The organism is Paenibacillus albiflavus, assembly GCF_004344915.1.
Lineage (GTDB): Bacteria > Bacillota > Bacilli > Paenibacillales > NBRC-103111 > Paenibacillus_AM > Paenibacillus_AM albiflavus.
Window position 1 is genome coordinate 1 of record NZ_SKFG01000001.1, and the last position, 57671, is coordinate 57671.

Sequence of the window (57671 nt, forward strand, 5' to 3'; positions counted from 1 at the left end):
CCAGTAAGAAATGGATGGATATCCTCTAAAATTAATGTAATAGGTATACATTAGTAGTGGAATGATGATGAAGAAGCCGATAAGAAGTGGTATGCCAAGTCGTTGAAAACGTTCTTTAAGAAACTTGCTAGCACCTTTTTTATTAAACGTAGCTGGCATAAAATAAGCCGAAATCATAAAGAAAAGACTCATAAAAAATGCGGCATTTATAGCGAAGAAAGAACCTAATCCCGGTGAATCAACAGTTTTAAAATACCACCATCCTTCGGAGCCTCCGTACGGTTGACCTGCATGATGGGCAACCACAAGCATGATTAGTGCAACCTTCAAATTGTCCAAAAAATATATCCGGTTTTCAAGTGTTTTCAAGATATCCAGCCCTTTCTTGTAATCTTTGTTTAATTAGCGGCTTCTAATGTTACAATGTTTTTGTCACCCGACACTAATATAGTTATCAAACTTGAGAAAAGGCATTTATAATTAAAATTTCTCTTCCCATATCCAAATTGGCTGCTGAAGAACGATAGATGTAAGATTACGGTTGATTTTTTTTGAATTCACCGTCATCTCGTTGCTAAGAACGATCACTGTTAAATCCTCGTCAATTAGCCGTGTAACATAATGACGGAAACCACTTGGATATCCTCCTGGATGCCCAACTGCCTTTTTCCCCATAACATCATGAGTATACCATCCATATCCATATTGATTCGGAAACTTTTGAGCATGGGTCATACTCATCAGTTCTGATGTTTCTTTGCTTATCAATAAGTTATTGCGCAGGGCTCTGTCAAACAGTTCTAAATCTTCAGCTGTAGAAATGATATCTCCAGCTGCATACGCTGCAGAATTATGCATTAAGGGTCCGACTTCCCCCTTTACATGTCCTTCCGCTTTTGGTATACCAGCCGAAACCGTGAACATAGAATTAATCATGTTACTTGGCTTAAAAATATGCTCTTCTATGTAATTTGCATATGACTGTCCACTGACTTTTTCAACAATAAGTCCTAACATCACATAACCAGTATTACTATAACTAAAGCTTTTACCTGGGGTAAATTCTAATTCAGAATCTCTAACGGTTTGTACAATATCATTTGGATTCCATTCTTTGCTGTAGTCAAATTTGAAATCCGCCTTTAGATAATCCGGAATCCCCGAGCTATGACTTAGTAGTTGACTTATTGTAATAGACTCTCCATTCGGAAAGTCTGGAAAGTATTGCGAAATTGGATTATCTAAGTTTAGAAGTTCCTTTTCTACTAGTTGCATGATTGCTACTGCGGTGAATGTTTTAGATAATGAAGCAATTTGATAGAGCGTGCTTGGGCTATTAGGTAAATCAGTGGTTGCCAATCCATAACCTTTTGTAAATAAAACTTCACCTTCCTTTGCAATTAGGACGGTTCCCTGAAATTTTTCATTTGTCAAATATTGATCGATTTTATCAGAAACGCTTCCAGATAAATTACTATGGTTGTTACGTCCAAATAACAGCAAAGCTACTATAGACACGATTACAATAACAAGAATAGTAATAGAGAAAATTTTTAAGAATCTTTTCATAATTATACCTCTCAATCTATTTCTTTATAGCTTATTAAACACTTCCTAAATTATATGACAAAATTAGACATAACACACTTGTATTAATGAACATTTCTTGGCAATATTTTCTTTTTGTTTTTCTTAATCCACCAAATCAAGGTAATTGTTAGAATTGAATATAAACTTGACACAGTTGTAAAGGCTTAGTAGTTTCTATTGGTGGTTCTTGGTCCACAGGAAAAACTATTACTTCAGGAACTAAATAGTAGAATTATTTGATGTAAGAATTAAATTAAACTGCCCGTTAGTTCAATAAACTGAGCAGCGGGCATCCGCTGAGTATAGAACGACCGCCTATGAAGGCGGTCTCTGTTTTAGCTATTGATTCGCAGGAATATACATACTTTGTATCTCCTGTACTCCCGGAACAAACCCGAGATTAAGATAGACTGACTCCGCATCATTGCCTTCCATGACATACAACCTTAGAATTGGATACTTATCTTTAAGATCAGTCAGGGCTCTTTGCAACATACGTGTAGCGAGCCCTCTTCCTCTGTAAGTGGGTATGACACCTATACTGTATACTGCTGCTTGATTGTCTTGTAAACAAAGGCGACAATTTGCAATGAGCTGACCCGTATCCTTATCATATACAAGTGTAGACGCTTGAGTTAATATCTCATTTGTAAAATTAGGATCTTCGCTAGGTATAAAATTTTCAAGAGAAGACTTTTTTCTCCTTTCTGCTTCAAAACCTCCTGCAAAGCTATTAAAGTCACAATGAGCAATTTCATCTTCATTAATGAATCGCTTATCACCCATCTCATTTTCTCTAATTTGAGGACACTTAATTATAAGATTATTATCCCAGATAACCTTGAAATGATCTGTGGGGCGCTGCATCCAACGACATCTAAACTCATCTGGCCAAAATCCTGCCCTGGTAAATAAATTAACTTGGTCTGGAAGAACCTCAAAGGTCTTTATATGGTTAGTTCTATCAGACCATTTTATTAATATATTCTTAAGAAGCTTCAGTACCTCAAATGAATCATTGAATGGGGGAATATTAAATAAATGATAAATAATATTTGGCGCCATCCTTACCCCACCTATTTTTGATTCTCCTTTATAGATCCAAAAAGAGTTTCTTTGCGGAGCATTGAAGCCTTCTTCCCTAAAAAAACCATTATAATGCATATTATAATAAACTGAACAATATACTCCCCATTCTTCAGGCTCGGCCTTTCGAATAGAATATTCACTCGATAAATCATAATAATTAATATTATCGGACCAACCAGCTAATTGCACACGTCATTCCTCCTCGTTAATACTAAATAATTGAAAATTAATTGAATACCGTTTTTTTCAAAATAGTTCATGTCCCCCTCTCAGGATGTCCGAGAACAACAAAAAGACCACAAATGAACGTAGCTTCATCTGTAGCCTCAAATCTCCTGGATTATCCATATTAACAGGTAATAATTAAGTATATACCTGAAAAAAAGCATACAAATACCGAGCACACAAGGCGCGGTGGAGAATGTGGTGTATGATATTGCTGTTGTTCTTAATGATATGAGCGCAACTAAAAAGAAGGTATACAGATAATAACTGTAGTTAACTCCCCTTAGGCCTCACATATTCAGTTATTTTATCAACTGATTAAGAACAACAAAAATCATGACACCATTCACTCCTATTGAATACACTTTTTCTTATAATATCAGAACCTTGGAAAAGTTTCAATTTTTATAAGTATGAGAGAAAGCTACCACAACGCTATTCTGCCCGTTACTTCAGCAAAGAAAAAGGATCGTCTGACTGCTCGGCAGCCGGCGATCCTATTTAAGTAACGTGTCCGTTAGCTCAATCAAACACGTCAATAGACTCTCCGTTTAAATTGAATAATATTACGCCGGTACGATTAAATTATTATATGCCGTAGCTATAAGAATTCTTAATAGGACCGGCTACATAAGCATGTTCACATTTTTTTCTGAATGATGAAATATAATGGAAGTATTTGATAAACAGGAGGACATGATGCCAATGTCACAACCGTCTCAAGCCTTCATGAGAGGTACGTTATTCTTATCCGTCTCCGCGTTTATTAACCGTATCCTCGGCTTCATCAGCGGGATGTTCGTAGCTAGGGTGCTGGGTGCGGAAGGAATCGGCTTGTTGATGATGGCGCATCCCCTTGTTCCACTGGTCATCACGATTACGGAGCTGGGCTTGCCGGTCGCTATCTCCAAGCTTGTCGCTGAGGCCGATGCCCGTGGAGATCGGGCTAAGGTGAGACAAATCCTGCACGTCTCCTTGTTCATCACCGGCTTCCTGAGTGTCACGCTGACGACCCTCTCCCTGCTCGGTTCGGAATGGATCGCATCCTTAGTGCTCAGCGATCAGCGTGCTTATTACGCCATGCTCGCGATAACGCCTATTGCGCCAATCGTTGCTGTTTCAGCGGTTCTAAAGGGCTACTACCGCGGGAAACAGCGGATGCACACCATTGCCGTCTCCGATGTGTTGGAGAATACCGTACAGATCGCATGTGTGCTGGCGTTGGTGCACGTCTTACTGCCCTACGGCGTTAGCTATGCCGCTGCTGGTGCTATGGCCGCCTCAGTGGTCAGCGAGATCAGCAGTCTGCTGTTTCTACTTGCCAGTTACAAGATGCGCGGTGAAATCAAACTGCCGGGGGAGACATGGGCTGCCCACCTTCGGAATGGCCGATCGACCCTCACAGAGCTGCTTCGAATTGGTTTGCCGACTACCGGCAATGGTGTGATTCACTCGCTTTACGGTGCCTTCCAGCCACTACTCATTACGACAAGCCTGGCAGCTGCCGGAATCAGTACGGCAATGGCTACCAAGCAGTTCGGTATGATCGCCGGATATGCTTTCCCACTGCTCTTCATGCCCAGCTTCATCACTCAATCCCTTTCCACTGCCCTCATCCCAGCCATCAGCGAAGCGGCTGTCAACAAGAACAGTCTGTTGATGCACGAAAGAATGGAGCAAGCCTTGCGCATGGGCCTTTTTATCGGGGCGCCGGCGACCGTCATCCTGTACGTTTGGTCCACGCCACTAACCACCCTCATCTATGACGCACCGGAAGCCGGCTTGCTACTGAAGATTCTAGCACCGATGTTTTTCCTGCATTATTTCGATGCGCCGCTACATGCCATACTGCTGGGACTCGGTCGTGCGAATGCTACCCTGTGGAATTACGTAATTACCACGGTGTTCAAGATTGCAGCCATCTACGTGCTCGGCAGCCAGTTTGGCATTATAGGAATCGCTTTTGCGCTGGGCTTGAGCATTGTACTCATCACGATGCTCAACTTCAACTCAATCTCCGTCAGCATCGGGTTCTACTGGGATATCCGCCCCTATGTGAGAGTCACTTTCTCTATGATCATCATGGTTCTTTGCGGGCAGTGGGCGATCTGGTACCTAGAAGGCTTTGACCTTCCAATGCTGTGGAACGCCCTCGGTTCCGTCAGCTTCTCGTTGCTCGCATACTTCGCCGCCCTGTCCCTGACAAAGGCCTGGAGTCGGAAGAGCAGAAGAATCTATTCATAAATGGCAGAAACAGCGGCAGCCCATGCAAAAGAATAGAGTATGTACTTCCGCTTTAATCAGAAGTCATACAATTAATGTTTCCCGTTAGTTGAATGAATTCCAGCCTTCTCCTTCTTTTATCACTCAACTAAGATTATCCCCACCTGATGATTATGCGCATATGTTCAAGTTCTGGCGCCGCTAGATGTATGCCTCGAAAAAATCCCCATTTTATGGGGCGAAGGAAATCGAAATCTTCTAAGGAATACATTACTGCCTCGTTATACATTCAAGATCCTGCTGAATGGTGTAGTTGAATTGAGCTATCCTGCATTACTTTAATACAAGCCTCCAAATTACTACTCGTATTATTTTCATGAAATTGGAAAATCTAAGTCCGACGAAAGGAGGTCCATGCATGGTTGAGTACACTAACATTCAAGACAACTCCGAAGAAATAATGAAGTGTATTGTTAACTGCGACACCGAACAGGATCATAAGGAAAAAGATAAAAAACTATTGAACAGCATTCCGAGCGAAGAAAAATATATTGATGAACCATAAATAGCTGCTTAGATGGCTGTTATTCTTATGAGTTAAAGGATAAGAGCATTCAACATGGAAACTCACTTCCATTAGCCCTTTAGTTTAATGAGACCGCCCGATTATCCCGCAGCGGTCTCATTTGCTGTTGAGCTATAGTTTATGCCGCGCCTAGCAACATAACCTGCTAAAAATGAAGACAGCGACAGTCATGGACAATATATAGTCCTAGCTGTCGCTGTTTTATTTGTATTAACAATGGTAGTTCAATATTTTATTCTTCCCCGTATCCAAACCATAATATCGCTGCCTTAATGGAATTCAGTTGGTACATAATAGTCATCGACAAGTAGATCATTGCCGTCGGGCTGTTGCCTTGAACAATAATATAGATTTGCAGAGCCAAGTTAATAAAGTTAGCAAGAATCCAACCGATCCAAGAAATAGCTTTCCCCTCAACCATTAAATACTGCGAAATAACTTGGACTAGGAACACTAGAACGTTAAATATGATGACCCACATCGGTGCATCACCTGGAAGAATCGTACCGCCATAGAAGTAGAGCACGACAGAACCAACCAAAGCAATAACTGCTGAAATATATAGATTGGATTTCGTAACTTTCGTGACTTCGATTTCTTTTCCCATCGTGAAGAAGCCTTTTAAGTACAGAGCAGCACAATAGATACCTACGAAAACATTCCCTAACAAGCCAAATCTATAGTTATTAAACGTGTCGAATATGGCTCCAACGACACCCAAACCACTCGCAGTTTTCCCATATTGATTGGCGAAGAGCAACACGATTACCATACCGAGAATACCGCCAATAAATGAGGTGACGAGAAGGAGATCAAAGGTACCTTCATAACTATAATAAGTACTAGCCACCACCAGAGCGATTCCCAATATGAGCCATAACGTGTCCCATGTTTTGCTTTTTAGAACTCTATAAATTCCTTGTTTCATACGCCTATTCCTCCTCCGTTAGAACGGTTAATGCCAATTTGATAGACTGCAATTCTCCAATTTTCATTTGTGATTCACCTGAAACCAACTCGTTGACCCCATCTGCAAGTGGCTCCATATAGGGGACTACATTATTAAGAATCGATAAAGTCTGAATTCCCCTTAAACGGCCAACAACATAGAGAGCGCTTGTCTCCATATCTGCGCCTAAAACTTGTTTACGCGACCAGAAATCTTCTACTTCCATATTGTTGTCCATATAAAATCCATCATGGCTTCTTGCGATCCCATGCTTCACTGGATATTCGGTTTGCTTCAATGCCCGCATTAGAAGCTCACTTGATGGAATTGCTGGGAAATCCTTTGGAACATACTTTTCCGTTAAGCCCTCATCACGAACAGCACCCGTTACGACCATAATTTCGCCAACCTTAAAGCTACTGTCCATTGCACCGCAGCTGCCGGCACGAATTACATATTCGACGCCAATCGCTTTTAACTCCTCTATAGCAATAACCATGGAAGGTGCGCCAATGCCGGTTGACAGGACAAGAATCTTCTGCCCCTTATACTTACCAATCGCAGATTTGAACTCACGATTATACGCGATATCTTGTGGATTTTCCAGGACCGATTTCACGATATCTACCCGGGCGGGATCTCCAACTACAATGGCTTTTTTGACAGCCAACGATTCATCCAGCTGAATATGAGGTTGTTTATTCATTATCTTCACTCCTTTGAACCAAGCTCAATCAATAAGCCAGGGTTCCGCAATTTAATTACGCCATTATCCATTTCTATCAACTCTAGATCTTTCAGTTCCTTTAACACGCGATCGACACTGCGTGGTGTTGAACTAATGCGTTTTAATAGTGTCTTTCTTTCTATATAATCTCCTTTGCTTAATGAACTTAGCGCCACAACAACTTGACGCTTCGTGGAGAACAAACTATAAGATTCGATTCTTTTGCTTAATTGATAAATTTGGTTACATAATGATTCAGTCAAATTTCTGGCGAAACCTCGGTCTAATTCCATCCATTCAAGAAAAGATTCTCGAGACAATTTTAATAACACCACATCACTTAAAGATTGAACGGAAGAGCTAAAGGGTATTTTCTGAAGAAGCTCATGCTCGCCAATTAAATTTCCTGGCCCATAGATGTCAAGCGTGATCTTTCGACCCGAATCGCTAAGAATAAATATGTCTATTTTTCCTTGAACAATGATATAGACTTCTGAATAGATGGTTCCTTGCTCCAGCTTAAACTTTCCTCTGGCGTATTCTTTGACTTGAAACTTTTTAAGAACCGAATAGGGACAGTGTTGTAGAAGCTCCGCAATTTCTGGAGAACTTTCTATAATCTCAATTAGTCTGTTCACAATCTCTTCCTTTCTACCGTAGCGGTAAAGTATGGACTCAGAAATTGATAACATCATTTCACTTCTATTGTATCAAGGAAGGCAATGCGATTAAACGTCAATTATCTTCAGAATTAACATGAAGGAAAACGTTTACATGATTTTGGGTAGACAAATGTCTACATAGTCTTTCGACTAGGCAAAGCAAAAGCCCTGCTTGAGCGAATAGAAAGTTGCTCAAACACGGCTTCATCGTTAGAAAATAGAGAAATCATCACTCTGATTTCGTTCCCACTCGCTTCGCAAGTTCGACTAAATCATACCCTTTCAGCGCACCTTCGACGAGCTCAGGAAGTAAGGCTGGTGTACAAGCAAAACAAGGCGTTCCGTCTCGAGCGAGTTGTCTCGCAACATGCTCGTCATAGAACGGTTGACCTTGATCAGACAATGCAAGTAAGCACATCGTCCGTACTCCCGCTTCTCGCAGTTCACGCATACGTCGTATCAATGCGGATTGGTTGCCACCTTCATATAAGTCCGAAATGACAATAAACAAGGTCTTCTTCGGTTCTTCCACAAATTGTTCGCAATAGGCAACAGATTTGTTAATATCCGTTCCACCGCCCAATTGAATGCCGAACAGCATCTCCACGGGGTCATTCGCGCATTGTTCAGTTAGATCTACCACTTCCGTATCGAATACGACGACACGCGTTCGCAGCGCAGGAATGCTCGCAAAGATCGAACCGATTACCGATGCCCATATAACCGAATCAGCCATCGACCCGCTCTGATCGATATCCAGAATAACCGTCCATTCTTGACTGCGCTGTGCCCGATCGAAGAAGTAGAATTTCTCCGGTATAATCTGACGGCTCTTTCGATCATAATGCTTCAAATTCCGCTGAATCGTACGCTTCCAATCGATACCGCTCACGGAAGGAAGCGGAGAATGCTGCCGACGATTCAACGCTCCCGTCACCGCGCGCCGGATGTCCTGTTCGAGCCGTTTGACAAGTTCTTCCACAACGGAAGCTACCAGCATTCGTGCCGTGTCCTTCGTCTTCTCCGGAATTTTTCCCTTCAGCGATAACAGCGTCCCAACCAATTGAATATCGGGTTTCACATGGGCTAGTACTTCCGGCTCGAATAGGAGCTGCTTCCATCCCTTTCTTTCCATCGCATCATTCTGAATAATCGAGACTACGTCCTCAGGGAAACATTGTCTGACATCACCGAGCCATTTGGATAGACGGGGTGCAGACTTGCCGAGACCTGCATTCCGCCCGGAAGAAGCCCCAGCGTTATGTTGGGCTGTCTCTTCTACGGTATCATCATAGATTGCCGCCAAAGCTTCATCCATAATTCTTTCTTCGTCCGATAGCACAATGCTCCCACCTGCACAACAGCCAGCCAGCTGCTTCTCCGCAGAAGCGCCTAATATCATTCTCCATCTTGACACCGTCTGTGTATCTACATAGTTATCCATGGTCAAAAATCCTCAAAATCAAAATCATTTAGCTCGTCAATCATCTTTACTTCGTCCTCCTTCAATTCCCCCGTCAAGATCTCTGCTGCTTGATCTGCATGAACTCCCCACATCTCGCCTAATAACTCAGCGATCATCGTCTTTTCCCGCGGAGTGAACGAACCAAAAGCACGCCGCAGGAATACGAGCGCACGAGTGAATTCCTCATTGCTCAGCGAGACAATGTACGCATTTAACTGTTCCCATAAGCTCTGCCGAGATAGTAAGGCATACCGATTGCGCTGTGACAATCCTTCGAACCACCCTGCTCCGAGATCTGCTGGAATGCCGGGAGAGAGCCTTCTAGATACCTCTTCAGCACATTGCTGAGCGGTGATGGCATGACGTTCCATTAAGATCGCGCAAGCAAAACCGGAAAGGCGAGGATTCCGATCATCCCGTTCTGATAAATGCAGTAGCTCTTGAAGCCACAATGATTCATCCACTTCGTCGCTATGTTCCAAGGATATTCGGTTCAGCTCATTCATCGCCGACATCATGTCGCTTGCCGCCTCATCATTGCATTGCGCTGCATCCAGGAGGAATAAGCATGCCCTCATAAATAACTGTTTCAGGAGCGGCAGCAACCGGTCGGTATCCATGCGACGCAAGCCACCGTAACCGATAATCATGGACAGCTCTTTCGATGCTGCAACGATTTGGACCACATCACGGCTATCAGCAGCAAGCCGTTGCAGTGTCTGACGCGCGGTTTCCATCTGCTCTAGCATGCGGCAATCGCATGCCTTACGGATCAGCAAGGAGGCTTCCGCGATGGTACTGCAGCTATCCAACTTCTGCTGCAGCACATACGCAGAGGCTACTTCAATTGTCTCCCCAAGAAGCGTCGATTCCACCACCTGAATTTCGACTTCAGGTGACCATTGAATGACCCAATGCTCCGCCCAAGTTGCATGTTCCTGACCACTGGGACGAAGCTTTGCAAAAGAGATGCCCAGCCATGCTAATCGATGCAATAACGTGGACCGATTCAAATCGAGGAAGGCAGATTCTTCCGATGTCACCCGACGATTCTCGCGCAAGTCCAGCGATAAATCGGTAGCCACGGTTGTCTTGTACTTCTCGAGCTTCAATTGCTTCAACAGGCGATTCAGATCATCCTGAATCGGGGTCTGGCTGACACCTTCAGCCAAGGAGCCGATGGCTGTTCCGACATCAACGCGTACGAGCGCTTCCGCGATGACCGAGAGATCACCGCGACCCAGTAACGTCTGAGCCGCATCTCTCAAATCCCGTAGGGTTGGCGCGCTTCCTCCATACAGGGCGGCTAGCGCTTCGGCAAGCCGAACGGCTTCGATCACTTCCGCGGTTGAACGATGGTTCCCCGTTTCCCTCATCCATCTGGCAATCGATGATAAATAATAATGGGGCAGCTCTTCCAATGTGTTGGTCCGCATGCGATCCCACATCATCTCATAATAATTCGGCGCATTATTGCCTGCGCCGTAACCCGACATCGAAGATAATTTATAGTAAGAGTAAGGCATAAGCGTTAGCTTTGTCTTACGGGATGGCAGCTGTGCCCACTCTTGATCCGTCATCAGATGGAAATCTTGCGCAAGCGCAGCCGCATGGTATGCTCCGCAGACGACAACAATGCGGTTCGGTTCATGACCTGCGGCAATCGTGTCTTGAATTTGCCTCCGCATAAAAGCCTCACGAACTGCGTTATAGGCGTATTCCACCCGTTGATGTTGTTTCTCATCTTCCTCCGTCAGTTCACGCATCTGTGTGGAGAAAGCAATTATCGCATCCTGATAAGCTCCCTTATTAGGATTGAGCTCATAATTACGTTCCCAGTACATATCGTAATCATACTCGCCTGCAATCGCAGCGATTCGACTGTAGATGGAAGCGTCATGGAGAGAATCGGATTCGGTACGCTCTTCAGTCACCGTTTCTTCATCTTCCATGTTCTCTTTCGCTTCCAACCGTAGCTGCTGCATTGAAACAGTAACTGAGGACGGCAGGTCGATAAAGGCGGCATGAGCTCCATTCTCAGCTGCCCATTTCATGGCTTGAAGCTCTGGAGAATAAGCAGCGAATGGCCATAATACCGTTCGAACAGGGACATCCTCCGTAAAAGCGAGAATTGCAACGGGAGGAGTCGTGTGCAGATTCGTTAAATGATGAATCTCCGAGTTCGCATCCGATGGCCCTTCAATGAGTACGGCGGTTGGCTGTACTTCCTGCAGCAGCTCTAGCAGATGCAGGGAGCCGCCGGGAGACAGATGCCGCACACCAAATATATGTACAGCTGCCGTCGCTACGCTATTCACTCGTTCATCTCCTTACAGGCTGTGTATAGACCTCGCCATTCTGCGCCACGCTTTTTCATCACATTGTCAAGATACTCTCTCCAGACCAATTTATCCTTCACGTCATCCTTGACAATAGCACCCTGTAATCCTGCGGCAAGATCTTCATCCGTAATCTCGCCGTTGCCGAAACTCGCTGCTAATGCCATGGAGTTCGTCAGTAGAGAAATCGCCTCTGCCGTAGAAATCACGCCCGCTGGAGATTTCAGCTTCTCTTTCTTATCCAATGTCATCCCGCTGCGCAATTCCCGGAAGATAGTTACCACCTTGATAAGCGCCTCATCTGCAGGAACAGCGGCTTGCAGATCATATGAGGAAGCAATTTCACGTACTCTTTTCTTCACAATTTCAACTTCTGTATCCATATCGCTTGGTGTCGGCAAGATCAGAATATTGAAGCGACGCTTAAGGGCAGCCGACATCTCATTGACACCCCGATCCCGCGTGTTCGCCGTCGCGATTATCGAGAACCCTTTCCGTGCACTAACCTCTCGACTGAGCTCCGGAATCGAAATCGTCTTCTCAGACAGAATCGAGATAAGCGCATCCTGGACCTCAGAGGCACATCGTGAAATTTCCTCGAATCGTGCGATACCGCCGGCTTCCATCGCCCGCATCACAGGGCTTTGCACAAGCGCCTCCGGTGTCGGTCCATTCGCGAGCAGCATGGCATAATTCCACGAATAACGAACATGCTCCTCACTAGTACCCGCCGTCCCTTGAACAACAAGGTCGGAATGTCCATAAATGGCGGCAGTTAGATTTTCGGATAACCAGGATTTAGCCGTACCTGGCTCCCCAATTAACAGTAGCGCCCGATCGGTGACCAGTGTCGCGATGGCCATTTCAATCAGTCGTTTGTTGCCGATATATTTCGGTGTGATCACCGTTTTACCGACTTTGCCTCCGGTAATGAATGTAAGCACGGATTGTGGTGACATTTGCCAGCCTACGGGGATCTTCCCTTTATCTGCTTTCTTTAAAGCAGCTATTTCTTCCTGATATAATTGCTCAGCTGGCAGCCGCATCATGTCTTGCCATTGCTCTTGACTCGTAACCATGTTCCCATCTCCTCTTGTTCTTCATTCTGTTCTAGTTAAAGCGATATGAAATTACACGGAGTCCGCCACGACAGCTTCTTGCTTCTTTCTCTCCATCTCATTCCATACATACTGCAGCTGTTCGCGAGCGGTATACCGATATTTCTGGATCATAGCAGCCAGACGTTCTTGATAAGTTAATGGCAGCTTATACAGATATTCCAGCACATGGCCTTCAAACGCATAAAGATTACCGCTCCGCTTTTGTTCAAGTACATTCATGAGCAAATCCGATTGGATCGAAGCATCAACACCCGCACGTTCAAGACCAAGAAGCAGAATGTCAAAGGATTGATGTCGCAGATCCGTCATATCATGTATCCGCTTTAGTAGGAATGACTGCGATTCCGTATGGTCCGGCCGTGCGAATACGCAGACGAGATGAGTGGCTTGAACCTCAATCAGCCAATCTAACCATCGCGAATCCCATAGCTGTGCGACCTGATCTACAGGCATCATTTCCACTTTACGAAGATAAGAATTCTCTTCAGGGGAACTCCACAGATTAGGGTAGAGCTGATACGGATACGCAATCACTTGCTGCTCAAGGATAGATAGGAACTCCTTCAGCTTTTTCTGGGTCTCCTTATTGGTCTTCATCTTCCATTTGTTACGTACGGAATGTACATAGTGTTCATACAACTCGGATGGCGAGAGCAACCGAAACGACGCACGGAAGGCATACGATAGATAACGCGTATTGTGTTGTTCCAAAACATATAGAGCTTCCAATGCTTCCAAGGAATTTTCGTGTTCCAAGTAATAAGCTGCGGCATCCAAAATATCCAGTCCGGCAAAAGAAATATACAATGCATATTGTCTTGTTACCTCAGTGAATAGTTCATATAACGTATCGCTTCGTTTCCCTTCCAAAGCGGTGAGAAAGTGTTTTATTTTTATCTGTGATGCTTCAGTCTTCTTCTTATCATCTTTGTGCTCTATTGCATGCTCCAGCTGAGCACCGAGATCCCGAACCAGCCAATCCGTTAATTGTTCCGAGCTGCATTTGGCTGCGGCTTTAGCTGCGATTTCAATGTCCTTGCCCGCAAAAGCTTCATAGATCCGTTCAACCGCTACCTCGGAGTTCATTTCTGCTAGGGTTTGATAGGCAGCTTCACGAATCGATTTCTTCTTGTCTTTCGTCCAAGACAGCAATGCAGACTCATAGGTGGCATGAGCAGCTAGCAACCGAATCGCCGTCAAGCGAACTTCCTCGGACCCGGATTCGGCTGCCTGGAAGATTAGATCTATCACGTCTCCTCCGCCTGCCTGCCCGATCACTTGAAGCTTACGGCTCTCGACCCTGCCTCCCATCGGATCGAAGCTGTCGATCAAATATGGAATGACCTCAAATCCGTAGGAAGGTAGGATCTTCTGCATTGCAAATTCGGCGATCTCCGAATAGGGATCTCCAATTGCTCGAATGGCAAGTGGCAACAGACGAAGATCCCGGAACATACCAACATCGTATGCGTGAACAACCACCTCATACCGATTGCTTCCTGTCGTCGTAAGCGCTGCCTCCACAGCAGCCAGTTTGCGATAGGATAGAAATGTAGAGAAGGATACGGGACGATTTTCTAGCGGTCTTAGTTCCCCCTGCGGTGCTGTCATGCCTTGTGTACGAAGAACGGAAGTCAGGAGTAGATTCAAATCCTGCAGTTGGTCTGCAGATTGATAGTTTTCGATATCCGCTGGCTCAATCAGAGCCGAAATCCCTTCTCCTAATCTCTTATAAATCGGAGCCCGCTCACCAAGCTGCTGGAATTGCGGCAGCATCCGCTTTAACCGATAATCACCGAGTGCCAGATCACTTCCAGCGATGAAGATTCGGCGCAGCACTTGATGCAGCTCTTGTAACAATGCTGTACTCATGTTCATTCCTCCTAATACAAGAGACGGAGCATTTCCGCATCTTTCAATATCGTTAAGGGCATTGCCGTTAGCCGCCCTGTGTCCATATCGTGCTCGAACTGAACCAGCATGCTGACATCCTCCAATTGCGATGCTGACAAATACTTGAACAGCGGAAGGGTCCGATGCCCATTGGATGTTTGATCCCGTAATACAAGATGTTGGCCGGATTCATCTACAATGACGACTTCATCTTGATTGGATTGCATAACCTCGGCCACATGAAGCAATACGAGCGGATTGGCGTGACTTAACGGATTCTTCAACTGATTTTTTACTTTTTTGATGACATCTGCATACGATCGTTGGGCATATTTGGATAAATCGACGACTTCATGCGAATCGAGCTTTCTAGCAATCAACTCTTCAAAGCGTACTCTGCGGTTCATATCCCCTGGATATTGATATAAGGAGGGAATGCACACAGCATCAAAGAAGCTGTCTTCTTCACGCATCAGCTTCGCCGCTTTGTATGGCCGATAATGAATAGTGCGATGAATCTCACCGCTGTCCTGTTCCAACCAATAGCCTTCGTCAACAAACTCTTGTCTTGCCGAATCGTCATAGCTCACAAATGCGAGCTGGACCAACTCTACTTGTTCCTTCATCAACCCGTATTCCTTGAGATCCGTAAGCTGCCACGCATGTCCCAACCATTCCTCGATCGTCGATTCATGGTCTAGCGCCAATGTCGGATCTTCTAATTTGCTTGTTAAATAAGCGCGTCCTTTTTTAATAAAAGCGTGCATCACGGCCAATTGCTCCACGACATCCGTGTATACTTGCTCACGATCATCTGCTTCCGAGAGCAGCAAGGTAAGCCGTCTGAGCTCCGTTTGCGCACCCGTGAGATAATAATTCCCCATTTGCTTCACATGCTCTTGCATCGTCTTGATCACTTTCTTATCAATAGTGCCAAGACCATTCCGAATCATAGATCGCAACAACTTCTCGAGTACATCCAATCCTTCAAGCTGTGATTGGACTTTTTTCTTAAGCGCCGTCTTGTTCACCTTTTTCGGCTTGGGTTCCGCCCCTTCACTAGCCTGTTGCGACTTCTTCTCTTCCCGCTTCTCCACCTTTTCCCGTTTGATGACAATGTCTTCCGGCACTGTGGCGCCAGTGAATGTTTCTCCCCCGACGTAGGCATATAATAGTCCCAATGCATGCTTGCATGGTAATTGCCTGCTTGGGCAAGAACAACGTAGTATCGGTTTTTCAGGTTGGATAAAATCTGCTGAACATTGGTAATTCGAGCTTCCGCTTCCTTTACATTCCCCGAATAACAACGTACCATCTTCGGAATTATGTAGCTGCACAAAACTGCGTTTCTTGACTAGACCTTGCGCATTTTTTATGGCTGCTGCATTCGAAGCTAGCGAATCCACGTAGGATGTTGTAATTTCAATCAAGGTTATCGCTCCTATCTCTCTTACTTCATGACTACTTTATCAACGTACGTCGGATCTCTTATAAGTATGAATGGTTGAAGCCCACTCATCTTCCACTTTATATCGATCAGGAACTTTTGGCTAGTGAACATCTCTCTACTTTTAATGGGTGATGCGAGACTGGCCAGAACAAAATGGCGATCGCCCCCGGTTCAATACCGTAGAGCGATCGCCATTTTATTAGATATACAGTTCTTTTATAGCATAGACAAGACGGCCTTTGGAACTTTACAAACGACGCTGTAAGCGGGGTTGAACACATTCGCCACTTCGTATTCCACAGCCTGGCCAAGAAGCAGACTCGCTTCCGAGGCAGTCAGACCGAAGTCTTTCGTCAGCAAAGACAGCATTTCCGTCGTTGCGTGCTGTAGAGCTTGGTCAAGTGGCCTGGCGTTGCCGATGCAGAACCAATGCGTGTCCGATTCGCCTCGCGGCCAACCGATCTTTTTCCCCTTCAATAACCGAACGGTGAACCGGACGTCGAGCGATATTTCCACTCCGGTGCCTACAATTTCCCCACAGCCTTGAACGGCATGCCCATCCCCGAGAAAGAAAAGCGCCCCCTCCGAAAAAACCGGAAAATAGACGGTAACACCGGCTACAAGACCTTTATAGTCCATATTCCCGCCGTATTCCCCACTCGTCACCGTTGAAATCGCCTGATCTTTCGGAGGAGCAACGCCAAAGCAGCCTAGAAACGGGCGCGCTTCCAGCTTCAATCCGGCCAAACCGGGTGTCGGCTGTTCCAAAGCAACCCAAGCTTGCTCAGAGTCCACAGACCAACGGATGATTTCGAGCGGTGGCAAGGCTGCGGCAGCTTTGGGATCGACGACGTTCGGCGCCAGCACGTTGGACGTCCAGCCCCAAGCCCGGCTAGGCACCATCGATTCAAGCCGTACGGCAAGCGTATCGCCGGGTTGCGCCCCTTCCACATAGAAAGGTCCCGTCATCGGATTGCTGGGCAGGGCGGCGCTTTCTCCCTGATTGTCCCAGCCCCTGGCGTCTACTGTAGATGTCACGACGGTATCGCCGTCGGCAATTTTGAGTACAGGCTCGTGAGCCCCTATGGTGTTGTGGAACTGCTCGGGTTGAAAATGATGTACAGCCATCGTTTCGTCTCCTTTAGATCGAGGAATCTTCCTTGGCTTTCACATTGCTTCAGAGCATCGACAATTTCGATGGGGTTGTAATCACCCTTTATCAGGAGATTTCTTCAAAGTCACACTAACTTCCGAAACGCCATTTACTGGATCACCATAATCATACGATGCGAAAAGACTTCCCTTCTTGTATGCATTTGATTCGCCAGTCGGTGTAAATCCTGCCGATTCCAACGTGGTTTGCAGCGTTTTAATATGGGCGTCTCTGCTATCAATATTAACGTAGTACTTATACATCAGCACATCTTCCAAAGCTGTAATATCAATCTTTTTCGGCTGAGTTCCGATCGATGCACTAAAATCTGGTACATCCTTATATAGATCAGTAACCTTGTTGATAAGAGATGGGTCAAACACATATTTTACTACAGGTTCTTTCTTTAAATCGGGTAAATTCCCGTCCGATGAATGTGCGTAGACCACTGTCAGATCTTCGTCTATGCCATGTTCAACCGACCATGCGATGAGCGTGTTATCGCTTGCGCGGCCATACACGTCATTCTCCGTTTTGCCAAAAATCTTGTTGATTATAGTGCTGTCGGTAATCGGCGCGTAACCCGCGTCTGATAAGATTTTCGGAACATCTGAGAGTGGGCTAGTAAGTTTGTATGCCATTGTCAGTTTTTGATAACTGCCATCAATCGTCGCAAGATAAGGCTGTAAATCGACTAACGTCGGCGCTTTTTTGTAAGTCTCAATAACTTGACTGATCGAAACCACATTATCTGTTTCCGATGGTTGGGTTGTTGGGGTTTGAGTCTTGGATGGAGCCGGCGTGTTTTCCACCTTTATAGGCGGTGCGCTTGTATCAGTTGAGCAAGCAGTTATTGCCATGAGCACCATGGTTAAAGTAAGTAACGTGCCTAACAATCTACATGTAAAACGCCAAGTTGAATGACCATTTTCTGTCACAACGAACTTCATAAGAGACCTCTTTCTCGTTTGCCCGTATGCTAAACGTATAAGTTGATTAATCGATCTAAATTATAATCCAAAAATTTACATACGTCATTAAGAAAATTTGTCATTTTATGGAACGTTGTGTTGCATTTGCCACCCTTTATAAGAAGTACATTTTCAAATTTATCTTATATTCATATTAAGGAAATTAGGCACTTTGACTCGCTATTCCGAACATCAATACATGATAGTTCACGACCCTTAGACCTTTTGGTGTAGCATGTCGGTGAAATATTTCCTCCACATCTTTTAAGCATTCCTGCCAGACGATTTTTTTCAATGATTCCTTCTGGCCAAAACATTTCTTGATCAGTACATCCTCCGGGCTCGATAGATACTCAATCTCTTCGAAAATTTGCAGTTCGACATTCTCTAAATTACTTTCGGATAATTGGAGTTCAAACTTCATTTTAATATCGTCTAGGTAGTTTTCTGGAAATGGAGCATACAACCCCGGAAAGAAACTTCGAAGCCCTCCGTCTGTCCCACAGTGATGCAATCCCAACACTATACCGCCTGGCTTAATAATACGATAGCCTTCCTCTATTCCCTTATGGAAAAGCCAAGGTCCTTTTTTCGTATAAACGATGTCAAAGTAATCATCGGGAAATGGTATTGGGGTGTCGGCATCCACGGTAAGAAATGATACGGATTCGACGGTGTCCTCTTGCGCCGAAGCAATGTACCCCTCAACGATGTCGATCCCCACGACTTCTTTTGCTTTGTGAGCAAATCTCTTCGTGAATTCCCCATGACCGCAGCCAACATCCAGCACTCGCGCGTTCTCATTTAGGAATTCCACAATTTTATCCGCTAAGATTACCTCGGCTCGTGGCTCATCTAATACCGACTTCCACGGATACTTATATCCACCATCTTCCGAAGCCAAATTTGCGTGCCACTCTGCAGTCTGTGGTGCAATCCATTCGGGATGTTTCATTGGGTCAAATAATAGTTTTGACATGCCAACAGCTCCTTATCTAAAGTATCTAATACTAATGATACGGAAAATTATATATGGGGTTTCAGTTCATACAATCTGTAATTTAAAGCTCCAAGGAATCATTCCTTGGAGCTTTTTAATGCTTATGTCTGGCTTAGATTTTGATGGCTTTGATCATCTGTCGGATCGAACCGAGATGGTAGGCGGAGTGAGCGATCGTCCCCAATAGACCATTCGATGTCTGTTCATCTAAGGAGTCAAGTAAATCAATCTTTTTAAGTAGTTTTGTGTATTCTTGATGCAGTTCGTTATTAATCTGTGTCCATGTGATTTTATCAACGTTTGTGATTTTCCATGATGCTTCCCAGTCCTTCTTAGGTTCTTCTTCATTTAAGTAGGAATTCGCAACCCATAAGTAATAGCGAGTGTGATCCGTTTGTGCGGCGATTGTCGTACCATTGACAGAAATCGAAGCATCTTCTGCTGATATTTTTTCAAGCGTTCCGAATAAACCACTACCAGGTTTCGATTCTGTGTACCAGCTTGCGTTTTTTTCAGGTCCTTCAAATGTTTCCCTCAACAATGTTCTAACAGCTTGCAACATCGGATTGTCCATCTCAATACCTCCTGAAAATGTTTGTAACCATCAAAATCAATTAAGATGGTTATAATTTAACTGAATTGCTTCTAACTGTCAATATGCATTATGATGGTTATAGTAAAGGAGTTTTGAATATGTCGGAAACGAACCCTTATATGATGGTCGGAGAACGTTTGTGTATGGATTTCATCAATACCGTAAGTTGGCGGGAAAGTGCTGAAAAAAGGCGGGATTGGTTTACAAGTTACGCCAAATTGGTCGACTGGTGCATCCATGCTGAAGTCTTGACCGAAGAACAAGCAAAAGCTCTTCTTTTAAAAGCGGAGGAGCAACCGTCTGAAGCGGGAGATGTTCTGAAGCAGGCAATCGAAATGCGGGAAGTCATGTATCGAATTTTCAAATCCATTTCAAAAGAAACATCGCCCCACTCACCAGACTTGGAACGATTCAATGAATTAATGAGTCACTTCTATCAAACTCTGCAAGTAATCCATGAAAAAGATCATTACACTTTGAAGTTCAAGTATACCGAAAAAAACTTGGGCACTATGCTCCCTCCGATTTTGCAATCTGCTGTAGATTTACTCGTTTCCAAAAACGAGCTGGAACGAGTCAAACAATGTGAGGGAGACCCATGTGGATGGTTATTCTTCGATACGAGCCGGAACCGGAGCCGCCGTTGGTGTTCAATGGCCGATTGCGGCAATCGTGCCAAAGCGCGACGATTTTACCAAAAATAAAAGTGACCATAATCGGTCACTTCCCCTCAAAATATTATGAAAGCAATCCTACGTCTTGCTTTTACCTGCTTTCACGTACTTTAACTGTGCAACGATAATGACGCTGATGATGACAAGCAGAAACCACGAACTGATTTTACCAAACCCGACGAGCTGCCATTTTTCTAGTTGGTTGGGATATTTCCAGGCGCCGAAAAATGTTGTGATGTTCTCTGCCAACCATATGAAAAATCCAACTAGCAAGAAGGCAATCGTTAGTGGCATCCGGTAAGTCTTCGTACGAACAGTGTAATGAATCCGAGTTTTCCAAAAAACAATAACCACAAGTGCCATGAGCCACCAGCGAAAATCTGGAATAAAATGATGAGTGAAAAAGTTTAAGTATATCGCAGCTCCAAGCAAAGAGGCAGGAAGCATTCCCGGCCAGCCGGTCATATCCATCTTGAGCCGCCTCCATACTTGGCACATGTAACTCGCCACGCTTGCGTACATAAAACCGCTATATAAAGGGACTCCGAACAATTTACTGTACCCATGTTCGGGGTATGACCATGACCCCATTTGCACTTTATAAAGCTCCAGAGCTAGACCGATGATATGAAACACGCAAATAACCTTTATTTCATCGAGCGTCTCCAATCCACTGCGGTACATCACGTACTGCACGGCAATCAGCACCAGCAAAATGAGATCATACCTATAGATTAACGGGACGCTAAGCCATTTGGAGATAGCCAGCGTTCCGAATATCGCCACTGGGAATAAGCAGCTCATCGCCTGCTGGTACCCAAAATGAAGCAATCGCAATAGTGATTCCCCGAAAAAAATTTGGCCACGCTTGCTTGATCTAATCCTCGTTGATTGTTCTATTTGCATATTCATTTGAAAGACTTTTTAGTCTTACGGGTAAACGACACAATACCGCTAGCAAGACTAATAACTATACCAATTCCAACGAATAAATAACCTATCGGGATGAGGTAAAACGGTTCTACGAGAGAACCATCTATACCGACTTTAGCACCGATAATACGATAAGCAATTAGACAAGCTATTCCTACAATAAATAACATTAATGCTGGAATATATTTTAATTTCATATTGATCACAACCTCCATATTGTATCTTTTGAATACTCCAGTATATCCCCGGGTTGGCAATCGAGCACTTCGCATATTTTATCCAAAGTTGACAGGCGTATCGCCTTCGCTTTTCCGTTTTTCAATATGGAGATATTCGCCATCGTCAGTCCCACTTTCTCAGAAAGCTCCGTAACGCTCATTTTCCTTTTAGCCAACATGACATCGAGATTGATAATAATCGCCATATAAACACCTCAGATTGTCAAATCATTTTCTGATTTGATTTCAAGTGCATTTTTTAATAGTTCTTGTAAAACAGCTGCAAAAACTGCGACTGCCGAAGTTGCGAAGATGACAATTGCTCCCATTATAGCGATTGAAGACTGCAAACCGTTCTGGAACCACAGGAATATTACACCAATTGCATATAGTGCGACGATCACAATGGCACAGTATCTTATGTGTTTCAAAGACTCTACCGCCAATTCAGAAAACGCATTTTTTCTTTCGATATACTGCAATAGTTTTAAAGCCTGATACAGCACAATATAAAACGGTATGGCTGTGATGTACACGAAAACAAGCACAGGATACCTCAAATAGGCATAATCAGGATTCGACTCTGCCATGTTTCTGGCATAACCCGGGAACCAGTATATACACGATAAAAGTGCAATAATGCCAAGGGTCACAACCGCCAACTTCAAAAAAGTAGTTTTGCCTCGTATCATAGGGCACCTCACAATTGAATATTGGTAACAGATTATCACGATATTTATCGTAAATCAATAAAAAATTATTGTATATTGCCAAATATATATTGAAAAGTAGGAGATGAAATTACCATCTGCCCATTTGTTATGATCATAAAAAAGCAGTGATCATCGAGATCACTGCTTGCTCAGATCGTCTATTTAGTTGCTTAAATGATTGCAAAAACACCGGATATGGAAAGAATTAGACCAGTTGTCCCCTAATCATCGTCCATTTTACTTCATACTTCTCATCGAGGAGGACAAAATCCGCATCGCAGCCGAGTTCAATTTTCCCCTTGTTCGCCAGACCTAGAATACGTGCAGGCGATGTCGAAGCCATCTGTACAGCATCTGTGAAGGATATTCCATTCTCTACGGTTAGTCGCAAAGCTTCATTCATCGTCACCGTGCTCGAAGCCAACGTACCGTCCGCTAGCCTTGCAATCCCCTCGGATACAGTGACATGGTGCCCGCCAAATAAGTATTCTCCATCGCCCACTCCCATCGCTTGAAGCGCGTCTGTAATGAGCACCATCCCCTCAGGTCCTTTGATGCGATGCATCAGGCGGAGGATCGCAGGATGAAGATGGACTTGATCGACAATCGCTTGTAAACTTACATGCTGTTCCTCGAATGCGGCAACGATCAGACCGGGGTCTCGATGATGAATCGGTCTCATTCCGTTAAAGCAATGTGTCACATGACTTGCACCTGCTCCAAATGCTTCCTTCGCTTCCTCATACGTGGCGTCGGAGTGCGCTACAGCAATAACAACCCCTTGATCCTTCAAGTAGGAAATCAGCTCTAATCCGCCAGGTAATTCTGGAGCAATCGTCACCATTTTAATGAGCGAACCGGCTTCTTGGAAAATAAGCTTCATTTCATCGAGATCAGGATGGCGAAGATACTTCTCATTCTGCATTCCTTTACGCTTCGGATTCAAATAAGGCCCTTCCAAGTGAATGCCGGCAATCCTCGCACCTTGCTCACGGCCGATCACTGATTTTACGCTGCGGATCATGTTTAGCAGATCATCCATCGTTGAACTTACGGATGTTGCTAAGAACGAGGTACACCCGGTTGCAGCACATGTGCGGGATACTTCTTGAATACTAGCCTCAGTACCATCCATCATATCGTAGCCATTGGCACCATGGATATGAACATCTATCATTCCAGGGATGAGCCACATCCCATTGCCATCTATCCGTTCGTACCTCTCATCAAATTGCAGGGCTTCTTGCGTATCAATTCGCTCGATCTTTCCATCTGCGACCCAGACTGTAGCGGAAGGTAGTATTTGATGCGGAAGCAATACGTTGACATGTTGAATGATATTATTGTTCATCTCTACTCAACTCCGTCCTGAGGATAATTTGTTGTACATTCAAACAATGTGATATTTTTCTGATCCAATACTTCTCTCATTTCGTCAGAAATGGATTGATCTGTCACGATTATATCCACGTAATCAATGTCTAACTTAAATCTTGATTTTGCCGCGAATTTCGAATGATCCACAACAAGGATTACTTGATCTGACTGCTTGGCCATTTCCTTCTTCACTCGAACATCTTCTTCATAGGGATAATAGAGTCCGTCTGGCTGAATAGAAGTTGCCCCAATATACGCCTTATCTGCTCGAATTTCACTAATTTTATCGATGATAGAAGGACCATATAATATGCGATTCTGAGTATGCAGATAGCCACCAAGTACATAAATGCTCAAATCATCTCGTATGGAGAGAATGGCTACATTATCAATCGAATGTGTAATAGCTGTAATCTGTTTCGCCTGGATATGTTCCGCGACAAATTGAACCGTTGTTGATACGTCCAGGAACACCGTCTCATGATCGTGAATCAGCTTAGCTCCAAGCTGACCAATATGATTCTTACTGGTAGATTCCTCAATGAGACGATCCTGATAGGAAGAGAGCACCTTCTGAAGTTCTGGAAGAGCTACTCCTCCATGCGTCCGTATAACAACACCTTCTTGAACCAATTTGACAATATCCCTTCGCGCCGTATCTCTAGATACTTGAAAGATCGAGCATATCTCCCCAACGCTCATTGATTGATGCTGTTTTAAGTAATCAAGAATCTTCAATAATCTTGCTTCTTGAAACACCTGAATGCACTCCTTAGTTAAGCATTCTAATTTATGAATTAAGTATATATAAGTGTTTTATTGATTTCAACAAGTATTTATAAGTCAAAAAAGGATCCGCCACATCGTAGTAGATCCTTTTCGCTTATTTTCTAAAAAAATTTGTCAAGTGATTGAACATCATTAGTAAGGCTTTCCTTCGTCACCGATCTAAAAACACACATAATTTGAACTGGTCTGGAATCAATATGAAGTATAGGTGGTTGTGTATGGAAAGTAATTGCGATGGCGGGATAGATCCGGGTCAATCGCAGGAAAATGTTTTTATCTGCTCCATGAATTCTTAATATCTTGACTTCAAGATAATTCGTGCTATACTTACTTTTATAAAGCTGCTAATTATTAATAAATGTGTTATTGGAAATAATAAAAATAAATATTAAAGGAGCAATTTTCATGAAGAAACAAACAACAGGAATTCACCACATCACGGCATTTGCTAGAAATGCGCAAGAAAACATCGATTTTTATGCAGGGATACTAGGTATTCGTCTTGTAAAAAAGACAGTGAATTTCGATGCGCCTGAGGTGTATCATTTTTACTTCGGCAATGAAAACGGAAATCCCGGAACGATTATGACATTTTTCCCTTGGGAAACGGGACGGAAAGGCCGCATCGGAGGCGGACAAGTGGGAGTAACTACGTTTGTCGTGCCAACGGGCGCAATGGACTTCTGGGAAGCGCGATTGCAACATTTCGGTGTGCAAATTACCCGAAATACAAGATTCGGAGAACAGTTCTTGCAATTCACGGATCATGACGGGCTGCAGCTAGAAATCGTGGCACGAGAAGATGGTCCAAATAGCAAATGGTCTTTTGGAGGAATACCAGTCGACAAGGCCATTAAAGGGTTCGGAGGCGCCGTATTGTATAGTACTCATCCGAAGGCAACTTCTGAATTGCTTGAAAACGTGATGGGACTCGAAGTAATCGGTCAAGAAGGAGACTGGATGCGTTTCAAAGGAAGCGCCGATCTGGGCAATGTAATTGACATTAATATTGCACCAATGGAACGCGGTTCGGGAGGATATGGTACCGTGCACCATATCGCATGGCGCTCTACTGACTTTGAGGATCATAAATCATGGAGAGAGCAGATTGCACAAGCCGGATATCAACCAACTCCTATCGTGGATCGTCAATACTTCAATGCGATTTATTTCCGTGAGCAGGGAGAAATCTTATTCGAAATTGCTACCGATCCTCCTGGATTTACCCGTGACGAGACATTTGAGGAACTTGGTAAAGAATTGAAGCTCCCTGAACAATATGAACCACACCGGGCGCAAATCGAGAAGCTCCTGCCTCCTATCCAAGTACGCGAATTGGAGGGTAACTAATCATGCAGCATATTTTTCAAAAAGGCACTGATCCTTCGAAGCCTACACTTGTCCTGCTCCACGGTACTGGCGGAACTGAGCATGATTTACTTCCGGTAGCGCAAATCGTATCGCCGGAGTCACCTGTGCTGAGCATTAGAGGAAACGTACTTGAGCACGGCATGCCTCGCTTTTTCCGTAGATTAAGCGAAGGCGTCTTTGATGAAGAGGATCTTATCTTTAGAACCAATGAGTTGAATGAATTTCTAAATGAAGCGGCGACCAACTATGAGCTTGATCGCAGCAACTTCATTGCTGTCGGTTACTCCAATGGAGCCAATATTGCCGGAAGCCTCTTATTTCATCACAAAGGTTCTCTAAGAGGAGCAATATTGCATCACCCCATGGTTCCGCGTCGCGGGCTGAAACTTCCCGACCTTTCCGGTACGCCTGTATTTATCGGTGCAGGAACGAACGATCCGATTTGCGCACCTCAAGAGACGGAAGAACTGCAGTCGCTGCTAACCCAAGCGGATGCACATGTTACCGTTCATTGGGAGCAGCATGGCCATCAATTAACGCATACCGAGGTTCATGCAGCCGCATCTTGGTTACAAAGTCAATTCAATCAGGGGTGAGCCCATGTTAACCATTTATCCAGAGAAGCAAACGGAACGGGATAATTATAAATTGCTCATCGGAAGTATCCTCCCGAGACCGATCGCGTTCATCACAACATTGTCCGCTGAAGGCGTATTAAATGCCGCACCTTATAGCTATTTCAATATCGTGTCTGCCGATCCGCCTATGCTTTCTGTATCCGTTCAGAGAAAAAATGGCGTTCGCAAAGATACTTCAAGAAATATTATGGAAACCGGTTCGTTTGTTGTTCATATATCGGATGAAGATTACATCGAGGCAATCAATCTAACCGCGGCCAATCTTCCGCCCGATGAGAGCGAAGTAGACTTAACTCAACTTACTGCCATCCCGAGCGCCAAGATTAAGGTCCCGGGGATTGCTGAAGCCAAAATCCGCATGGAATGTACGTTAGAACAATCTCTTGCTCTTGGTGGCAATCCTTCTTCTCCAGCATGTGATCTCATTATCGGGAGAATCGTTTGCTTCCACATTGCGGAAGAATTGTATGAGAGCGGGCGTATCGATGCACAACTATTAAAGCCGGTAAGCCGACTAGCCGGCAACAACTATTCGAGGTTAGGTGAAATCTTTAGCATTTATCGGCCCAATTGATTGATCGTTTTGAGCTACTAGAAATAAAGACAGCGACAGTTTATGGACAAAACATAGTCCGAGCTGTCGCTGTTTTATTCGTTATAGGATAATTAGAATTTTATAAAGGTAACTGTAAATTTCGTATAAGCGCCTCTCTCACTTTCCACCTTTATCAAGGCTTGATGCGCTTCGATAATAGATTTGGCTAGCGCCAAGCCAATTCCAACCGAATCATGCTTTTTTGAACCTATTGCTTTGTAGAATCGCTCAAAGATATGCGGCAGTTCCTCTGCATCAATTCCTTCCCCAAAGTCTTGAATCACCAGCTCCGTAAAAATCGGGGTATTTTCGATTTTAATCAAGATTTTACCGCCGGGTTTGGAATGTTCAATCGCATTCTTCAGCAGGTTCAATATTGCTTCCTGCATCCATAGTTTATCGTGAATAACGACTACTTCCTTCGAGGTATCCCAATCAATTGATATACGATGATCAGTAATCATTCTGTCCAAGCGATCTAAAGAATCCTCAATGGTCTCTACCAAATTGGCTGGTTCTTTCTCAAATGAGATGGCTCTTGCATCTATTTTCGCTACCTTTAGCAAATTTTGAATCAAGACATTCATTCTAGAGATTTGTGCATCATTATTTTGCAACAGTTGAACTTGCTGCTGACGCGGTAAGCTTTCATTCAACATCATCTCATTGTATATCGATATCGTTGAAAGCGGCGTTTTTAATTGATGGGATATATCCTGCAGGATTTGTACTAAAAACCCTCTCTCTTCACGCAAATCCTGCATACTTTGTCGAATAATATCTTTCATCGAACGAAATGAAACCACCAGTTTTGCGAGATCCCCTTCTTTGTTTTCATTGATGGCAACCGAGTAATCTCCATCGATTATTTTCTTTGCAGCTGAAGTAAGCTGTCTAATTTTATTGAAGAACATCTTTTGCTGCATGTAGCTTACCAAAAGCAGTATACATCCGAAACAAACCAATCCCCAATAAATAAATTGACTATGGCGAAAAATATGGTTATTTAGAAGTGGAAAAAGCTGCGACTCCAAATCTTCATGCAAACCGTATTGCCTTAAGATATCCTTTCCTTTTTCCTGATACTGAATTGAATGAATAGAATGACTTGTTAACACTTTCATGATTTCCGCTTCATTCTCAGGATTTTGTTCAACCAATCTTGCGGTAATTTCCCCCCAAGTTGTAATGGAATCGCTTTTCAATTGATTGTAAAACAGTTGATGTATGATAACTTGATAAACAGTAAATAGCGTTAGCAGAACGACCAGTATCGCTATAAAGCTTTTCAACTCGGTATTTTTCATCATCTTACTCTCTGCTCACATCCTTGCTCCAACGATAGCCTAATCCTCTTTGCGTAATGATATACTGTGGATTTTTGGGATCATCTTCTACCTTGTCTCGTAAACGCCTTATGTATACAGATAACGTATTTTCATCAAAAAAAACTTCATTTCCATCCGTTATATTTAGCAGGAGTTCATCTCTTTTCAATGCTTTGTGGGCGTTCATCATGAATGTTAAGAGAAGCTTATATTCTGTATTCGTTACTGGAATGCTTTCTTGATTCTTGAACACTTTGACTAGGTTCATATCGATTTTGATATTCTCAGATGTAAAGATCATCGAAGAAGTTTCCAGCTTCGCTTGCTTGCGCAATTGCACTTTCACTCTGGACATGAGTTCCTTCACTCGAAAGGGCTTCGTGATATAATCATCTCCTCCAATATCCAGTCCCATGACCACATTTGCTTCTTCATCAAGGGCGGTTAAGAAAACAACCGATGTATCACTTTGATTTTTGAAATGCAAACATAAATCATAGCCATTTCCATCCGGAAGGCCGATATCTAGAATAATTAAATCAAAAGGATGATGATCAAACTGATGCTTAGCTTCTTTTACACTAGAGGCTTTGATCACCTCATACCCCTCATTTTTCAATGAAAATTCGATGGCTAGACCAAGAGCTTCATCATCTTCAACAAGCAATATACTACTCAACGTGTGCCCTCCTTCTCCTCTTTCTACTTCAGCCACTAGCCAACAAATTAGAATAGCCCGACTATGCACATAGCCAGGCCTTCGGTATTATTCTTCCCTGATCACATCAATAATATTGTCTTTTTGAATTTTTCGCAGCGGAATCAGGACAGATAAATAACTGATGAACAAAGCGGATGCAAACGTAATGAAACAAGCCATATAAGGGATCGTCCATTCATGCTTTATGATACCAGAAGCAGCCAAATATAGGATATAAGAAAGTATACAGCCGAAAAAGATCCCTTGTAAACTTCCAGAAACTCCGTAAATCAACGCTTCGTAGATAATCATCTTTTTTAAATCTTTTTGTGACATGCCTATGGATTTTAATGCAGCAAGTTCTTTTCGTCTGATTATGATGCTGATCGTAATCGTATTGATAATATTAACACTACCAATCAAAGAAATAACCGCAATAAAACTATATGCAAGCACTTTAATAACGAGCTCTGATTCCTTTATTGTTTTATTCTCTTCCACTTGGTTATCGATTGTTATGGAGTGTTTTGTTCCAACGATTTGCTGGATGTTAGCAACTGTCGCGCTAGATTGATTCACATCATTCAATTTGATTCGAAAACTATCGTCCTGTTCAGAAACCTCGGATATATTGCCAAGCGACTTCAATTGCTCCAAAATGGTTTGGCTATCTATTGAAGAATCATGATTGTTTTGTTTCAGATTGATGGTTAGATCCGATTTCGTGGAATCATTTTTCACATATTTGGATGCAAATGCGATATTGATCAGCGACGAGAAAGTAATAAACAAGACACTGCTGATAATGATCGATAAAATGGTTATGGTATACCGATTTTTATTTCTTTTTACATTTTTTAAGGCTAGACTCAAAGGAAACGATTTCGGCTTTTTCAACATGGTATTTTTTTGCTTTTTGATTGATTCTTTTTTGATGGATAACCTGCTGCTAATTGCAAGCAAGGGAGATATTCTGCCTGCAAAAAAAGCCGGATAATAACTGGATGCTAATACAGCCGTCAGGGTAATGATCGAACTGATCAATAGGATCTGCCAATCGATGTGGAAGAACGAGACACTTCTACCGGTTTCTAATAACATGAAGAAAATGAACTGCAGAGCTGCAAGAGCCAATATGCTGAATGCAATCCCAATCGGAATGGCGATAACAGCTAGTACAACAGCTTCTCTCATCACGATTTGTCGAATTTGCTTGCGCGTAGCTCCGATGCTTCGGAGCAACCCAAATTGCTTCATCCGTTCAACGACACTGATTTGAAACGCGTTATAAATGACAACAACAGTCGAGATCACAACAATACTGACTACAATGACGAGCATGGCCAAAACCGATTGATTCGACTGTGGTTTCAACACTCTGATCAATTCTTCATTGATAACCATATTCTCATTATCAGTATATGATTTTATCTCCTCTAAAACCTCGTTAAAATTCGCTTTTTGGTTGATTTCGACTAATATCCTACCTTCTCCAGTTGCAAAATCACGTTTATAGGTTAATAATCGTCCTTCTTTGCTTTTCTGTGTAAACTGGCGATTGTCTAGAAACCCAACCAGTTTATAGGTTTCTCCACCCAATTGAAATGTGTCGCCGATCTGAAGACCTCTTTTTATATAAGGAAGCGTCCATGAATCAACAACTGCCTCATGGTCATTGGCTGGTAATTTGCCATCTAAGAGGCTATAGCTTAAGAACTCCATAGCGTGATGATCAGCGAAATTCATTTGTACAGATATCTCGCCAACCGGAACGATATCACCCTGAGACATCAATCCATACGATTCGATTTGAGGATTGTATCTGATTTTATTCAGTATCGTTTCATTGTAATTGGATATGCCGACATGAAAAGAGAACCCATTTCGCTTTTTGATATTCTCAATTTGGGAGAGCTGTGATCCTTTCATAAACAGACCGATTGTGGAAATTAACGCTACAGAGAGTACGATTCCGACCAAGGTCAAGATGGTTCGTTTGATATTCCCTTTTAAATACCGGCTGCTTAGTTGTTTGTAACTGCTGATCAACATCATTCTCCTCCAGTATTTGTCTTAGTCGCAACTAGCCGTTGATCTGAAATAATGTTCCCGTCTTCTATCGTGATGACCCTGTCAGAAGCCGATGCAATCGATAAATCATGCGTAATCAACACAATGGTTTGATTGTATTTCTTAGCTGTCAATCGCAATAAATCCATGACTTCCTTTGTATTTTTCGTATCTAGGTTACCTGTGGGCTCATCGGCCAGTATCAAATGTGGACGATTGATAAGCGCTCTGCCAATGGAGACACGTTGCTGTTGGCCGCCAGATAATTCGGAAGGTAGATGTGTCCTTCGTTCATGAAGCCCTAGTGTTTCAATAATTTCATCGAGATACGTCATATCGATCTGTTCTTCATCTAATAACATGGGCAAAGCGATATTTTCCTGGACATTCAATACCGGAATCAAATTAAAGAACTGAAAAATAAACCCGACTTTTCTTCTTCTAAATATCGAAAGCTCATCATCCGAATAATCATAAATATTATTTTCCCCTATGAATACTTGTCCTGAAGTTGGCCGATCCAACCCTCCTAATATATGCAGCAATGTACTTTTCCCGGAGCCCGACACACCTACGATGGAGACAAATTCTCCTTGCTGAATCGAAAGATTAATCCCTTTTAACGCATCTACCCTGCTATTGTCTTCGCCATAACTTTTCACTACATTTTCCATGCGTACAACTTCCATACTATCACCCACTCATCACGTAAAGTTCAACCACTTACACTTAATTTTGTACATCAACAAAGTTAACTTTGTCTTCGCTATCAGCATAGACGCTTCTGATTTCATCTAAAACCTTATTAACCTTTTCTTTATTTTTATAATCGAAGCTGTTTTTTTGGAAATGAATCAATGAGATCGTTGACTCTGCCTCATTTATTTGGTTGTATGTTTGATCGTCAACAATAACAAGATCCATTTGTGGTATATAGCCGATCCATGCCTGATGTTTCACATACTGTACGGGTACCATCTGACCGTTCAAATCGATTTGGTTATTCTTCATATCTGCATCGCTTGAGGAGAAGAACAAATTTTTACCATTCGATAATTCTTTGATCGCGGTAACAGGCTCTGAAAGAATAGACGAACTTTCAGGATCTTTTCTGGCTCTAATAATCCCCTTCTTGACGAATTGCTCAGCTGTGGATCGATTTACAACCGAATACTTGATATCTCGGGTCTCAAATTCTTTTCCAGTTTCTTTCTGATCTTGCTCTGACAATTTAGTAGTTATTTTTGTTATAACCATTTTCATTTTGTAGTCGATCATTTCTTTACTTCTATCTTTGTACAGCTCTTTGACTTTCTTCATATCTTGATCTGTGGCGATAACTAAAATTCCATTGGCCGGTTGCGATGGTCCTTCTATATAACGTTTTACTCCGAACCCTATACCTACAAAAATAGCGATTACCAACACGAAAACTATTATTTTCTTCATCCTGACTGCTCCTTTTATAAAAATCATCTGATGTCTGGATTATAGACGACTTTGCTTTACAAGTTAATGACTTTTATCTAACCATTTGACCTGCTCTCTTACATTTTCGTAAGAATTAAAGAGATTACAACTTTCCTTTATGTTATATCAAAAACAGCAAGCTTAATGAAAACAGAGCAGCTGCCGCCAGGCAAACTGCTCCATAATGGGTTGAACTTACGTTACTCGTCAGTTCAAAATTATCTCATAAAATACTTCTGTACATCCAACCAGTTGTTAACTCTAACGTATCCTGTTTCGTTTATATTGTGCGGTGCTGTAAACAAAATTCATCTCATCTAAATAAGGAAAATGTTCCTTTAGCCATTCATATTTCGCGGTGAAAGATGATGGAAACTCCATCCTGCTGTGGTAATGAAAACTTCAAACCGTTCGCTTAAACTCCCGTAAATGTTTCGGAGAAAAATCAGCTATAACTTCGTCCATATCAATTGCGATTCTTTGCATATTGCCTCTCTCCTCTATCTCTTAAACACCATTATACATGTTTTAATTCTTCATATATGTAGAAAACTATAGTAGAATGGATTAGTCTTAAAGACAAGACAAATCTTTATCTATTTTAGGCGGCAAATTATATTGCCAGAACAAAATAATGCTATCTCATCATGAAGGAGCGAATAACATGCAAACAATCGCAGGAAAAGTTGCGTTAATTACAGGAGCAGGCCGTGGAATAGGACGTGCAACAGCAATAGCCTTTGCGCAAGAAGGTATTCACGTAGGTCTTATTGGACGTACGCTTAAAAATTTACAACAAGTAGCAGAGGAACTTAAACAATATGATGTGAAAGTAGCAATCGCAGAGGCAAATGTAGCCGATCTAGACTCAATTACAACAGCGGTTGAATCAATTCGCGGCGAACTTGGTGCAATCGATATTTTGGTAAACAATGCCGGCATTTCAAAATTCGGCAACTTCATGGATTTAACACCTGAAGAATGGACCAATATTATCGATGTCAACGTAAAAGGTGTGTACTACACAACACATGCGGTATTACCCGAAATGATAAAACGCAAAACAGGCGACATCATTAATATCTCATCAACAGCTGGACAAAAAGGTGCACCAATTACAAGTGCATACTCAGCTTCAAAAGCTGCAGTTATCGGACTAAGTGAGTCATTAATGCTTGAAGTGCGTAAGCATAATATTCGTGTTACTACGCTAACACCAAGTACAGTTGCAACTGATATGGCTGTTGAGCTTAACTTAACAGACGGCAATCCAGAAAAAGTGATGCAAGCAGAAGATTTAGCAGAATTAATGGTTGCACAGTTAAAACTTCATCCACGTGTTGTATTAAAACACGCTGGACTTTGGTCGACAAATCCTTAATAGAACTATTCGAAATATCAAGATACTATCTTGCCCGCAAGCTGAAAAAGGCTGCCGATACATTGCTGTCGGCAGCCTTCTTTTGTTTATTATTGAGCTATAGTTTCCTGTTCAATGATATATAATCTTATTATTTTCTTAAAACGTTTTTCCAGTTTGGCGGGAAATCAGACTCCTTCGGATCTTTTAAATGCTTCCACTCTAACAGTTTTACATTATTGGAGTTCATAGGTGATATATCAAATGTAAGAAGATCCTTACCAACGGGAATGTGTGGACCAACTGTAGGAGTCACTTCAAGAGTTATTATAAAATGAAATCCTCGAAATCCATTCACTCGTCGTACGTTAGTTACATTCACAAAGTAAGGATAAACTTCTGGTGAATAATTTAATAGATTTGAATAAATCTCATCTATTTTTTTGTCTATGTGCGGTAAAAGAAACAGCATTAGCATGTCTTGAAACATTAATTCATTTGAATCTTGAGGCTTACCATTATTGACGAAAGTCAGTTTTTCTGATGCCATGACGATATTATAATTTAAGCCGTTCATTAGTCCAAAGATAAGCAAAATGATAAGCATCAATTTCTTCATTACAATTCCCCCCCCATTGTATTGGGGTATTTTATCCGAACATCCATTGATCTATACTCCCTCTATGAGGAATAACTTTACTCATGAAAGCTCGCTTATTCTTAGATATTCAATATAATACAGAGGAGAATTCAAAAGATCATAGAAATGGATAAAGATATTATTAAAAGGAAGTGTGACTGATATGCCCCATGCTAAAGATATTTTGGCCGATCAATTGTTAGCAAATGCAAACGACCCTAGCTTTTACATTCCGTTTTCGGAATCAGTAGCAAACTTATCAGAGGAAGAAGCATTTTGGAAACCCAACGATGAAAGTAACAGTATCGCTGAAATTGTGCAACATCTACTTTACTGGAATGAGACATGGCAATTGAGGTACGAAAAATCACATGTGAATGCTGTTGCGCCAATAGGTGATAATAATAAAAGCTTTATTGTTCCGAAAAATAAAAGATTTGCTGACTTAAAAGAGTGCCTCTTAAAGGTTCTGCTTCAGTGGCAAGATCTATTAACTGAAGAAAAGGTAGAAAGTGAAGTGAATGGTTTCCCAGTGACTGCTAAGTGGTGGGGGATACTAGGAAATATATCCACGCATAACGCCTATCATATTGGACAAATTGTTTACATCCGAAAACAACTACAAAATGACAGGAAAACTCATATTCAATGAGAAAGCGATACACCTACAATACATAAAGCATGAGTAAGCGACGACAGCCGATCCTCGGCTGCCGTCGTGATTGATTCTATCGTACTATCGTACCTATTCGATGATAATATAATTCTCAGCAAATAACGAGTATTTCTTTTTCTCGCTTCTTGATCGCAGATATGATCTTCCCCGAAGAAATATCTCGCTGGCTAATTTAACCGGAAAAGCGGTTGTGCCGCTGGCATTAAGCAATACCCTTCCGCTCGCGAAGTCTTCATAAGTATCGCGTTGATTCTCATAGATGTACTCCATACTTGTCTTTACCCTCACTTAGTGCACTTTTTATATATTCCATTTTGTATAAATGAATTCTCTAATTTGCAATGCAATCTCAGCTGGCAGCGCTAAGGTTGTGTCAATTGTCGGCATCGGCGGATCGTAAGCTGTTTCAGCATTGTCAAGAAGCCACTGAGCGAACTCTTGATGGACTTTGAGCATTTCGTCGGTCCATGTATCTTTGTCAAGACGGTTACGCAATCGGTTATTGCGTGTCTCATCGTCACAGTGTAGGTTAATAAAACATACTTCACTGAAATCGTGGTAAGTATCACACTTTTGTGCGTCCCACGGCATTACCGTTCCACAGATTATTGTGCCAATGTTAGATTTTGCCGCAGCAGCAGCACAATGAAACAACAAATTGTACCGATCCTGGTAATCTAATTTTGTTGATCCGAAATTATCGTTGTCCGTGCTCAAAATAATAAAATTAGGAAATAAACCTCGAAGTTCATGCATTACGGTTGTTTTACCTACACCACTTGCGCCAGTTACAATAAATAGAGGAAATTTTCGTTCCATATATATCTCTCCCTTAAAAACTTCGTTATTGAACAGCAAAAACAAATAAAATAGTGATTGATGGGCAAAGAAAAGCCGTGGATGAACATAGTTCACCCACGGCTATTCGGACGTAGGAATGCCGAAACAAAGGAAATACGTTGTCTCGCCCATTCATTACGAAAGCAGTGATGATTATGGTGTTCATGAGAGGTGTGCACAAACGTAGACAAAGCAAATCAAACCCTACAATAATCAGTAGAGTGCTTTAATCACGTCCATACGTTATTAGTTAAATAAATTAACCTTTAACCTCTGTCAGGAACACAGTCATCATCATCACTGCACATATACCACCATTCACTATTATGTTTCCATAATAAGTAATTCTAAGAAAGTAGTCAATATATTAATTGCGGTTCAAGGCTAGAACATGCGATAATCCCAATGTCCATCACTCTATGTTGATGGAGGATTTTATGTGGATTTGTTCATAGAGAAATGATACATTATTTTGGGATCAAAAACACAGAAAGTTCGTGTTCGATATGTTATTGGGATAACGCGCAAGTCGGGATATACGTTTAGGCTCATATTATTAAACATCTCCCTTCTATGAGATATAATATTGAAGCACATCAGTCTAATTCTTGCTGCTAAATCGGAGGGAATATGCTTGTCATTGCTACTTTTATCTTCCTAGTCACTTTGGTTTTTGTTATTTGGCAGCCAAAAGGGCTGAATATTGGTTGGTCCGCATGCGGAGGAGCACTTATTGCCCTACTCTGTGGAGTAGTTAGTTTTCATGATGTCTGGGAAGTTACTCAAATCGTTTGGAATGCTACACTCACGTTTGTAGCGATTATAATAATTTCACTAATACTAGATGACATTGGTTTTTTCGAATGGTCCGCACTTCATATGGCACGTATTGCACAGGGTAACGGCAATCGCATGTTTGTTTTTGTGATATTACTCGGTGCCGCAGTTGCCTTTTTCTTTGCAAACGATGGGGCTGCACTCATCTTAACCCCTATCGTGTTAGCCTTGGTTAAAGCACTAAAGTTTGATGATCGGTTGATTCTTCCTTTTATTATGGCAAGTGGTTTTATTTCAGATACTGCGTCTTTGCCGCTTGTCATCAGTAATCTAGTAAATATTGTTTCTGCTGACTATTTTGGTATAGGGTTCGTTAAATATGCTAGTCGAATGATCATTCCCACACTCTTCTCGGTTGCAGCAAGTTTGCTTATTTTGTTCCTTTATTATCGACGTAGCATACCGCAACATTATGACTTATCGCAATTAAAGTTGCCTGCTCACGCAATTAAAAACATAAGGATGTTTAAAGTATCCTGGGCTATATTAGGCGTACTCCTCATTGCATATCTAAGTAGCGAGTTTATTCAAATCCCTGTTTCTATAATTGCTAGCCTTGCAGCGATCATCTTTCTCCTACTTGCAAAACAAAGTAAAGAGATTCACACATGGAAGATCCTAAAAGCTGCTCCATGGTCCATTGTTATGTTCTCGATTGGCATGTACGTTGTTGTTTATGGGCTTAGGAATGTTGGATTAACGGATGAGCTCGGTAAAGTGTTTACTTGGATTAGTGGTCAGGGCTTATTTGTGGCTACCATTGGATCTGGATTTATAGCTGCCATCCTTTCATCCGTCATGAACAATCTGCCTACAGTTATGATAAATGCGCTAGCAATTGATGGTGCTAATCCTTCAGGGTTCCTCCATGAAGCTTTTATTTATGCGAATGTAATTGGTTCTGATCTTGGACCTAAGATAACTCCAATTGGGTCACTGGCCACCCTCATCTGGTTGCACGTATTGTCTAATAAAGGCGTTAAAATTACATGGGGTTCATATTTTAAAACGGGGATTATACTGACGGTACCGGTACTATTTATTACACTTTGTGGATTGTACGTATGGTTAAAAATTATTTCGTAAATTCAATATCTGGAGTATTTAAAATGACAAAAAAACAGGTTCATCCAGCAGCTAAAGCTGTTAAATGAACCTGTTGCATGCTCTAAAAAGTTATTTTTTCTTTACTGGTATCCAAATTTCTCCAGTAACATGCTCTGCCGTTCCATAATACATCTCGAAACTAGGGCCTTCAACCTGCTCGTATTCCGATGTCGGAAACCATTCGGAATAAATCCGTCCCCATAACTTTATTAAATCACATTGCGGTTCCGGGAAAATCGCCCACGTTAGTGCCGGGACAGAAATTTTTGTAAATCTCTCCGGAATTTCAAGCCCTTTTGGCAAGAAATAACTCACCATGTATTTAAAAGATGTTCCAGTATGATCATATAATGCAGCGTGCAAGATGGTGTTACTAAAGCGTCCCAGTAATTCATTCATCCCTTCAACACTGCCATCTACATCACATTGTTGACGAAATTGAGCAACTTCAATATATACTTTTTGGGGATCGGAATTGACCAGACCATAAGCTCCAAACATCTCAAATGGCCCTTTTGATTCGATGCGGTAATTCATTTCGATATCTCCTTTAATTGAAATATGAAAGGACATTCGAGGATAGGCTTTTAGAGAAACGCCTTTATCGCGCGCAGATATCGGTATTATCCCATGAAGATTCTTAAACGCCCGTGTAAACGCTTCTGGCGAATCATATCCATATTTCATAGCTACATCAATAACCCTTGCATCTGTTGTCTGCAGTTCAAATGCGGCCAATGTCAAGCGTCGACGTCGAATGTACTCAGATAACGATACTCCAGTAATAAAAGGAAACATTCTTTGAAAATGATAAGTAGAGCAACAGGCTCTCTGCGCTATTTCATCATATGAAATATTGTCCGCTAGATTTGTTTCGATATAGTCCATGGCGCTCTTCATCCTGTCCAACCAATCCATCGGTTTCCCTCCCTTCAAGATAAAATATATCGCAGATGAAAAATGAATGCCGTGCATTTTCTGCACGAAAAAGTCAGCATGTCAATGATAATATTCTAGTTTTCGCTCGTATTTTCAATATTTGGATATTGTAGTTTGCTCACGAATAGCGGACAACACGTTTTCCCAGTGCAGCTTCATCTGTTCCCGAGTTGACGCATGATCCAGATGTTCCTGGTGGAAACTGATCGTCGTTTTGTCTAATTGATTGGACAGCAGCCTAATTTGCAGGGTAGACGGCTCTCTCCACTCCCTCTTCTCCCATCTTAAGCGTAACTGCTGGTACGGTTTGACGACCCGGAATTGGCCAGAAATGCCCTCAGTAGATTGGAAGGTCTCCCCCTCACTAAAGGACATGGACGATACGGTCCCGATCCAGAGCTTCAACCCTTCATCAGAGGTCAAAAATGCCCATGCCTGCTCCTGTGAGATCGGCAACGTTCTCCGAACTCCTACTTGATAGCCTGCCTTTGCCGTTAGGCCGACAATTTTCTTCGATGTGGACTGATTACTATTTCTCATCGTATTCCTTCTCTCCTATATGGTTGTTAGTACTAACTAACATCATCGATAAAAATATTAAGGGGTCAATCCCCTTACGAACAACTCGTTACTGAACTCTATAAATGCTGGTAGAGTTACTTTTGTAATTGTGGTCGCACCGAATAGCTGTGTCATAAAAACACCGTAATTCATCCACATAAACGTGATTGCCTCTGCTTCCGCGTCCGTCTGGATCATTCGATTCTTGCTCTGCATGTCAATAAAATATTTCGTCAGCAATTCTAACAATTTGCGCGGATGCTTCTGTGCTTTCTCGCGGATTTCAATCAAATCGTCGTCCCTTAAGACAATGAGGAACAATTTACGGTTACTATCCATAATTTCATGATACATCTGGCTAATTGTAAGCAGGTCCTTCCTCAGATCCCAAGTAACTTTCTCGTTAAAAATTTGGGTCATTTCAATGGAATAATGATATCGATCAACCGCTTTCTCCAATAAATTGAATTTACTGCCGAAGTTGCGGAACAACGTCATCTCACTGACTCCTGCAGCTAGGGCGATTTCCTTGGTTGATACACCTTTATAGCCTTTCTCGGCCATTAAGTCGATTGCAGCCAGCATCAACTTGCTTTTATTGTCCAATGTCTGCTTGTTTATCAAAACATCATCATCCTTGCATAAACGAATAAATCAAAATCTATCATATATCTCTCATCGTTATAATAACAATGGATCATAATCCGGTTGCCACCTATCGCATATTAAGGAGGTTAATTATGCCTAGGAATAGTACAATTTCAGACTCAAGGACTGCAGTCATTATTGGTGTGTTGTTCATATTTGGACTCGTTACAGGTGTGTTTAGTGTTGTTCCTGTTATAGACGGAACAGACTATCTTGTTAAAGCTTCAACAGATGAGAATCAGGTACTAATCGGAGCATTTTCCCAGTTGTTAATGGTTGTTGCCTATGTTGGTATTCCGATCATGCTGTATCCGATTTTAAGTAAGCATCATAAAGGTTCAGCTCTCGGATCTGTTGCTTTCGGCATCATTGCGGGTGTGTTCATTGTGATTGGTGTCATCATTCTTCTGTTGTTATTAACATTGAGCCAAGAATTTACAAAAGTAGGAGCTCTGAATGGTTTGTTTTTTGAGACCCTAGGTGAATTGTTACGAGAAGGTCGCGATTTAGTAAACCATGTGGCAAACACACTGGCATTTGTACTCGCTATGTTCTTGTTTAACTACATCTTTTACCAAACAAAATTAGTCCCACGTTGGTTGTCAGTTTTGGGTCTTATTGGGTCTACATTGTCCATAATGGCAAGCTTATTATTTATGATTCGTATCATTGATCTGGATTCAACCTACATGATGTTGAACATTCCAATAGCTTTTCAACAATTGGCCTTGTCTATATGGTTAATCATTAAAGGATTCAACCGAGTGGAACGGGATTCTGTATCCAATTAAATTATGCGTTGTTGAATTTCACTGACGATGAGCCATTTCTCGTCGACGAGCTGCCAATTCTCAATAGTGAAGAATCTTGCAACAGTTTTAGCTTTAAATTCGATCGACAAATCGTAGAACACAGCTGCATTCTCCTTGTCTTTTAACCTAATCACTCTATCATTAAAGACCTTCTTGCCACCGAGTAATTGATTGACAGATTCATTCATTCCACTAATTGACTCATCTCTGTTGAACATCATTGGTTTATCTTTTGCATCATTAAAGAACGCAACATAATACTCGTTAGTCATCACTTCCAATGAAGAAGTATCGCCTGTATTCATTGCTTCATGCCAATCTGATATGAATTTGTCATGCATTTTGGTAAAGCTGCTTAATAATTCATCCGTTATTTGGATCATATGACACCACCCTTTAATGTCTAAATATATCCATAATAATTTTCGTCATTTTCGTCCAATATCCTCCTATTTCTTATAAAAGTACAACAAAATAGGACCTAACACATTACAAGGAGCAACTCTCCTTTTATTCGCTATAGCCGGTGTCAATCTCTTTGTAATTGCTGCTGTATGCATAATGAAGCCATTCCCTCAAGGGTATGGCTTCTTTGTGGTGTTGGTAGGAGTGAACTTCACTCTCATTCAGGACAACGCACTCGTTTCTGTTCAAGCTCTGAAGTTGAGTTGATGTCGAATCTGAATTCGAGCATATTCATCGCTTAGTAATAGCGAGACGGCTTGTTCGCCAATTGAAGTCTGATGATAATCCACACTTGGGAAACCTAATATTTCACTTAATGGCGTATTCTCCTCGCCAATAATCTCGAAATCTTGCGGGTAACTGTAGCCGTGCGTCTGGGCGGAAGCTATAATTCCTGCAGCGACTTCATCGCCATTCGTAAAAATCGCATCCGGGACGATCGAATTTCGAAACATGAGGTCGCCAACTCTTTTCCCATCTTGATAGTCGAAGCACTGGTCGAAGAACTGACTCTCATACGCTTCGGTGATGGTTTCTTGATACGCTTGAATACGTAATCGCGTGCTAGGACTCGATTGAAAATCTCTTCCAGAAGTAAAATGTATACGCTTATAGCCTCTGTTCTTCAAATAAGTGAAGACTTCGATATACGCTGCAAATCGATCCGGGAACACAGACGGGACAAGCTCGACGGGGCAAGCCTCGCAGCATACGATTTTTCCCCATTCGGACAAGGCTAAGATTTGCTCAGGATGGAGTGTATGCGAAGTAAGTAGGATTCCATCGATCATTTTCTTTTTCAATAACGTTAGATAGCTACTCTCTATAACGTTCTCATAATACGAAGGCAGTAAGAGAACTTGATAATGCAACTCATGCGCTTTCTTCAGAATGCCGTTAATGAGTTCATCATAACAAGAGTTATTGTTATACGGCACAATGACACCAATGGTATTTGTCTTTCCTTTGCTTAGCTTCACCGCGTTGCCATTCACCGAATAATTCAATTCCTTGATAACCGCCATAACCTTTTCTTGCTTGTCCTTGGCGACATAAGGATACTCATTGAGAACGCGGGATACGGTTGCAATCGAGACACCTGCCATTCTAGCAACGTCTTTGATATTCGCCATAAGGTCCCCTCCCTCTTATTTTGCATATTCGGAATTATTGTAGCATGCCGATGTCTTTTTTAGAATTATAGATTTGAATGCTTGACTTGAAACGCGTTTCATTCTTTACAATGAAAACATCAGCAGGATGATCCCTATTTCTAGAAGGAGGTTAAGGCATGAGAACCTTTGCGTTCGCTTCGTATTCATTGTATTTTCTAGCAGGACTTGTCATTACAACAATCGGTTCTGTGATGCCGCAATTGCTCGCTCATTATGAGCAATCTTATACGGTTGGTGGGCAGTTGGTATTCGTGGGTGCAGTCGGCTTTACTGCGGGCGTGCCAATTTCGGCCTGGCTCATGAAAGTGTTGAAGAAGGAAAAATACGTACTCGCGTTCTCTGCGATCGTCATTGCGATTGCGCAGTTCAGTGTATGGTCACTTCCGCCGTTTGGCTGGGTTGTGGCATTAAATTTCTTGAATAGTGTCGGTACAGCAGCAATCGAGTGCGTTGTTGCAACACTGATGATGGAAGTATTCGTGGGCCGTCGAGCTGTGGTGATGAGTTATCTCGAGGTCTCGTTCGGGATCGGTGCGCTCTGTATGCCGCTCATCGCTAGTGTATTGATTGCAAATCAGGTTTGGCAGTATTCCTTCCTCGTGACGGCATGTCTTGGAATCATTATGGCGGTCATATGGTGCTTCATCTCTTTTGCCAAGGAGGGAACGAAATCCGCGGAATCCTTGGATGCCGCCATTGCATCGCCGCCGATCTTCAAGACGAAGCAGATGAAGCGGTACATTCTCTTCGCATTCGTCTTTTTGATTTTCATGTACAGCGGGATTGAGGGGAGTTTGAATCATTTCATGTCCTCCATCTTCCTGAATCATTTAGAAGTTACCCCTTACTACGCCTCGTTGAGTATTGGCTTGTTCTGGATAGCGATGGTGATTGGCAGGGCTGCTACAGGTTGGATTATTCGAAAAGTAAATTATGCGAGTTATTTGCGTTGGAGTATGTTCGGCACGCTCGCGGTGATCGTCATGTTTGCGTTATCGAGGGATGCTGCCATCGGCTTTATCCTGGTCATCATGATGGGGTTAACGATGTCTGGTGTGTATTCGATCACGATGGTGTATGCGAATCATACGTTTCCCGGCATGACGCGTCTCGTGACCAGTCTGGTTACAGCTTTTGCTGGGTTCGGAGCCGCGGTTTTTCCTGCACTAATTGGATATTTGATGGACCATTCAGGCACGGTGTCTGCACTGTGGTATATCGCTAGCTTTGCGGCGCTCTATTTGATCATACTGCTGCTAGGTATCGGCAGATTCTACCGTAATCAAGCGGGTGTGACCTTAAATTAATGAATAAGGGGAGGACTTAAACATGGATGTACAACTCATTGCCGTAGACATGGATGGCACGTTTCTGAATGACCGCAAGAACTATAATCGAGATCGCTTTCTGGATCAATATGCGCAGATGAAAAGAAAAGGTATTCGGTTTGTTGTGGCTAGCGGGAATCAATATTACCAGCTGAGGTCGTTTTTTCCTGAAATTGAGCATGAAATTGCTTTTGTTGCGGAGAATGGCGCTTATATTATCGATGGGAATGAGGAAGTGTTCACAGCTCGAATGTCTGATGAGACAATTGCGAAAACGCTGGAGCTTCTGAAACACTATCCTTCCTCACAAATTGCATTATGTGGCAAACAAAGTGCTTACATGCGGAATGATGAATCGGATGACTATTATAACTATTCAAAACAATACTACCATCGATTAAAGAGAGTAGAGAATCTAACGTCTATTGAGGACCAATTGTTTAAATTTGCCCTTCGTTTTCCACTTGAAGATCTGAATCAAGCACTTGTGAACTTGAAGCTTGAGTTAGGGGAGGAAGTTACGGCCGTATCATGTGGTCATAGGGATGTGGATATTATTGTGACAGGCATTCACAAGGCGCATGGAATTCAGCTTCTTCAGCAAAGATGGCAGATTGCAAACGATAAGACGGCGGCTTTTGGAGATAGTGGCAATGATGTCGAAATGCTAAGGCATGTACAATATAGTTATGCGATGGAACATGCGAGTGAACTCGTGATAATGTCGGCGAAATATCAGATCGGTTCGAATAATTCTGAAGCTGTGCTGGATGCGATAGACCTGTTATTAGATAAATAAATACTCATGATCTCTCGATCGAAAAAAGGAGCAGCTGCCTCCGGCAAACTGCTCCCTGGTTAGTTGAACTACCGTTCCCCGTTTGTTCAATGAAATTATCTTTCTGATATTAATTTGGAATAGATATTGAGATCATTAAACTTTCCTTCTACTCTTTCATATTGTCTAAGTGTTCCTTCAAACGTAAAGTTGTGCTTTTGTAAAAGCTTTATAGAATTCACGTTTTCGGGGTCGACCTTTGCTTCAATTCGATTCAGCTTTAAAGATGAGAATGCGTGATCTAACAAAGAACAGATAGCTTCTGAAGCGTATCCTCTTCCCCAAAATGATTTAGCAATATCATATCCAATTTCTGCTTTTTCATTTTCAAAATCAAAGGAATTATATCCACAAGAACCTATAATTTCATTTGACTCTTTATTAATTATGGAGAAACGAATTGCCTTACTGTCTCGAGAAAGATCATCAAAAAGATTAATCATCTCTTTTGCTTGATTTTCATTAGTAAAATAACTAACATTCATAAATTTAGTAACATCTGGATCAGACCAAATTTTAAACAAGCTAGACGAATCCGATACCTTCATTTTTCTCAAATATAAACGTTCTGTATGTAACTCTGTAATCAATTCTCTTACCTCCATTATATTTTAATAGTTAGGTTTAAGATATTGATATCTGCGCATAGTTCAGTCCCTTCATTTTTGAAGTTAGTTTCATTATACAAGAGCTTTTAGGATTTATCTACGATCGACTTTTGTTGTAAAATTTTCCGTTAACTTATTTCACTGATAATTTTGAAGCGGCTTCTTCAGCTTCTTTATATGCTTTTTGTAATACTTCATCTCTGTCTAGTTTATCAGTACCTTGCACTCGAAGAATTTGATAATCTTCAATACCAAAAAAATTGAACATCGACTTCAAGTATTTATGCGAATATTCAACTTCGGTATACCAGTCATTATTAGTATAGATTGCTCCACTTCCTTGTATCACAAACATACTTCTTCCATCTTTAAGAAGACCAACTGATCCCGTTTCTGTATATTTAAAAGTTTCCCTTGCAATCATAATATTATCCAAATAATCCTTTAACTTTGATGGCACATTAAAGTTATGAACTGGATAAACAATTACATACTTGTTTGCACTTTTAAATTGTTTTAATACTTCATTCATACGCTCTGTTACTTCTTGTTCTCGATTTGTTAGTTCTTGTCCTATTCTTAATTTTCCCCATGCAGTTAAAACAGTTTGATCTATCATTGGTACTATGTCCTTATATAAGTTAATTTGTTCAATGACTTCATCATTAGAATGCTTCTCCATATAAATTTTCATAAAGTAATTAAATACATTTAGACTAAATGAAGAGGTGGAATCGACTTCTGGATGTGCATTAATGATAAGCAGTTTGCTCATTGGATGTTTTCTCCTTTAAATTTAATTTATTTAATCTTAATTGTCGACATTATTAATCGTCGATAAATTATATCGTCGATTAATATAATAGATAATATAAAGGTTTCATAGCCTTTTGTCAAATTCTATAGATTCTAAAATTAGTTTTTGATAATTTACAAAAAAACATTTAGGGCTTATAATAATTGTTTTGATAGCCTTTTTACATTGAAAGCAGGTGAGTCTATATGCAGTATAGTGTTATGGTTGAATATGCGTTGCATAGCCTTGTTTATTTAATAGACGTACCCGAAGAGGAAAGTATTGGAATAAAAGACCTTTCAGAATTTCAAGGGCTTTCAGAAACATATCTCTCAAAAGTTTTTGGTAAATTATCAAAGGCTGGTATCGTGAGTTCGACACCTGGTGTAAAAGGTGGTTATAAATTAGCTAAGTCCCCCGAAGAAATTTCTTTTTGGGATGTAATAGAAGCAGTTGAAGGAGTAAAACCTATTTTTCAATGTAAAAATGTTTTGAAAACTAATCTTATGCATTTAGATAAAGAATGCTCTTCCTGTGCTTCCGCCAATTCTTCTTGTACGATTAACTTAACTATGCTTGAGGCAGAAGAATATATGCGTGATTTTCTTCGTAATAAGACCCTTGCCTGGTTAAATGATGAACTTAATCACGTTTTACCTGGAAAAATGCGGACAGATAGCCGAGAATACTTTATAAGAAAAACTCAAACTAACTCATTTTAAAAACGTAATTATTAATATAAAGGAAAGCCCTGAAAATCCTCTGCAAATTTTCAGGGCTTTATATAATTATTATCAGTTACCAGCCTCGACAATTCCTCTGTACCGTGCCACCGCAATGCTAAGCGCTGCAATTCCATTTGGATGAATCCCCCCTGCGGCATGAGTCCAACATTTTCAGAGAATAGTCCACTCCTTTTGTATGTTCTAAAAACAAGACCACGATTTTTTTCTCCGAAATGACCAACGTTATCAATATATCTCTCAATAAACCCGGTTGAATCTGTTATGTTCTTATCATTGGCTTTTGACATTTCCGATGACCAGTCTATTTATTATATCCCAAGCATTGGTAGATCCTTTCGAGTATGATAAGTGAGTGCCAATACAATGCACTGTTTTAATTCATCTACCGGTATTTCATCATTTTCGGCAAATACAATCGCTCGATTACCTTCATAGTTGAATAAATCTCTATAAACCTCTTTAAACGTATCAACTAGCTTTGTATTACAGTTAAAATACATGGCGTATTGATCTGGGCTTGACTGTTTCCAGCCTATTCTAATTGTACTCCCTTTTTGTGTGATATAACTAGGCTCTCCCCATTTTAGCGTTTCATCCAAATGATCAACGCCTTTTGTCTCTAATGCCGTATCCAATATTATCTGACGAAGAATCAATAGTTTCGACTGAATGTGTTTAGGATACTGTTCGAATACTTCCTCCAACTTGGTATTTTCAATTGTACTCATATTGATCATTCCTTTTTTTAAATAACAAACTAGTCGGCAAATATTTCTAGGTACTACATCGTACAGATTCAGTGTTCTTCAACTGCTGGGATCCACGTTTAATAAAAAATGTAGCCAATAGTCCCAGCAATAAGCAACATGCCAAGATCGAAAAAGTAAGTACATAGTTCCCAAAGCCGAGCAACAGAATGGCTAAGATTGGCCCTATAGTAGCACCTAAGTTTACAACAACCGTATAAATGGAAATTGCCGCACCTCGTGCAGCTCCACCCAGTTCACCGACCAGTGAAACCAATGATGGGATGGCAACCGCAATTCCGGATACAAACACAACGCTCATAGCAATTATAAACACCATGTTTGCGCCAAATCCTAAGAGGATCAATCCGATAGCAGAAAGGATTATTGCGCTTCTAAGTATCGGTATCACACCAAATCTTTTAACCAGTCTACTCGCAAAAAGAGACATTAGCATTCCTAGGACCCCTACGGATCGCACATAAAGTATTTGTTGATTTGAAAACCCGAAAAGAGAACTGCTTAAAAAATTACCCAATGCAGTGTACATGCCTACAAAAGAAAGCAACATGACTAGTGCGATTACAAAGGCTAACCATAGTGACTTTTGTGCCAGCGTTTTTCTCATTTGTTTAAATGTTTCTGCAACTCGAATCCCATTCGCTGGGAGGTTTGGTATAAAGAATATCATCAGTAGTGTTAGTATAAAATATATAGCCGCTAAAATAATGAATACATATTGCCAACCAAGATGAAAACTTACATAACTGCTGAATACCTGCCCTATAATTCCAGCCATAAGAAAACTTGTACTCATACAGCTAATTGCAAAAACTCTTTTATGTTGCGGGAACAACTCCATCACATAGGGGAGTACTACGGGAGAGAAAGTAGCCGCAGTCAAGCCTTGTATTGCTCTCAAAAGAATAACAGAGAACAAACTGCTTTGAAACCCTAGAAAGCTTGTAACAATCGTTAATGCAATTAATCCAACAAGCATGATTCTTTTTCGGCCAAAACGATCTGATAATGGACCAAGCAACAAGCAGCCCATAGCGAAACTTAGCGTAAACGAGCTACTTACCCATACTGCTTGACTCTCTAAAACCAAAAACTCTTTTGAAAATACGGATATTAACGGAATTGTGACATAGAAGCTGGACATAATTGCTAAACCTGAAAAAAACAATATCAATATAATGTAAGAGTAACGTTGAACTGTTTTATCTAACTGTTTCATTTATTTTATCTCCTCTATAAATTAACTACTTAACTATACGAAAGCCGTCGGTTGGGCCGGCGGCTTTCGTTGGGAGTTTTACGTTATTTCATATTTTATCTGATATGAACTGTTTTAAATTATCAATATAAACAGCTCCAACGATTTTATCGATTGGCTCACCATTTTTAAAAAGAATCGTAGTCGGAAGGCTCATAATTCCATAATGTGCGGCAGTATTTGGTTGTTCATCTACATTGATTTTTAGTACCCTCACTTCTTTGCTATACTCCTGATCGAACCTCTCGAGTGTAGGTGCAAAAGAGCGGCAAGGTCCGCACCAAGGCGCCCAAAAATTAACTAATGTAAAACCATCATTTCTCAAATCATTTTTAAAAGTTGTATCCGTAGAGTGACAAATAGTCATGTGTATCTTCCTCCATTCCATAATTTTTCACACATTTTCTTCAATGATAAATCGACTGGATATCATCACCTCCTTAAACTTAAACAACGCGTCTGAAATCGAAATCCACCTATTTTTGAGATATCAAAGATTCTTTATATCCGTAATTAGTCCATAGGTGAACTCCCATGTTCTTAAAAATCCTCCTCCGTTAAATCCATATTTACGCTCATAGCGGTTCGACTGCCGTCCGCTGCAGCGAAAACCACTTGGGAAGGAGCCACGTATGAAGCATCTCCTGCGATATATAAACCAGGTATTGAGGACCTCCCCTTTCCATCGGTGTTAATCCCGCCTGACGCTGTCACTTCACAGCCTAATCGTTCTGCGAACGGAATGCTTTGCACAAATTTAGGAGTCACGAAGCCGCCAGCCCTCGGAATTTGAGTTCCGTCTGCAAAGCGAACATGTTCAAGCTGCCCATTTTGGCCAATGAAAGCTGTGATAAGTTGCTCCATTACCACGATTCCCTTTGATTGAAGCTGCTTTTTGTGCTCTTCTGACAGGGATGCCTTACCATTCGTGCAGACAACCAAATCCTTGCTCCAATTGAGAAGCAATTTACCCTTGTGTAACAAGTCCGAGTATTCGGAAACAACAACAAGCGGTTGATCTTGGAGCTCCCAGCCATCGCAATAGGGACAATTGAACAAGCTTTTCCCATAAAGCGGATAAAAGCCTTCAATCTCTGGATATGTCTCCTTTACGCCTGTTGCCAAGATCAATTTTCGCGCTTGAAGGTGATGGCCATTAGAATCAATCAACTCAAATCCATATTGGGTAATGTGAACGGAAACAACCTCAGTTTGAAGATGCTCCACTAACGGATAACTCTTAACCTCCTCAAGAGCAATACTGCGAAACTCGGCTGGCGTTACACCGTCTCTTGTAATAAAGCCGTGAGATGCATGCGTAACGGCATTTCTGGGTCGATTATTATCGAATAAAATTACATTTCTCCTTGTCCTTCCAAGCACGAGAGCCGCATTCAACCCGGCAGGTCCCCCGCCTATAATAGCGCAATCGTAAATCATGACACTCAACTCCTCTAATATAGATATTACAGACTTATTATATCCTTAATTAAACATAAATATTTCTTTTAGCTTATGTTTGCTTTTGAGGCCATGTCCATCAATTTCGTGTTTTTGAGATGGCTTTCCATCTTCTCTTCCGCTTCCTTCATAACAGCTTGAATTGTGCATTCGTCGCCATGAACAAAATTACATTCAAACAAAGAGGCAGTACCCTCAATAGCGTGGATAATATCCAAAAATGTAATGTCATCTTTTTTACGGGATAAGCGATATCCCCCGTTGACACCGGAAACAGACTCGATCATCCCTGCTTTCACGAGCCTTGTTAAAATTTTTGAAAGATAGGTTGGCGAAACACCTTGCATTTCTGCTAACTCCTGAACACCTATCGGCTTAACCGGCGAAGCTTCAAAAAGCTTGAGCATGGTGTGCAAAGCATAATTCGTTGCTTTTGTAAATCTCACGGTAACACCTCATTCAAAGACTTATTGTATCTATAATATCCTCGAAATTGTTAATGTGTCAAGTTATACCTTTTCAAGTGATGAGCTTTACAACAGTCCTCTTTTATTACGATATTGTAAAGGTGTGACGCCAACTAATTTCTTAATGATTTTAGCAAAATAGTTTTGATAATCAAATCCTACCGCAATGGCGATTTCATGAATAGATTTCTGGAAGCGATGCATTCCTAAAGCTTTTTAATAATATCTTTTTTCTTCAGACCATTCCTTTTAGCTTTTGCATGCCAAAAAGAGTGTGTCGCTGCAAAGCGCCAGGCAAAGCGCGGAAAATTTGGACTGAACAACAAGGATTCATCACTATCATGCGTATGTATATTTTGTGCCAGGCTTTCCATTGCTTTTCCTAGATTTTTTAAAGGGCCTTTGCCAAGTGGTACCTTTTCGATAAAACCCATCATTTCACCAGCGCCTTGTCCGATTCCTTGCCCAAAATGAAGGCCGGATCGTATGCACCAGTTTTTGATGATTTCAAGAGCAATATAAGTTTGCTTTCCTTCATAAAATCCATTGTTCACAATGGAATATACATAAATTTCCTTTTTTCGTTCAGCTTTCATATACCCTTCAAGTGTAGTCAGCATCCTTAATAAATGCGACGGTATTGCATCGAAGTATAGAGGGAATGCAATAATCAGTGTATCCATGTGGCAAAGCTCGATGTATTGCTCATCGGTAAGAGGTTTTTTATTCATGTTATAGTGTAATACTTCATGCTCGGCGTTTATCAGGGGTTCAAGTGCTTTGAGCATCATGCCCGAATTGCTCTTTCCTAACTTGGGGCTTCCATTTATCATAGCGATTCTCACTATATAACCTCCTTCATTGCTTGTAGGCTGTTATGGAAATTTATCTTGTTTCCTATGGAATTTAAGTTCACGCTATTAGCCGCAACCAGAGCTTTTGCGGTTTCCTTTTCTGCTTTGGTTATGTCATTGCCATAAAAATGTACCGATAGCGTGAATTTGTTATCATACCGGAATCGGTGATGGGTTTCTCCATTTTTGATTGCAAAATAAGGCAGAAGATAGGGTAAGCTCCTATTCACAATATTGCATACAAAGGGGCTGTAGCTCCCATAAACACATTTACTGATGATAACCACCTCATGGCATTTTGAGAGAAGTTCACCCATATGGTGATAACCATCCTTTAAAACGCATATTCCCGGTGTTTTGATCCAGCATCCAAAACAACCAATGCAATTACGGATTGTGCTATTGTCTGATATAACAGTTACGTCTGTATTTTTGTTTTCATACAACGCCGTGAATTCTTGTTGATCCAAATCATGTATAATAATTTTCATCATTCAATCTCCTTAATACAATTGTTTATAAAAACGTTAATCCAGTCCCCGGAATATCGGATACCATGATTGGTAAGCAACGAGGCGATGCCGTGAACCATTGACCAAAGAGCAATCAATTTTTCGGAATAAGCTTCCTCCGGCAACCCCAAGCTGTGGAACATTTGATACGCCGTTGTCCGGAATAAAGCAAATGGCGGATAATCATTGGCGTTATCATTGTCCAAATCAATGGTTAATCCGGAGTGATAGAAAAGGAATTGAAAATACTGCGGATTCTCAATGAAGAAGGAAATATAAGCCTGCCCAAGTAGCGAGGTCGCTTCGAGACTGTTTTCCTGTCCACGAATTGATGTACGCATCTTTTCCACAAATCGCTCCGTTACATGCTCGCCCATGGCATAAATCAACTCGTCTATGTCCTTAAAATGGCTGTATGGTGCGGCATGACTGACGTTGCATTTTGCTGCGATCTTACGCAGGGAAAAACCTTTTAAACCATCTTCATTAATAAGCTCTATACCAGCTTCAATAAGTTTATTTCGCAAATCACCGTGATGATATGGTTTTTCTTTCATTTGATACATACTTCCTTTCACGTAACTTGACACTGTAAAGATTATAATAAACAATCTTTACAGTGTCAAGTTATAGCGACGATTTCCTCTAATCAAAGGAAACAGCCTATCAAACAAGATTCAATACTTGTGAGATAGGCTGTAACTAATTCTGAACCTTTTGGTGTTTCGATTTGATCTCCGATGCTCGTATTCTACCTTTTTCTCTCTATGTCTAAATTACTTTTTATTAGTCTTATGGAGTAATAATCCACATGCTTGTAGCATATTTAAGTGAATAGTCAATATTAAAGTGATTTTCTAGAAGATACGGCGTTATACTCAATTCTCCGTTTTGCATATAAACGCCTTCATTATCTCTTAATGGAATTTCTTGTCCGTTAACAATGGCCGTACTGCTACCCGCTATTAATTCTAAAGTAGTGCCCCTATATGTTAATACCAGTTTAGTATTCTGATTATCCCAAGAATATTCTGCTCCTAATCCTTTACAAAAATCATCCACCGACATAAGGGGTCCGTCTTTTCCTGTTCTTTCGATTATTCTGCTTTCAAAATGATGCAGCTTTTCATCTATCACGATCGGTTTTGGCTCAACTTTTTTGTTTAGAGAGTATTCCATATTTTCAATAATAACGGATTGAATATCGTTTAAATTCATGATTTCTTTGAATCTGAAATAAAAGCGGTAAAGCCCTTCTTGATCAGCAGTTAGTATAGAGCTTGAGGATTTATAATTATTAACCAGTTGATTTTTAGTTTTAATCGTACCGTCTGACATTTTGAAAAAGATTTCAGGCAGCAAAGCGTCCTTTATACTGTTCCAATCTCTCGAATCGATAACCATACTGATACTGTTAATGCCCATATGCTCTATCGTATATTTCTTACCATTAGCCTCGGCTTCCTGATTCATTTGAAAATCCAACGTTTGAATATTACTGTCCATTGGGACTGTAATAAATAGCTCCGGTGATTTAACCTTATCCAGGTATAACCTCATCGGCTCTTGTTTGGGATTATCGATAGCATCCACCTCTAAAGCAAAATACTTTTTATTATAAATATTATTGTCCCCAAAATTAGATTGCCCATAACCATTGTTTTTAGTTTCTGACCCAGGAGTTGTTTTTAACGTAATAGTACTCTCAAATAAAAACATCGAATTTGTTTCTAAAGCATTTGTTGCCTCCTTTGTTAAACCTTCTACAGAGAACACGATGATAGCATCGTGAGGGGCTGCCAACACTTGTTCCAGTGTAACCTTATATTCATCATTCTGAATGCTTGTATTTGGATTACGTACCTCTTTTTGTAATATGTTGGTATCTCCCCTAAGAAGCTCTTTCAGCAAATCAATATTACTCGTGGCGAAAACCGACCCTACCCCCAATGTTAAAATAGCCGTTGTAACGATTGCAAATTTTGATAATCTATATTTCATATATAGTCTCCTCTCTTGTGGTTTTTCATTTAATTTATTGTTCACCTTGCGTTTAATATCTTTCGATGTTATTCCTGTTAGATTCAGGGTTTCTTCATAGATCATATTATCAATAGAATGTCTATTAGATTTAGCTTTAACGAAAAATTTGTTTAGCTTAATTTTCATACTCGTACCCCTTTTCTAACAGGTTAGTCTTTAAATTCTTTCGTCCTCTAAACAGCTTTGTTTTTACGGAAGAAACCGTCATTTTCATATCTTCGGCAATACTACCTATCTTTTCATCGTTAAAATAATATCGTTTAAAAATTTCTCTATCACATTCTTGCATGCTGTCCATAGCTTTTAAAAGAAGTGCCGCACTTTCTTTTTGCTCTATTTCTTCCTCTAAATTGACTTCTGAAAAAAGCATATCGTATTCATTAATACTTAAATTGGAATTCAACCCTCTGAGTTTATTTTTTGAGCTATTCCGGGCAATAGCGCCTAGATAGCCCTTAATACTATGACGGCTTTCCTCTAATTTATCAGAATGATTCCACAGTAATATAAATACATCTGAAATAACTTCTTCCATATCTTCTTTTGACATTGTGCCCCCAATAATGTTATACACTATTGTTGCAACATAGCCGGTATAGATTGTAATTACTTCATCGAGAGCGCCTCTTTTCTTCCTTTTTAAATTTTTGAGAAGTTTAAGCTCATCCATCTTCTTCAATCCGTCCTTGTGTAATGTATTGGTACTTGTTTTTCATAATGCATTATGTATGAACCGTAACCGTTACATAACTAAATACACATAAAAAATAAGATGGTTTCACGATGAGAAGAAATAAATGAAAGATACCCTTCAAGATTCTGAAGAATATCCTCATTCTATCGTTTAATTATTCATTTAAATATGTAACTACACGGTTTTGGATAATCGCTTTATCCATCGAGAAGCCATCTTGACGAGGGGAGGATTGCATTTCCTCTGACAATAAAAACTTCATAAACTCCCACGCATCTCTTTGCACCTTAGAATTCGCGTTCATTGCGATTTGATTGGTTGGGACGAACGAAACACCGGATCTCTGATCGGATGAATGCTGCAACAGATATGGCTGTTGAGCTAAATATAACAGACGGCAATCCAGAAAAAGTGACGAACCCTTAATAGAACTATTTAGAATAATAAGCGCTAATCAGTCTGACCCCGATTAAAGTAACAGCGGCAGCCATGGACGAGCAAATAATGTCCTAGACTGCCGCTGTGCCTTTATGTTATTTGACTATATTTTTCCAAATCGTGGTCCACCATCATTTCCACTAATTCTTGGAAGGTAATCTTAGGCTCCCACCCTAGTTCTTTTTTTGCCTTCTCGGGATTTCCTAGCAGCAAATCCACTTCTGCCGGTCTCATAAATGCAGGATCCTGGACAACATAATCTTCCCATCTCAATCCAACATAGCTAAAGGCAGCATCAACAAGATCACGGACTGTATGAGTCTCCCCCGTTGCCACCACAAAATCATCCGGCTTTTCCTGCTGCAGCATGAGCCACATTGCTTTTACATAATCACCTGCAAAACCCCAGTCCCTTTTGGCATCAATGTTTCCAAGGCGAAGTTCCGTTTGAAGGCCACATTTAATTCTCGCTACAGCATCAGTTACTTTCCGTGTAACAAATTGTATCCCTCTTCGCGGTGATTCATGGTTAAATAAAATTCCCGAACAGGCAAATAAGTCATAGCTCTCGCGGTAATTTACAGTAATCCAATGTCCATATACTTTCGCAACCCCATATGGACTACAGGGGTAGAATGGAGTAGTTTCCATTTGAGGTGTTTCGATCACCCGTCCAAACATCTCAGAACTGGAAGCCTGGTAAAAACGGGCATCCTGTTTAACTTGTTTAACTGCTTCCAGCATTTTAAGTGCACCAAGACCCGTAACCTGTGCCGTATAAACAGGCTGGGACCATGAATCTGTTACAAAGGATTGGGCACCAAGGTTATAAATTTCATCTGGCATAGAAAGTTTCACAGCCTGTATCAATGATGATAAATCATCCAAATCACCAGAAATAAACTCAATTTCCTTTTTGATATTTTTAATGTTTTCGTAGTTTTCTGTGGATGCTCTTCTTTTTAAACCATATACCTTATACCCTTTTTCGAGAAGAAGTCCAGACAAATAGGATCCATCTTGGCCGGTTATTCCGGTTATTAGCGCTCTTTTCATGGATGTCCTCCCTTAACTTGTACAGGCTATACAGCCGTAGGTTTGTTTTTCAATTAAATCAAGATACTTTTGCAAAACATGTGCTTTATCCTTAGCAAGAATAGCAATTGTTACAAATTCGGAAGATTCAATCATTTAAATCCCCTATCTTCTTGCGAATCATTTTTGTATTTTTGCAATGGGCTTCAATGTCTTCCCATTCCATAAAGATCCGAACGATATCTTCCTCAATAAGTTCTGAACCTGCCTGTACTTCGATAAACTCTAAGTCTGTTATTGCTTTAATGCCATGTAATGCTCCTGCCGGAATTTGTAACACATCACCCTCTTGGATTTTAAGGATTTTCCCATTCAATACAAATAATCCTTTACCTTTGATAATGGTCCAAACTTCACTACGATGGTAATGCTTTTGATAGCTGAGATTTTTACCTGCAGTTACGCCAATTCTTTTCGTTAACACTTCTTTTGTATCACTATATTTAGTAAAATCTAATACGCGATACCAACCCCAACGACGTTCTTCATACATCGGTCTATTATCAAACTGATCAGCTATTTCTTTCACTCTCGGGCTTTCTTTTTTATCCGAAACCAGAATTCCATCAGGACTTACGGCTACTATTAAATCAGATAGGCCTAATACCGAAACAGGAATATCTAGTTCATTAATGATATGAACATTGTTACAATCGGAACTCATAATTCCCTTTCCAATGATAGATGCACCCATTTCTTCAGTAAGGGTATTCCATGTACCAAGATCTTTCCATGCACCATTATAGGAAACGACAACAATATTCTTTGTATTTTCAACTATTTCATAATCAA

The 57671-nt window shown here is 41.2% G+C and carries 62 protein-coding genes (1 of these 62 running past the window's edge); 13 read left to right on the forward strand and 49 right to left on the reverse strand.

The features are described from left to right. The 3 genes from E0485_RS00005 to E0485_RS00015 form a co-directional block, all read right to left on the reverse strand. Positions 1-369: acyltransferase family protein (locus E0485_RS00005; protein ID WP_207910908.1), on the reverse strand; the 369-nt coding region annotated here is incomplete at its 3' end. Between the two features lie 111 nt (positions 370-480). Then, positions 481-1569 carry a serine hydrolase domain-containing protein gene (locus E0485_RS00010; protein WP_132415276.1) on the reverse strand — a complete coding sequence of 363 codons (1089 nt, stop codon included), beginning with the start codon at positions 1567-1569 and terminating at the stop codon, positions 481-483. Positions 1570-1929: 360 nt separating this feature from the next. Next, on the reverse strand, positions 1930-2868 hold the full coding sequence (locus E0485_RS00015; protein WP_132415278.1) for a GNAT family N-acetyltransferase: 939 nt from the start codon (positions 2866-2868) through the stop codon (positions 1930-1932). A gap of 705 nt (positions 2869-3573) precedes the next feature. Here E0485_RS00015 and spoVB point away from each other — a divergent pair. Both spoVB and E0485_RS24960 read left to right on the forward strand, forming a co-directional pair. Continuing rightward, positions 3574-5148 carry a stage V sporulation protein B gene (gene spoVB, locus E0485_RS00020; protein ID WP_235857329.1) on the forward strand — a complete coding sequence of 525 codons (1575 nt, stop codon included), beginning with the start codon at positions 3574-3576 and terminating at the stop codon, positions 5146-5148. Positions 5149-5545: 397 nt separating this feature from the next. Further along, the gene (locus E0485_RS24960; RefSeq protein ID WP_165921033.1) at positions 5546-5692 is read left to right on the forward strand and encodes a hypothetical protein; all 147 of its coding nucleotides are present in this window, start codon (positions 5546-5548) and stop codon (positions 5690-5692) included. 253 nt (positions 5693-5945) lie between these two features. Here the strand turns inward: E0485_RS24960 and E0485_RS00025 are convergent, their stop codons facing one another. The 12 genes from E0485_RS00025 to E0485_RS00080 form a co-directional block, all read right to left on the reverse strand. Further along, entirely contained in the window at positions 5946-6641 is a 696-nt protein-coding gene (locus E0485_RS00025; protein ID WP_132415280.1) for a nicotinamide mononucleotide transporter, read from the reverse strand. Positions 6642-6645: 4 nt separating this feature from the next. After that, positions 6646-7368 carry a nucleoside phosphorylase gene (locus tag E0485_RS00030; protein ID WP_132415282.1) on the reverse strand — a complete coding sequence of 241 codons (723 nt, stop codon included), beginning with the start codon at positions 7366-7368 and terminating at the stop codon, positions 6646-6648. A gap of 5 nt (positions 7369-7373) precedes the next feature. Continuing rightward, positions 7374-8084, reverse strand: coding sequence for a Crp/Fnr family transcriptional regulator (locus E0485_RS00035; protein WP_132415284.1), 711 nt, complete (start codon positions 8082-8084; stop codon positions 7374-7376). A 196-nt stretch (positions 8085-8280) separates the two neighbouring features. After that, positions 8281-9495, reverse strand: coding sequence for a VWA domain-containing protein (locus tag E0485_RS00040; RefSeq protein ID WP_132415286.1), 1215 nt, complete (start codon positions 9493-9495; stop codon positions 8281-8283). 2 nt (positions 9496-9497) lie between these two features. Continuing rightward, positions 9498-11834, reverse strand: a complete 2337-nt coding sequence (locus tag E0485_RS00045; RefSeq protein ID WP_132415288.1) for a DUF5682 family protein — start codon at positions 11832-11834, stop codon at positions 9498-9500. Next, positions 11831-12934: an AAA family ATPase gene (locus E0485_RS00050; RefSeq protein ID WP_132415290.1), complete on the reverse strand. Its 1104-nt coding sequence runs from the start codon at positions 12932-12934 to the stop codon at positions 11831-11833. The genes E0485_RS00045 and E0485_RS00050 overlap by 4 nt, the downstream gene beginning before the upstream one ends. Positions 12935-12985: 51 nt before the next feature. Next, on the reverse strand, positions 12986-14848 hold the full coding sequence (locus tag E0485_RS00055; RefSeq protein ID WP_132415292.1) for a HEAT repeat domain-containing protein: 1863 nt from the start codon (positions 14846-14848) through the stop codon (positions 12986-12988). 11 nt (positions 14849-14859) lie between these two features. Then, positions 14860-16299, reverse strand: coding sequence for an SWIM zinc finger family protein (locus tag E0485_RS00060; protein ID WP_132415294.1), 1440 nt, complete (start codon positions 16297-16299; stop codon positions 14860-14862). Between the two features lie 236 nt (positions 16300-16535). Next, positions 16536-17447 carry an acetamidase/formamidase family protein gene (locus E0485_RS00065; RefSeq protein ID WP_132415296.1) on the reverse strand — a complete coding sequence of 304 codons (912 nt, stop codon included), beginning with the start codon at positions 17445-17447 and terminating at the stop codon, positions 16536-16538. An 81-nt stretch (positions 17448-17528) separates the two neighbouring features. Next, the gene (locus E0485_RS00070) at positions 17529-18422 is read right to left on the reverse strand and encodes a hypothetical protein (RefSeq protein ID WP_132415298.1); all 894 of its coding nucleotides are present in this window, start codon (positions 18420-18422) and stop codon (positions 17529-17531) included. 184 nt (positions 18423-18606) lie between these two features. Continuing rightward, complete coding sequence (locus tag E0485_RS00075) at positions 18607-19422, reverse strand: methyltransferase domain-containing protein (protein ID WP_132415309.1); 816 nt, start codon at positions 19420-19422, stop codon at positions 18607-18609. Positions 19423-19555: 133 nt separating this feature from the next. Continuing rightward, a complete protein-coding gene (locus tag E0485_RS00080; protein ID WP_132415311.1) occupies positions 19556-20017 on the reverse strand; it encodes a hypothetical protein in 462 nt (153 codons plus the stop codon). 119 nt (positions 20018-20136) lie between these two features. Between E0485_RS00080 and E0485_RS00085 the strand changes: the two genes are divergently transcribed. Then, complete coding sequence (locus tag E0485_RS00085) at positions 20137-20742, forward strand: CGNR zinc finger domain-containing protein (RefSeq protein ID WP_132415313.1); 606 nt, start codon at positions 20137-20139, stop codon at positions 20740-20742. Between the two features lie 48 nt (positions 20743-20790). On the opposite strand, the gene E0485_RS00090 is transcribed toward E0485_RS00085, so the two are convergent. The 6 genes from E0485_RS00090 to E0485_RS00115 all read right to left on the reverse strand — a co-directional run bounded on the left by E0485_RS00090 (position 20791) and on the right by E0485_RS00115 (position 24712). Continuing rightward, positions 20791-21618, reverse strand: a complete 828-nt coding sequence (locus tag E0485_RS00090; protein ID WP_407944822.1) for a DUF817 domain-containing protein — start codon at positions 21616-21618, stop codon at positions 20791-20793. A 2-nt stretch (positions 21619-21620) separates the two neighbouring features. Further along, complete coding sequence (locus E0485_RS00095) at positions 21621-21842, reverse strand: DUF3955 domain-containing protein (protein WP_132415317.1); 222 nt, start codon at positions 21840-21842, stop codon at positions 21621-21623. A 5-nt stretch (positions 21843-21847) separates the two neighbouring features. Then, positions 21848-22069 carry a helix-turn-helix domain-containing protein gene (locus tag E0485_RS00100; protein WP_132415319.1) on the reverse strand — a complete coding sequence of 74 codons (222 nt, stop codon included), beginning with the start codon at positions 22067-22069 and terminating at the stop codon, positions 21848-21850. A gap of 9 nt (positions 22070-22078) precedes the next feature. Further along, complete coding sequence (locus E0485_RS00105; protein WP_132415322.1) at positions 22079-22555, reverse strand: DUF2975 domain-containing protein; 477 nt, start codon at positions 22553-22555, stop codon at positions 22079-22081. 226 nt (positions 22556-22781) lie between these two features. After that, entirely contained in the window at positions 22782-23927 is a 1146-nt protein-coding gene (gene nagA / locus E0485_RS00110; protein WP_132415324.1) for an N-acetylglucosamine-6-phosphate deacetylase, read from the reverse strand. A gap of 2 nt (positions 23928-23929) precedes the next feature. Then, positions 23930-24712, reverse strand: a complete 783-nt coding sequence (locus E0485_RS00115) for a DeoR/GlpR family DNA-binding transcription regulator (RefSeq protein ID WP_132415326.1) — start codon at positions 24710-24712, stop codon at positions 23930-23932. Positions 24713-25147: 435 nt separating this feature from the next. Here E0485_RS00115 and E0485_RS00120 point away from each other — a divergent pair, with 435 nt between their 5' ends. Genes E0485_RS00120 through E0485_RS00130 form a run of 3 tightly spaced genes read left to right on the forward strand, consistent with a single transcriptional unit; the run spans position 25148 to position 27325 of the window. After that, positions 25148-26092, forward strand: a complete 945-nt coding sequence (locus E0485_RS00120; RefSeq protein ID WP_132415328.1) for a ring-cleaving dioxygenase — start codon at positions 25148-25150, stop codon at positions 26090-26092. 2 nt (positions 26093-26094) lie between these two features. After that, entirely contained in the window at positions 26095-26709 is a 615-nt protein-coding gene (locus E0485_RS00125) for an alpha/beta hydrolase (RefSeq protein ID WP_132415330.1), read from the forward strand. A gap of 4 nt (positions 26710-26713) precedes the next feature. Continuing rightward, positions 26714-27325, forward strand: a complete 612-nt coding sequence (locus E0485_RS00130; RefSeq protein ID WP_132415332.1) for a flavin reductase family protein — start codon at positions 26714-26716, stop codon at positions 27323-27325. Positions 27326-27417: 92 nt separating this feature from the next. Here E0485_RS00130 and E0485_RS00135 read toward each other — a convergent pair whose 3' ends face one another. The 5 genes from E0485_RS00135 to E0485_RS00155 form a co-directional block, all read right to left on the reverse strand. Further along, a complete protein-coding gene (locus tag E0485_RS00135) occupies positions 27418-28653 on the reverse strand; it encodes a HAMP domain-containing sensor histidine kinase (protein WP_132416398.1) in 1236 nt (411 codons plus the stop codon). Between the two features lie 4 nt (positions 28654-28657). Further along, positions 28658-29353: a response regulator transcription factor gene (locus tag E0485_RS00140; protein ID WP_132415334.1), complete on the reverse strand. Its 696-nt coding sequence runs from the start codon at positions 29351-29353 to the stop codon at positions 28658-28660. A gap of 87 nt (positions 29354-29440) precedes the next feature. Beyond that, complete coding sequence (locus E0485_RS00145) at positions 29441-31423, reverse strand: ABC transporter permease (RefSeq protein ID WP_132416400.1); 1983 nt, start codon at positions 31421-31423, stop codon at positions 29441-29443. Between the two features lie 2 nt (positions 31424-31425). Further along, positions 31426-32133 carry an ABC transporter ATP-binding protein gene (locus E0485_RS00150; RefSeq protein ID WP_132415336.1) on the reverse strand — a complete coding sequence of 236 codons (708 nt, stop codon included), beginning with the start codon at positions 32131-32133 and terminating at the stop codon, positions 31426-31428. A 40-nt stretch (positions 32134-32173) separates the two neighbouring features. Continuing rightward, on the reverse strand, positions 32174-32893 hold the full coding sequence (locus E0485_RS00155; protein ID WP_132415338.1) for a lipoprotein BA_5634 family protein: 720 nt from the start codon (positions 32891-32893) through the stop codon (positions 32174-32176). Between the two features lie 685 nt (positions 32894-33578). Here E0485_RS00155 and E0485_RS00165 point away from each other — a divergent pair. Then, entirely contained in the window at positions 33579-34295 is a 717-nt protein-coding gene (locus tag E0485_RS00165; RefSeq protein ID WP_132415340.1) for a 3-ketoacyl-ACP reductase, read from the forward strand. Positions 34296-34425: 130 nt separating this feature from the next. On the opposite strand, the gene E0485_RS00170 is transcribed toward E0485_RS00165, so the two are convergent. After that, positions 34426-34893 (reverse strand): DUF3888 domain-containing protein, encoded by a 468-nt coding sequence (locus E0485_RS00170; RefSeq protein WP_132415342.1) that lies wholly within the window; start codon positions 34891-34893, stop codon positions 34426-34428. Positions 34894-35077: 184 nt separating this feature from the next. Here E0485_RS00170 and E0485_RS00175 point away from each other — a divergent pair, with 184 nt between their 5' ends. After that, positions 35078-35566 carry a DinB family protein gene (locus E0485_RS00175; protein ID WP_132415344.1) on the forward strand — a complete coding sequence of 163 codons (489 nt, stop codon included), beginning with the start codon at positions 35078-35080 and terminating at the stop codon, positions 35564-35566. A 93-nt stretch (positions 35567-35659) separates the two neighbouring features. Here the strand turns inward: E0485_RS00175 and E0485_RS00180 are convergent, their stop codons facing one another. Together E0485_RS00180 and E0485_RS00185 are read right to left on the reverse strand one after the other, a co-directional pair. Further along, the gene (locus tag E0485_RS00180; RefSeq protein ID WP_132415346.1) at positions 35660-35860 is read right to left on the reverse strand and encodes a hypothetical protein; all 201 of its coding nucleotides are present in this window, start codon (positions 35858-35860) and stop codon (positions 35660-35662) included. A gap of 30 nt (positions 35861-35890) precedes the next feature. Beyond that, positions 35891-36409, reverse strand: a complete 519-nt coding sequence (locus E0485_RS00185; protein ID WP_235857330.1) for an AAA family ATPase — start codon at positions 36407-36409, stop codon at positions 35891-35893. 651 nt (positions 36410-37060) lie between these two features. Between E0485_RS00185 and E0485_RS00190 the strand changes: the two genes are divergently transcribed. After that, on the forward strand, positions 37061-38353 hold the full coding sequence (locus E0485_RS00190; protein WP_132415348.1) for an arsenic transporter: 1293 nt from the start codon (positions 37061-37063) through the stop codon (positions 38351-38353). Positions 38354-38443: 90 nt separating this feature from the next. Here the strand turns inward: E0485_RS00190 and E0485_RS00195 are convergent, their stop codons facing one another. The 3 genes from E0485_RS00195 to E0485_RS00205 form a co-directional block, all read right to left on the reverse strand. Beyond that, positions 38444-39292 (reverse strand): AraC family transcriptional regulator, encoded by an 849-nt coding sequence (locus tag E0485_RS00195; protein WP_132415350.1) that lies wholly within the window; start codon positions 39290-39292, stop codon positions 38444-38446. A 114-nt stretch (positions 39293-39406) separates the two neighbouring features. After that, positions 39407-39853, reverse strand: coding sequence for an SRPBCC domain-containing protein (locus tag E0485_RS00200; RefSeq protein ID WP_132415352.1), 447 nt, complete (start codon positions 39851-39853; stop codon positions 39407-39409). Between the two features lie 57 nt (positions 39854-39910). After that, positions 39911-40498, reverse strand: coding sequence for a TetR/AcrR family transcriptional regulator (locus E0485_RS00205; protein ID WP_235857332.1), 588 nt, complete (start codon positions 40496-40498; stop codon positions 39911-39913). A 116-nt stretch (positions 40499-40614) separates the two neighbouring features. Between E0485_RS00205 and E0485_RS00210 the strand changes: the two genes are divergently transcribed. Continuing rightward, positions 40615-41313, forward strand: a complete 699-nt coding sequence (locus E0485_RS00210) for a DUF4386 domain-containing protein (protein WP_132415354.1) — start codon at positions 40615-40617, stop codon at positions 41311-41313. Here the strand turns inward: E0485_RS00210 and E0485_RS00215 are convergent. Beyond that, a complete protein-coding gene (locus E0485_RS00215) occupies positions 41310-41717 on the reverse strand; it encodes a hypothetical protein (RefSeq protein ID WP_132415356.1) in 408 nt (135 codons plus the stop codon). The two genes, E0485_RS00210 and E0485_RS00215, sit on opposite strands and share 4 nt — an antisense overlap. A gap of 267 nt (positions 41718-41984) precedes the next feature. Then, on the reverse strand, positions 41985-42932 hold the full coding sequence (locus tag E0485_RS00220) for a LacI family DNA-binding transcriptional regulator (protein ID WP_132415358.1): 948 nt from the start codon (positions 42930-42932) through the stop codon (positions 41985-41987). Positions 42933-43090: 158 nt separating this feature from the next. On the opposite strand from E0485_RS00220, the gene E0485_RS00225 reads away from it, so the two are divergent. After that, complete coding sequence (locus E0485_RS00225) at positions 43091-44281, forward strand: MFS transporter (RefSeq protein ID WP_132415360.1); 1191 nt, start codon at positions 43091-43093, stop codon at positions 44279-44281. Between the two features lie 22 nt (positions 44282-44303). Beyond that, entirely contained in the window at positions 44304-45101 is a 798-nt protein-coding gene (locus tag E0485_RS00230; protein WP_132415362.1) for a Cof-type HAD-IIB family hydrolase, read from the forward strand. Between the two features lie 95 nt (positions 45102-45196). Here E0485_RS00230 and E0485_RS00235 read toward each other — a convergent pair whose 3' ends face one another. Together E0485_RS00235 and E0485_RS00240 are read right to left on the reverse strand one after the other, a co-directional pair. Then, positions 45197-45730, reverse strand: coding sequence for a GNAT family N-acetyltransferase (locus E0485_RS00235; RefSeq protein ID WP_132415364.1), 534 nt, complete (start codon positions 45728-45730; stop codon positions 45197-45199). A 151-nt stretch (positions 45731-45881) separates the two neighbouring features. Beyond that, complete coding sequence (locus tag E0485_RS00240; protein ID WP_132415367.1) at positions 45882-46523, reverse strand: FMN-dependent NADH-azoreductase; 642 nt, start codon at positions 46521-46523, stop codon at positions 45882-45884. Positions 46524-46750: 227 nt separating this feature from the next. On the opposite strand from E0485_RS00240, the gene E0485_RS00245 reads away from it, so the two are divergent. Beyond that, the gene (locus E0485_RS00245) at positions 46751-47266 is read left to right on the forward strand and encodes an RrF2 family transcriptional regulator (protein ID WP_132415370.1); all 516 of its coding nucleotides are present in this window, start codon (positions 46751-46753) and stop codon (positions 47264-47266) included. A gap of 332 nt (positions 47267-47598) precedes the next feature. On the opposite strand, the gene E0485_RS00250 is transcribed toward E0485_RS00245, so the two are convergent. The 13 genes from E0485_RS00250 to E0485_RS00310 all read right to left on the reverse strand — a co-directional run. Continuing rightward, entirely contained in the window at positions 47599-48018 is a 420-nt protein-coding gene (locus tag E0485_RS00250) for a DUF1801 domain-containing protein (protein ID WP_207910909.1), read from the reverse strand. A 46-nt stretch (positions 48019-48064) separates the two neighbouring features. Then, positions 48065-49276, reverse strand: coding sequence for an MFS transporter (locus tag E0485_RS00255; RefSeq protein WP_132415376.1), 1212 nt, complete (start codon positions 49274-49276; stop codon positions 48065-48067). Between the two features lie 88 nt (positions 49277-49364). After that, positions 49365-49682, reverse strand: a complete 318-nt coding sequence (gene trxA, locus E0485_RS00260; RefSeq protein WP_132415379.1) for a thioredoxin — start codon at positions 49680-49682, stop codon at positions 49365-49367. Between the two features lie 173 nt (positions 49683-49855). After that, positions 49856-50755 (reverse strand): NAD(P)/FAD-dependent oxidoreductase, encoded by a 900-nt coding sequence (locus tag E0485_RS00265; protein ID WP_132415382.1) that lies wholly within the window; start codon positions 50753-50755, stop codon positions 49856-49858. A 68-nt stretch (positions 50756-50823) separates the two neighbouring features. After that, entirely contained in the window at positions 50824-51222 is a 399-nt protein-coding gene (locus E0485_RS00270) for an Rrf2 family transcriptional regulator (protein WP_132415385.1), read from the reverse strand. Between the two features lie 87 nt (positions 51223-51309). Further along, the gene (locus E0485_RS00275) at positions 51310-51447 is read right to left on the reverse strand and encodes a helix-turn-helix domain-containing protein (protein ID WP_132415388.1); all 138 of its coding nucleotides are present in this window, start codon (positions 51445-51447) and stop codon (positions 51310-51312) included. A 2-nt stretch (positions 51448-51449) separates the two neighbouring features. After that, a complete protein-coding gene (locus E0485_RS00280; protein WP_132415391.1) occupies positions 51450-52088 on the reverse strand; it encodes an NADPH-dependent FMN reductase family protein in 639 nt (212 codons plus the stop codon). After that, on the reverse strand, positions 52088-52591 hold the full coding sequence (locus E0485_RS00285; protein WP_235857333.1) for a flavodoxin family protein: 504 nt from the start codon (positions 52589-52591) through the stop codon (positions 52088-52090). The genes E0485_RS00280 and E0485_RS00285 overlap by 1 nt, the downstream gene beginning before the upstream one ends. Beyond that, complete coding sequence (locus E0485_RS00290; protein WP_132415394.1) at positions 52588-53166, reverse strand: TetR/AcrR family transcriptional regulator; 579 nt, start codon at positions 53164-53166, stop codon at positions 52588-52590. Before E0485_RS00290 ends, E0485_RS00285 begins: the two co-directional genes overlap by 4 nt. A 235-nt stretch (positions 53167-53401) precedes the next feature. After that, positions 53402-54778: a copper amine oxidase N-terminal domain-containing protein gene (locus E0485_RS00295; RefSeq protein WP_132415397.1), complete on the reverse strand. Its 1377-nt coding sequence runs from the start codon at positions 54776-54778 to the stop codon at positions 53402-53404. Then, a complete protein-coding gene (locus E0485_RS00300; RefSeq protein ID WP_132415400.1) occupies positions 54768-55322 on the reverse strand; it encodes a sigma-70 family RNA polymerase sigma factor in 555 nt (184 codons plus the stop codon). The genes E0485_RS00295 and E0485_RS00300 overlap by 11 nt, the downstream gene beginning before the upstream one ends. Before the next feature lie 552 nt (positions 55323-55874). Continuing rightward, positions 55875-56840 carry a GDP-mannose 4,6-dehydratase gene (gene gmd, locus E0485_RS00305; protein ID WP_132415403.1) on the reverse strand — a complete coding sequence of 322 codons (966 nt, stop codon included), beginning with the start codon at positions 56838-56840 and terminating at the stop codon, positions 55875-55877. Between the two features lie 127 nt (positions 56841-56967). After that, a protein-coding gene (locus E0485_RS00310; protein ID WP_132415406.1) for a sugar phosphate nucleotidyltransferase crosses the window boundary here: on the reverse strand, positions 56968-57671 show its end. Its footprint extends 718 nt past the window's final position; only the last 704 of its 1422 coding nucleotides appear in the window; the start codon falls outside the window, past its right edge; it ends in the stop codon at positions 56968-56970.

Excerpts from the sequence above, each read along its gene's own strand:
- E0485_RS00220 (WP_132415358.1), bottom strand. The coding sequence starts at position 42,932 with ATGGCGAATATCAAAGACGTTGCTAGAATGGCAGGTGTCTCGATTGCA.
- E0485_RS00030 (WP_132415282.1), bottom strand. The coding sequence starts at position 7,368 with ATGAATAAACAACCTCATATTCAGCTGGATGAATCGTTGGCTGTCAAA.
- E0485_RS00025 (WP_132415280.1), bottom strand. The coding sequence starts at position 6,641 with ATGAAACAAGGAATTTATAGAGTTCTAAAAAGCAAAACATGGGACACG.
- E0485_RS00120 (WP_132415328.1), top strand. The coding sequence starts at position 25,148 with ATGAAGAAACAAACAACAGGAATTCACCACATCACGGCATTTGCTAGA.
- E0485_RS00050 (WP_132415290.1), bottom strand. The coding sequence starts at position 12,934 with ATGGTTACGAGTCAAGAGCAATGGCAAGACATGATGCGGCTGCCAGCT.
- E0485_RS00065 (WP_132415296.1), bottom strand. The coding sequence starts at position 17,447 with ATGGCTGTACATCATTTTCAACCCGAGCAGTTCCACAACACCATAGGG.
- E0485_RS00265 (WP_132415382.1), bottom strand. The coding sequence starts at position 50,755 with ATGATTTACGATTGCGCTATTATAGGCGGGGGACCTGCCGGGTTGAAT.
- E0485_RS00245 (WP_132415370.1), top strand. The coding sequence starts at position 46,751 with ATGCAGTATAGTGTTATGGTTGAATATGCGTTGCATAGCCTTGTTTAT.
- E0485_RS00285 (WP_235857333.1), bottom strand. The coding sequence starts at position 52,591 with ATGATGAAAATTATTATACATGATTTGGATCAACAAGAATTCACGGCG.
- E0485_RS00085 (WP_132415313.1), top strand. The coding sequence starts at position 20,137 with ATGTCGGAAACGAACCCTTATATGATGGTCGGAGAACGTTTGTGTATG.
- E0485_RS00250 (WP_207910909.1), bottom strand. The coding sequence starts at position 48,018 with ATGAGTACAATTGAAAATACCAAGTTGGAGGAAGTATTCGAACAGTAT.
- E0485_RS00170 (WP_132415342.1), bottom strand. The coding sequence starts at position 34,893 with ATGAAGAAATTGATGCTTATCATTTTGCTTATCTTTGGACTAATGAAC.
- E0485_RS00105 (WP_132415322.1), bottom strand. The coding sequence starts at position 22,555 with ATGATACGAGGCAAAACTACTTTTTTGAAGTTGGCGGTTGTGACCCTT.
- E0485_RS00150 (WP_132415336.1), bottom strand. The coding sequence starts at position 32,133 with ATGGAAGTTGTACGCATGGAAAATGTAGTGAAAAGTTATGGCGAAGAC.
- E0485_RS00155 (WP_132415338.1), bottom strand. The coding sequence starts at position 32,893 with ATGAAGAAAATAATAGTTTTCGTGTTGGTAATCGCTATTTTTGTAGGT.
- E0485_RS00075 (WP_132415309.1), bottom strand. The coding sequence starts at position 19,422 with ATGTCAAAACTATTATTTGACCCAATGAAACATCCCGAATGGATTGCA.
- E0485_RS00295 (WP_132415397.1), bottom strand. The coding sequence starts at position 54,778 with ATGAAAATTAAGCTAAACAAATTTTTCGTTAAAGCTAAATCTAATAGA.
- E0485_RS00300 (WP_132415400.1), bottom strand. The coding sequence starts at position 55,322 with ATGGATGAGCTTAAACTTCTCAAAAATTTAAAAAGGAAGAAAAGAGGC.
- E0485_RS00240 (WP_132415367.1), bottom strand. The coding sequence starts at position 46,523 with ATGAGCAAACTGCTTATCATTAATGCACATCCAGAAGTCGATTCCACC.
- E0485_RS00080 (WP_132415311.1), bottom strand. The coding sequence starts at position 20,017 with ATGGACAATCCGATGTTGCAAGCTGTTAGAACATTGTTGAGGGAAACA.
- E0485_RS00090 (WP_407944822.1), bottom strand. The coding sequence starts at position 21,618 with ATGCAAATAGAACAATCAACGAGGATTAGATCAAGCAAGCGTGGCCAA.
- E0485_RS00035 (WP_132415284.1), bottom strand. The coding sequence starts at position 8,084 with ATGATGTTATCAATTTCTGAGTCCATACTTTACCGCTACGGTAGAAAG.
- gmd (WP_132415403.1), bottom strand. The coding sequence starts at position 56,840 with ATGAAAAGAGCGCTAATAACCGGAATAACCGGCCAAGATGGATCCTAT.
- E0485_RS00275 (WP_132415388.1), bottom strand. The coding sequence starts at position 51,447 with ATGCATCGCTTCCAGAAATCTATTCATGAAATCGCCATTGCGGTAGGA.
- nagA (WP_132415324.1), bottom strand. The coding sequence starts at position 23,927 with ATGAACAATAATATCATTCAACATGTCAACGTATTGCTTCCGCATCAA.
- E0485_RS00135 (WP_132416398.1), bottom strand. The coding sequence starts at position 28,653 with ATGAAAAATACCGAGTTGAAAAGCTTTATAGCGATACTGGTCGTTCTG.
- E0485_RS00125 (WP_132415330.1), top strand. The coding sequence starts at position 26,095 with ATGCAGCATATTTTTCAAAAAGGCACTGATCCTTCGAAGCCTACACTT.
- E0485_RS00010 (WP_132415276.1), bottom strand. The coding sequence starts at position 1,569 with ATGAAAAGATTCTTAAAAATTTTCTCTATTACTATTCTTGTTATTGTA.
- E0485_RS00230 (WP_132415362.1), top strand. The coding sequence starts at position 44,304 with ATGGATGTACAACTCATTGCCGTAGACATGGATGGCACGTTTCTGAAT.
- E0485_RS00055 (WP_132415292.1), bottom strand. The coding sequence starts at position 14,848 with ATGAGTACAGCATTGTTACAAGAGCTGCATCAAGTGCTGCGCCGAATC.
- E0485_RS24960 (WP_165921033.1), top strand. The coding sequence starts at position 5,546 with ATGGTTGAGTACACTAACATTCAAGACAACTCCGAAGAAATAATGAAG.
- E0485_RS00225 (WP_132415360.1), top strand. The coding sequence starts at position 43,091 with ATGAGAACCTTTGCGTTCGCTTCGTATTCATTGTATTTTCTAGCAGGA.
- E0485_RS00070 (WP_132415298.1), bottom strand. The coding sequence starts at position 18,422 with ATGAAGTTCGTTGTGACAGAAAATGGTCATTCAACTTGGCGTTTTACA.
- E0485_RS00130 (WP_132415332.1), top strand. The coding sequence starts at position 26,714 with ATGTTAACCATTTATCCAGAGAAGCAAACGGAACGGGATAATTATAAA.
- E0485_RS00040 (WP_132415286.1), bottom strand. The coding sequence starts at position 9,495 with ATGGATAACTATGTAGATACACAGACGGTGTCAAGATGGAGAATGATA.
- E0485_RS00100 (WP_132415319.1), bottom strand. The coding sequence starts at position 22,069 with ATGGCGATTATTATCAATCTCGATGTCATGTTGGCTAAAAGGAAAATG.
- E0485_RS00255 (WP_132415376.1), bottom strand. The coding sequence starts at position 49,276 with ATGAAACAGTTAGATAAAACAGTTCAACGTTACTCTTACATTATATTG.
- E0485_RS00095 (WP_132415317.1), bottom strand. The coding sequence starts at position 21,842 with ATGAAATTAAAATATATTCCAGCATTAATGTTATTTATTGTAGGAATA.
- spoVB (WP_235857329.1), top strand. The coding sequence starts at position 3,574 with ATGGAAGTATTTGATAAACAGGAGGACATGATGCCAATGTCACAACCG.
- E0485_RS00290 (WP_132415394.1), bottom strand. The coding sequence starts at position 53,166 with ATGAAAGAAAAACCATATCATCACGGTGATTTGCGAAATAAACTTATT.
- E0485_RS00175 (WP_132415344.1), top strand. The coding sequence starts at position 35,078 with ATGCCCCATGCTAAAGATATTTTGGCCGATCAATTGTTAGCAAATGCA.
- E0485_RS00190 (WP_132415348.1), top strand. The coding sequence starts at position 37,061 with ATGCTTGTCATTGCTACTTTTATCTTCCTAGTCACTTTGGTTTTTGTT.
- E0485_RS00200 (WP_132415352.1), bottom strand. The coding sequence starts at position 39,853 with ATGAGAAATAGTAATCAGTCCACATCGAAGAAAATTGTCGGCCTAACG.
- E0485_RS00180 (WP_132415346.1), bottom strand. The coding sequence starts at position 35,860 with ATGGAGTACATCTATGAGAATCAACGCGATACTTATGAAGACTTCGCG.
- E0485_RS00195 (WP_132415350.1), bottom strand. The coding sequence starts at position 39,292 with ATGGATTGGTTGGACAGGATGAAGAGCGCCATGGACTATATCGAAACA.
- E0485_RS00185 (WP_235857330.1), bottom strand. The coding sequence starts at position 36,409 with ATGGAACGAAAATTTCCTCTATTTATTGTAACTGGCGCAAGTGGTGTA.
- E0485_RS00215 (WP_132415356.1), bottom strand. The coding sequence starts at position 41,717 with ATGATCCAAATAACGGATGAATTATTAAGCAGCTTTACCAAAATGCAT.
- E0485_RS00165 (WP_132415340.1), top strand. The coding sequence starts at position 33,579 with ATGCAAACAATCGCAGGAAAAGTTGCGTTAATTACAGGAGCAGGCCGT.
- trxA (WP_132415379.1), bottom strand. The coding sequence starts at position 49,682 with ATGACTATTTGTCACTCTACGGATACAACTTTTAAAAATGATTTGAGA.
- E0485_RS00210 (WP_132415354.1), top strand. The coding sequence starts at position 40,615 with ATGCCTAGGAATAGTACAATTTCAGACTCAAGGACTGCAGTCATTATT.